A 45,598-nucleotide genomic window follows, 5' to 3' on the forward strand; every position below is an offset into this window, starting at 1 on the left:
CGCGCCCATGTCGCGCCGCTGCGCAGCGCCGCTACCCGAGCCGGAGCCGTCAGCGCGGCCACCGGACGAGTGCTGAGTCTGGCCGAAGCCGACGAGATGCTGCGCCACCGGCAGGCCGCCGCCGCCGCCGAGTCGGCACTGCACGATCGTGCCGACACCTACCGGGCGGCATTCGGCGACGCCGCCTACCAGGGCGCGGGCACCGACGAGCTCGCTCTCGCTGGCGCGCTCGCCTGGGCACGACTCACCCGTAACGCCCGTACCGGCTCCGATGAGGCACTGACCGAGGAACAGGTGAAGGCACTCGCTGACGCACAGCCGACCGCGAACCTCGCTGACGCATTCGCCAGGTGGAATGAGGCACTGGGCCGCATCGTCACCGCTTTCGCCGCGACGCGGCACACCGAACTGCTCACCGAACTGGATGACTACCTCGCCGGAGCAGAGTTCCTCGACGAGTTGCGTCACGACAGCAGCGGCCAAGACGAATGGTTCTCCTACCAGCAGGCCCGCGCAGACCTGGCTGTCCACCACCTCGACGCCGCCATCGACTTCTGCATCAACCAGGCCGTCGCAGCGACCCAGGTGCCGCAGGTCATCGACCGGGCGCTACTGCGGGCCTGGGCCGATCACATCATCCGCGACGACAGCGCCCTGCTGCCGCTGCGCGCCCAGGACCGCAGGGCCCTGATCGAGGAGTACCGGCGGCTCGACCGACAACTCATCCCCGCCGCGACCAGCGACATCATCCGGGCCGTCAACACGCGCCGACCGGCCTCCGTGGACGTCGGAGAACCTGCGATGATCCGCCGCGAAGGCATGAAGAAAAGCCGGCACCGACCGGTACGGGAATTGATCCGGTCAACCCGCAACGCCACACTCGCGATCAAACCGTGCTTCATGATGTCGCCGTTGGCCGTCAGCCAGTATCTGCCCTCCGACATGCCATTCGACGTGGTGATCTTCGACGAGGCATCCCAGGTAACCCCTGGTGATGCGGTCAACTGCATCTACCGCGGCAAGGCCCTGATCACGGCCGGAGACGACCGCCAGCTACCGCCAACCTCCTTCTTCGACCGGATGGCTGACGACGGCGGCGAGGACGCGGCCACTGACGTCAGCGACTTCCAGTCCATCCTCGAACTGTCCAAGGCCTGTGGTGCGTTCCGGAACCTCAGCCTGCAATGGCACTACCGCAGTCGGCACGAGGCGCTGATCGCGTTCTCCAACTACGCCTTCTACGAGGGCAAGCTCGTCACCTATCCTGGAGCCCAGACCGACGGACCGGACGTCGGCGTGGAAATGTTCCACGTGCCGGGCGTCTACCGTCGAGGCACCAGCCGCGACAACCTCGTCGAAGCGGCAAAGGTCGTCGAACGCGTCATGCACCACTACAGCACCCGACCGGACTCCACCCTTGGCGTCGTCACCTTCTCCGTCGCCCAAGCCGACGCCATCCAGGCGGTCCTGGACCGTGCCCTGATCGAACGACCCGACCTCGAGCGTCACTTCGACGGCGACCGGCTCCACGGCTTCTTCATCAAGAGCCTCGAATCCGTACAGGGCGACGAACGGGACGTCATCATCTTCTCCCTCGGGTACGGCCCCGACGAGAACGGCAAAATCACCAGCAACTTCGGTGCCCTCAACAAACCCAAAGGCTGGCGCCGCCTCAACGTCGCGATCACTCGCGCGCGCCAACGTGTCGAGATCGTCACGTCCATGCGCGCGGGCAACATACCCGACACAACCAACGACAGCGTCCGCCACCTCGCCGCGTACCTCGACTTCGCCGAGCGCGGCATGCAAGCCCTCGCCTTGGACATCGGTCCGAGCGGACGCGGCACCGACAGCCCATTCGAAGACTCGGTGATCGATTCCATCCGCTCCTGGGGCTACCTCGTGGAACCACAGGTCGGCGCTGCCGGCTACCGCATCGACATCGGCGTCCGCCACCCCGCTCGGTCCGGCGTCTTCGTCCTCGGCGTCGAGTGCGACGGTGTGATGTACCACTCCTCCCCGGCAGCACGAGACCGAGACCGACTGCGCGACCAAGTCCTGCGCGGCCTGGGTTGGAACCTGCACAGGATCTGGGGCACCGCGTGGTACCGCAACCGCCGGCAGGAAGAAGAGAGACTCCTCGCCGCGATCACCGCCGCCATCGCCGCGCCCGTTCGTGGCAGGCTTTCCACCCTTCACGACGCCATCGACCGCCCCGTGATCCAGACTGCCGAAGTCGACCGCGACGCCGTACCTGAATGGACGTCACCGTACCGCAAGGCCGACGTCACACCACTTCATCGCTGGGTCGACCCCTCCGACCCGGCCAGCCGCTTCGACATGGCAAGCGGCATCGAGGAGGTCGCCGTCGCCGAAGGACCGGTCCATGTCGACATTCTCCTGCAACGGCTGCGAGATGCCTGGAACATCGGACGGGTCGGCAGCAAGATCCGCGCCAACATCGATGCAGCGATCAGGGCGGCCCACGTCGTAACCGACGGCGACTTCATCGACGTCGCCGACCGGCCCGTCGCCAGCGTCCGCGTTCCCGCCGACGGTGTCCAGCGCCAAGTGGAACACGTGGCCGACGGGGAACTCGGGCTGGCCATCGTCAACCTCGTCAGGAGCGGGGGCACGGTCAACCACGACGACCTGACCACCGCCGCAGCGCGCCTATACGGTTGGAACCGCCGCGGATCCGGGATCACCGCGCGACTGACACTGATCATCGATCGTCTCCGAGCCAATGGAACACTGATCGGAGATGCAACAGCGCTATCACTCGCAGTGAATGACCCGAGCCGTTAGTCCCAACCCCTCGATCGTTAGGTGCCCGCCGATCTGCAAACCTGCGCGGGAAGCATTGAGGGTTACAACGACCTGCTCAAGCGAGAAGACCTTGGCGCGGGGGAATTCGCGTGGAGATGATGAAAGAACTGGAGGAGCATTGACAACCCCGCACGAGCACGAGCCGCAGCCCGAGGAGCGGTATGTGGTAGACGACGCGCTCTGGGTCGTACCGTCCAGCAACTACGTCGATCCGTCGCCACCGCTGGAAGCAAGCCTCTTCGACGACCCGAACCGCCTCGGTGACGCCTGGCGGCTCACCTTGTCAACCCTTAAAGCCGAAGCCCAGGAGTCGAAGGAGCAAAAGCGCCAGATCGAAGAGAAGGCGCGCGCACTGATCGACGAAGCCGACCGGGCGGTCGCGCCGCCGTATGACGATCAGCCGGAGAGACCAGCAGAGGTCAGTCAGCGGATCGTCGAAGCCAAGGGCAAGACCCCCGATGGTTTGATCGGCCGACTCGATCGGCTCGCCCAGGCCACCGGAAGACTCACACTCCGGCACGGGTGACGCCGATCCTCGGGCTGGCCCTCCTAGCGCTGAGAGTCAAGCCCTTCGATAAAGGGCACCATCATCACCCCCCGAGGTCGTCCTTTACGGGTGTGAGCCCGGCGGGAGTCCGCAGCGTGCCGCCGGTGCTTGGCATCTCGCCCTGCGCCCGTGTTCGCACAGCAACGCGTACACGGCGCGCCGGCGACCGCATGCACCCATCACGTCGACGCACAGACGCCCCGGAATCCTGTCGGCTCCGCCTGAAAAGTTCAGCCGGCGTTGACAATCCACCGTACCGTCCAGCCAGGAGGAGGGCAGCCCGACCACTGCTGACTGTAGTTACGGCATGACGTGAATGTGATCCTCATGTTTGACTGTCGGGTATGCGAGCGGGGCTGGCGCGGCTGGCGATCGATTGTGGAAGCGCCACGACGACCGCGGTCCTGGCCTGGCCGGACGGGTCCTGGTCACCGCTGCTGTTCGACGGCGAACCGGCGCTGCCCAGCGCCGTGCTTGTCGCTGGCGATGGGTCGGTGGTGACGGGGCAGCGGGCGTGGCAGGCGGCCACCGCTGATCCGCAGCGGTTCATACCCCGGCCCCGGCGCCCCGCCGACGAGCAGGTGAGCGTCGCCGACGTGCAGGTCGCACCCGCCGATTTGGTGGCGGCAACCCTACGGCGCGTCATCGACGAAGCCCACCGGATGGCCGGCGGGCCGGTGGAGGATGTGCGGCTGGTCGTGCCGGCGGGGTGGGGGCCGCGCCGGCGGACGTGGCTGCGGCAGGCCGCCCACCGTGCCGGTCTGGCGCAGCCACGCCTGGTGGAGGCGCCGGTGGCGGTGGCCTCGGATGCCCTCGCCTCGGGTGTGCAGCTGCCGGTGGGGTCGGTGGTGGTGGTGTGTGACCTGGGCGCCGGTGTCGAGGTGAGTGTGTTGCGGCGCGGCTCGGCCGGGTTCGAGGTCCTGTCGACCCTCGCCGACCCCGATGCCGGTGGTGACGCGATCGACGCCGCGTTGACCGCCGCCCTGTTCCCCGGCGGGGTGCCGGTGGGGGATGGGTGGGCGTTGGCGGTGAGCCTGCGCACGGCGAAGCACGCCCTGGTGCGGCATGCGGCGGTGACGGTGCCGGTGCCCTCGGGCCCGGCGGTGGTGGTCAACCACCTGGTGGTGGAGCAGGCCGCCCGTCCGGTCCTGGTGAGGGCGGCGGGTGTGGTGCGTGACGCGGTCGACGCCGCCGAGGTCGACCCGACCACGATCGCCGCCCTGTGGTGCGTGGGAGGTACGGCGCAGATGTCGCTGGTCGCCGACGTGATGGCTGCGGAGACCGGGTTGCGGCCGTTGCTGGTGCCGGATCCGCTGGTGGCGGCGGCCCGCGGCGCGGCCGACGCCGGCGGCCGTGACATCGGGCAGGCGGCGTCGGTGGGGGAGCCGGTGCCGTCGGTGTGGCGGGCGGTGGCGATCGGGGTGCCGGGGTTCGCGTCGCTGGCGTTGGTGTCACACGCGCTGTTCACGCCGACGTGGCATTCCGGGCTCATGCGGGAGTGGGCGTTTATGAACTGGGGTGAGGTGGCGATGGCGTCGGTGTTCGCCGTGATCGCCTGCCTGGCCGCCGGCACCGTGTTGGGTTCCACGTTGGCTGCCCGCGCCGACTCGGGGGTGGCGTTGTCGGTGGGGGCGCAGGTTGCCACCGGCATCCTCACCTCCGCCTGGCTTGGTGTCGCGGTGGTGGGGATGTATGCGGTGGTGGGTTCCCAGTACATCGGTACCGGGTTGGGGGCGTTTCTGCGCTGGACGCTGGTGCCGGTGGTGCCGATGCTGGTGGTCGCGATGGTTTTGGCGCTGATCGCGTTCCGTCAGTGGCGCACCCCGCGCGGCGGCTGGTCGGACTTTCTCGCCTTTCCCGTGTCGTCGGTGGTGACCGCGGCGGTGGGGATGATGCTGGTGCAGTGGTCGCTGCCCGCGACCTATGCACCCGGCATGGAGGTGTGGCTCGGGGTCGGGCAACGGGTGGGTGGGGTGCTGATCGGGGTCGGGGTGATCACCGCGTTGGTGTCCGGGTGGTGGTTGCGGCTGGTGATGGGTGTCCCGTTCGCGATCCTCACCGCCACCCTGGTCGGCCGGTACAACACCGGCACCGTCGCCGGTCTCTACGTCGTCGCCGCCACCGTGTGGTGGCTGGGTCGCCTGTGGGCCCGCATCCTCTACACGGCCCCCGCCCAGCCCCGGCGCAGCCTTCCTCTACCTGGCCCACCACACTCGTGACGCATCAACCGACGGCGGGGGGCGGGTAATGCGGTGGCCGCAGCGGATCGCGGCACTGCTGCTGACCACCGTCCTGCTGGCCGGCCCGCCGATCCTGCTCGTGCGACTGGTGGGCTGGCCGACGACCGACCCACCACGGGTGGCGCTGTGGCAGTGGGTCCACGACCCACTGACCGAACAGAACCTGACCCTGATGCTGGTCGTGGCGGCCTGGCTGCTGTGGGCATTCATCGCCTACCTCGTCACCGCCACCACCGCGACCCGCCTGTGGGCCGGCGTGCGATGGCTGCGCCACCTACCGCTGCCCACCCCCTGGCAAGCCACCGCCACCGGCATCGCCGGCGCCGCCGCCCTGACCATCGCCGCCCCCACCACACCCGTGGACGACCAGGGGGCGACGACCAGCACCACCACCAACACCGAGCACGACAACGCTAAACAGGCCGACACCGCCGATGGGATCACCGTGCGCGGCGGGTGGCTGCCCCACGACATCGCCGACCAGGTGACCGCCGCAGCGGGCCTGATATGGCTACGCCGCCGCCGCGCCTACCGCCCCACCCGCCCACGCCGCTACGCCGAGAACGCGGACGACCTAGCGGCGCTCCCGGCAACCGTTGCGGCTGTCCAGAGCGCTACCGTCAGCCGCCCCTCACCACCGTCACCCGTCCCGACGGCGGCCGCGCTACCACTATTCGGATTCCCACCCACCGGGGTCGGGCTGGTCGGGCCGGGAGCGCTGAACGCCGCACGCGGACTGCTGATCACCGCACTCCTCGCCACGGCGCGACAGACCACGGTGGAACTGGTGATCACCCGCCGCGCGGTGGACATGCTGCTCGGGCCAGCGGCCCTGCGCCTGCGACCCGGGACGGGGTTGCGGGTCGCTGACAATCTTGCGCACGCCGCAGCTCTACTGGCCGCACCTGGCACGGCGTCAGTCCTGTCAGGTCCGGCCGGTGACGGCCGGCCGCCGGTGCTGATTCTCGACGAGCCGCCCCCGGGTAGCCTCGCGAACATCCTCACGATCGGCGTGATGACCGTGACGGTGCTGGGCGCCTGGCCGCACGGGACGACGTGGCATGTCGAGGCTGACGGCCACACCCACGCGTCCAAGGAGAACACCGGGCTACGGGTATGTGTGCTCGACCCCGTCGCCACCGCGGACCTGCTCACGGTCACCGGCCACCTCCACCCGCCGGCACCCGCCACACCCACACACCCACGGCCGCGGGCCCAGGCACCGCGCCAGACAGCCCCACAGCACGACACCATCCGCCCCGGCAAGCGGTTGCTGGTGCGGGTCCTGGGTGAACCGACGCTGCTTATTGACGGCACAGCCATGGCGGTGCGGCGCACCGCGGCCCAGCAGGCTCTGGTCTTCCTCGCCGTGCACCCCGACGGGGTCGACAGCCATCTCATGGCCGAAGCCCTCTGGCCCGGACTACCCGGACACCGGCTCACCGGACGCCTCTACACCACCCTCAGCGAGCTGCGCACCGCCGTACGCGACACTACCGGCATCAGCATGATCGACCGCACCAGCGACCGCTACCGCCTCCACCCCGACCACGTCGATGTCGACCTGTGGCACCTGCACGCCGCCGTCGACCACGCTGCCTCCGCCCTCACCGACCCCACCACCGCCTGGCACACCGTCATCGACACCTACACCGGCGACCTCGCCGCCGGGTACCTCTGGCCGTGGCTCATTCCACACCGCGAGACCGCACGCCGGCATGTGCTCGACGCCTACGCCGCCCTCGCCGCCACCGAACCTGACTCCAAGCAGGCATTGGCCTACCTACAGGGTGGCATCCGGATCGATCCGTACAACGCCGACTTGCACCAACGCGCCGCTCGCATACTTAACGACATCGGCGAACACACCGCCGCCACCAGCCTGACCGACCGGTACACACGGCGCCTCGCCACCGCAGGCCTCACCCACGAGAACACGCACATGAGTGGCCACGCCTGACCGCCAGGTCCACTACCGGCGTACCGAATCTGTGCATCGGCGCGGCGCCAGCTCGATACTTCGCCCGAAATTGGCTTTCCGTGCCCCGATTGATGACGTTGCATGAGATGGCCGTGCAGTGACGTGCCGCTCGACATTCCCCGAACTAGCTGAAGAGAGCATGCGTGACATGCCTTCTTGTATTGGGTAGCGGCGGGTGGGGCTCATCGACTTACGCGCCTGAAGATGCCTAACGCAGGCGACCAGTTCGAGTGGATTGCTACTATTAACCCCATGTCTCGCGCTCTCGTGCTTGGATCCGCAGCGGACCTCAGACGGCAGTTGGCCAGATGGCGCGCGGAGGGCATGACGATTGGCCTGGCGTCTGGCGTATTCGACTTACTCCACGTGGGTCATATGAGATTCCTTGAAGTCGCATCTGCGGCCGTCGATATTCTGTTAATTGGCGTTGACTCCAACGAGAAGGTGGCAACTCGCAAAGGCCAGGGGCGACCGATCTTAGACGAGTCGGAGCGCGTCGAAATGCTCTCCCATGTGCGCCACGCAGATGCGATCTTCCTAAAATTAAGTTCACATTCGCGATGGTGGTTGATAAATGAGGTGAGGCCGGACGTTCTCTTCGTCAGTTCAGGGCATTACAATGTATGCGATGCGGATGCGGGCAAGTTATCCAGTTTGTGTGGAAGGGTCGAAGTGATCACGTACCAACCGAATTTCGCTACATCTCAACGGCATCGGATCGCGGGCTGGAGGGGTGAAGCGAAGTAACTCCAGACCCGTCGACCTTGCTGTGGATTGTTTCAGCCGAGACTTGACGATCCGCCTGCCGCCAAATTCTGCGGGGCGCGTTTGGGTTGCCCTTGGCCACCTCAGACAAAGAGTCCCTCAGTTGTGTCACTATTTGCATTGCTTGATCCCGATCTTCTGGAAGTGAAATCAGCGCCAGCTCGATATGCCGTCGTTGCTCTCCGTACCGCCTTGCCGCGTTTTGGTAAAGCTCGGCTCGCTCGCCCAGTTTGAGGAATGTCTGCAGGCCGGCGAGCACCGCCGACGCTACAGATAGCAGTCCGGTCGTGATGCGCCAGCCGGCACTGGGATTCTGTGAAAGAGTTGCGAACACGCTGGTTGCGACAATTGTGGCGAGAAGCACCGCCGGAACGCCAATCCACTTCTCAAGCGCAACCGCCTGCTCGGTTGCTCGGTTGTATGCGATCAGGGCTCGTCGGCATCGCTTATTCCATCTGATGAGCAGCTCTTTCAGTTCGTTCTGCTCTTCTGGCGTTAGCTTGTCGGGCACGGCGGGATTGTAGCGTCTCTTCTGCCTGAATGAAGCAATACAGGAATCTGGACTCGTGTGGGTGGCCGCTCGTCTACGTGGTTACACAGCGGTGTGCGGGCGTCACAGTTCGTTAGCGCTCCTCGGTGACGGAGATTTCTGGCGAGTCAAGATCGATTGCACCGACCTCAGTTCGCCCTGGCGTACCTGACCGGTCCTCGTACGGGCTCCCGATGGCGGACATGGGGAAAGCAGGCGAAGCGAAGACCGAGACGGGACACCCGGTCTGACCTGCGATTGTGAGGTCGTGTGAGGTGGTGTGAGGTGCTGTTAGCACCCGAACCGGCGTCAAGTGTCCGTCTTCCTCCTACGTTCTGTGTCGCGACCACGTCGGTCGCTTCGAATGGGGTGATGCGAGGAGGGCAGTGTGAGGTCACCGGTCTGGACGGCGGGTGTCGCCGTGGTCATGCTCGCGGCGGTGCCGTTCGTGCTGCTGTACCTGGCGAGCTGGCCGGTGCTGACGGTGCCGTCCGAGGCTCAGCTGCGCGCGTGGCTGCAACAGCCTCTGACCACCGGGTTCTTGACCGCGTTGTTGCAGGCCTGCGCGTGGGGGTTGTGGGCTGTGTTCGCCAGCGCCGTCGCTTACCGCGTGTACCGGTTTTGGGTGGCGCGGGTGCGGTGGCGCATCGCGTTGCGGATGCCGGGGCCGGTGCGGGGCTTGGCGGCGGCGTTGCTCGGCGCCACTGCCGTCACCTCCGCCGCGCTGCCCGCCGCCGCGCATGCCACGTCCACGACCGATACCTCATCCGACCTCGCACTGCGGGAGGACACCGGCGCGCAGGGGCCGGCTGTTGACCTGCCTGCGTCGGACCGCGTCGGCGCGGATGGGGCATCAGCGCCGAACGGCCATGCGTCCGGTGACAGCGGCGGCCCGGGCCCTGCTCGCCACGGCACGGTTGCCTCTACCAGCCTCTCGCGCGCGAGCGACGGACTGCCGTCGGTGGCGCGGTCGACGGACAGGGCGCCGGGCAAACTGATTCATACCTGCGTGGTGCGTGACGGGGACACCCTGTCGGCGATCGCCGAGAAGTGGCTGGGTGACCCGAACCGGTGGCCTGAGATCTGGGCGCTCAACCGCGGCACGCGCTTCGACGCGGTGGGGGGCAGGTTCACCGACCCGGACCTGATCTACCCCGGGTGGGTTCTGGACCTGCCAGCGGACGCGGTCCCACCCCGCGCGGCCGACCCGGCTCCCAGGGTTCCGTCTGAGCCCGACACACCACGCACGCCGGAACCGCCCGTGCCGGCCGAGTCGCCCGGCGTGCCGGTGACCGGCGAGGGCAGCGACACGCCGCCGAGCCCGAGCAGCGACCCGGCCGGGGTGGTGACGTCCGCGCCGTCCGCCGCAGGCGGCACGCCGAGCGGTCAGGCCACCGACGCGTCACCGCCGAGCGGAAGCCCGTCGGCTGAGTCAGGCCGTCCCGGGGGGATCACGTGGGGGACGGGGAGTTGGCTGGATGTCGGTCTCGCCGCCGCGATCGTGGCCGCCGTCAGTCTGCTCTGGGCCCGGCGTCGGCGGCGCTACCAGCCGCGCCCACCCGGCCCGCACAGCCGGTCCGATGACCCTGACCTTCAGCCGATGCCCGCGGTTGTCACCCGCGTGCGGCGGGCCCTGCGCCGGTCAACGGCCGACAACAGCGACATCTTCGACGCGGACCTCGTGGATGAGGCTGATCCGGACGGCGAGCGGCCCACCATCAACGAGAGCCTGATCGCAGAAGCGCTTCTCGAAAGTTCCGAGCCGGCGCACGATGCCGGGCCGCTGGTTCCGGTGTTGCCGGGGCAGCACCGGCTGCTGGCTGAGGTGTGGCCTCCCGCCGGCCTCGGGCTGACCGGGCCAGGCGCGGACGCGGCCGGGCGCGGATTCCTGACCGCCGCCCTGGCAGCCGGTAGCGGAAATAACGCCCACGCCAGCGGCCGGGTGATCATCCCCGCCGGGACCGTGGCCACCCTGCTGGGCGCGGGCGTCAGGCTGCCCGAGACTCCTCGCCTCACCGTCACCGGCAATCTGGACGAGGCCCTGGATCTCCTTGAGCAGGGGACTCTGCGCCGTAGTCGGCTGGTGTACCAGTACGAGGTCGACACTCTCGCCGACCTGCGCGGCGTCGCCCCGCAGGAGGAGCCGCAGCCACCCATCCTGCTCATCGCCCACGCGGGCGCCCGCCACGAACGCGCCAGGGTCGCCGCCGTCCTGGCTCAGGGACACCGTCTCGACATCCACGGCATCCTGCTCGGCTCCTGGCCCGACGGCGGCACCGTCGTCGTCGACACCGACGGGACCACCAGCCGGCCGGACGGGGAGACCCGCCACGGCACCCATCCCGCCGACATGGGTCGCCTGGCCGTGCTCAGCGCGGCTGAGACGATCGACTTGGTCGCCACACTCGCCGAGGCCCACACCAGCGACCAGCCCTCGCCGACCCCAGAACGCTTCCGCACACCGCCGGCCACCAATGATCCGCGGCCAGACGCGACAAAGAGCCCCGCCGCAGCCACCACGCTGGCCGCGGGTGCCGACTCGGACGACCCGACGTCCACAGGCGAAGAACGGCCGCCGACTCCAGGAGATGTCCCGGACCTCGCCCCCGTCACCCTCCCGCTGGTCACGCCTCGCCGCCCTCCGGACGGACCGGACGGCGACCCGTCGCCGCCGCAGAGCGGCGTCGCGGTGCGGGTGCTCGGCGGCGCGCGCATCGTGGACATGGACACCACGGTGCCGCTGCGCGCGAAGTCCCTCGAACTGCTCGTCTACCTCGTGGTCCACGACGGCGACGCCACCTTGGACGCGATCCTCGACGACCTGCTTCCCGACGCCCCACGGTCGAAGGCACCGCACCGCCTGCACACCTACGTGTCCGCGCTGCGGAAGACCCTCGCCCGCACCGGCGAACCGGGCAGCTATCTCACCCATCCCGGCCGCCGCTACGCCCTGAACCGGGAGGCGCTCGATGTCGACCTGTGGCGGATGCGCGACGCGCTCCGCGACGCCGACCGGGCCACCGACGCCACGACCCGCCTGGTCGCGCTCCGCGCCGCGGTCGCCGCCTACGACGGCGCTCTCGCCGACGGTTTCGACTACGAGTGGATCGAGGCCCACCGGGAGGGCATTCGCCGTCAGGCCCTTGACGCCCACCTCGCTCTCGCCGACGCGACCCCCGATCCGGCAGAGGTCGTGGCGGTCTGCGACGCCGCGATCCGCCACGACCCCTACGCCGAGCCCGCATACCAGCGGGCCATGCGCGCCCACGCCGCACTGGGACACCACGACCAGGTCCACGCCCTGCGCCAGGCCCTCACCCGACAGTTGGCCGAGATCGACGCCAAGCCGAGCGGGGACACGATCGACCTCGCCGACCGGCTCACCGCCAACCCACGACGCCCCCTCCCTGCGCGACCCGACCACCGGGGAGGGCTCCGATGACCCCGCCCACCCCGCCGACAGCGGTCGTCACCCACGGCGGGCCGTCCGACCGGACCGCGCCTACCAGCAACGCCGCCGAGCGCAGGGCGAGCGACGGCCGGAGCGGCGCGCGGCCGATGACGGCACGCCCGGGCGGCAGCCGTACCGGGCCGGGGACCGGCCGCCGCGCGGTGCCGGCGGGTGACGATGGTGGTCTGTTGAGCCGGGACGCCCTTGACGCCGACCTGGCCAGGGCCGTGCGACACACCGCGCGCATGCGGCAGGCCTTCTACCTGCTGGTGTTGCTGGTCGCCCTCGCCGGGCAGGTCACCGGCGCCGTCCAGGCCCTCGACGTGCCGGTGCTCGTCGTGGTCCCGGCTGTCGCGGCGCTGGAACTCGGCGGGGTGGTGGTGATGGCCAACGCCGACGTGCGACGCCGCCTTGGCGAGCGGGCCGTCGCCTCCCGCCTGCTGTCCGCCGCCATCGCCGCCGGGGCCGTGACCTTCAACTGGGTCGCCCACCACGACCATCTCGTGGGCGGCTTCTACGCCGGCATGTCCGCCCTCGGCTACCTGGTGTGGCTGATGCACGCCGGCAACCAGCGCCGCGACCGGCTCCGCGCCACCGGGGACCTGCCACCCACCCCGCCCGCGTACGAGGTGTTCGCCCACTGGATCCGCCACCCCGTCATCACCGGCCGGGCGCGGGCGATCGCCAAGGCCGACGGCCTGGACCTGTACGAATCCCTGAAAGCGGCCCGCGCGGTGACCGCCCGCCACCGCCGCGACACCGCGATCGGGAAGGTGCTGCACCGCAAGATCCGCGCCGCCGTGGACCCGTCCACCGCTGACATCGCCGTGCGGGTGTACGACCTCGACGAGATCGCCGCCCGCCTCGCCGCGTCCGCCGACTACCACGGGCTGACCACCCTGCTCGCCGCGGACCTCGCCCCGGAACGCGTCGTGGCGTCCGGGGCTGGCCGCCGCCGTCGCTGGTTCAGGCGCCCCCGTTCCGTCGAGGTGCCGCGGACGCCTGAACCCAGCCCGCCGCCGGCCTGTCCGCATGCGCCGGCCGCGCCTGACGTTGGCCGGCAGGAGCCGACTCACGATCCCGAGGCCGCTCGGCGCGGGGACAACCGGCAGCGGCCCGGCGGCAGCCACGCCGCGGTTCCGGTACGCGCCGGATCGTCCTCGGCCACACCGCGCCTGGCGGGCAGGACCGGTGACATCACCGACGTGGAGGAGGCCGACGGCGGACAGGGCGCTGCCGGTGACGATGGGGACGGCGGGTGTGTGGAGGCGCCCAGGACGACGGCGGAGGCGGTGGCCTACTGGCTGCGCCGGGAACCGAACCTCGACCCTGAACTGCTGGCGGAGAGAATCGGCAGGTCGCTGCGTTCGGTCTACCGCTACCTGCCGCCGGACTACCCCCGCCGGCCGGGAATCGCGCGGCAACGGACGCGACGGCAGCCGGCGGCCGGACACCACGCGGGCCAGAGCGAGTGACGACACCGGCCGACGTGGGCGAGAACGCCGGCCGGCAACCGCAGGGTCCTTGTTCCTCAGTCAACCCTGTCCGGAGAGAGCGTATGGTGCGCCATGGCGACGGCGGGCTCGCAGCACGGGGTTGCCGGCCGGGACAGGCGCGCGTGGACGGTGACCGGTACCGGGCAACGGTTACAGGTGGGCGAGCAGGGGTTGGACGTGTGACGGGTAGGCGTACCCGCTGTCCCAGGGGAACCGGCTCCGTTGGTCGGGCCACACCAGCTGCCGCAGGCGGATCCGGTCGCGGCCGTAGCGGGCGATCGCCAGCCCGGGATGCAGGTCGTCGGTGGGTGCCCCGTCGATGATGACCGCGTCGTAGCCGACGAGGAGGTCGCCGAGGCGCTGGCCGTGGGTGAACCGTTCGGCCGTGTCGTAGACCCGGCGGGCCAGGTCGTTGAGCAGGATGTGGGCGACCTCGGGCGGCAGCCCGGCGACGATCAGCTCCGGGTGGTCGTGGGCGGTGAGCCCGACGGTGTAGGCGAACGGGGCGGTGGTGTCGGGGTCGTCGTCGGTGGGCAGGACGTGCGTGACGGCCCAGCCGACGCGGTCGATGATGTGGTCCTGGCGTCGCAGGACGTCGTCGAAGTCAGTCACGGTGGTGTCTCCTGGTCATTCAGGGATGGGGTCCGGGTCGGGTGGCTCGACGTCGACGAAGCCCCAGAGGTGTTCCATGAGCTGGAGTTGCCAGGTGCGGTAGCGGTCGGCGAAGCCGCGGCAGATCGCGGGCGGGACCGGGCTGCCGGCGTACGGCAGGGTCGAGTGGCAGATGATGTAGCCCGCGTCGCCGCGCGCCGCGGTCACCATCTGTCGTAGCCGGCCGGGCTCGAGGTGCATCGGGTTGCCGGGTCTGAAGATGCAGGTGGCGCACTCGCGGGCGAGCAGTCGGGTCTTGCGCAGGTGCGGGTCGCCGACGCTGAGCCGGGCTGGCCGGTCGGCGTCGGGTTCGTCCGCGGGGTGGGAGGTGCTGTCCATCGTCAACTCCTGGTCCGATACGGCGTGGGGCCGGCGCCCGTGGACGCGGCCCGCATGGCGTGAGTGGACGGGCGTTGGGCGCCGCTGCGGCGTGGCACGGTGCTGGCCGCGCCGGGCCAGCGCCGCGTCGATGTCGGCGCGGCGCGGGGACCGGTGGGCCGGCGGGCATGGCTCGGGCGGGGTCTAGGCCTGGGCGAGGGCGGTGACGGCGGCGTCGGCGATCACGGTGATGGCCTCGACAGGGTTGGTGACGGTCAGGGTGGTGGCGTGGGTGAAGGTGTGCCCCCAGACCTGGTCGGGGTTGGTCGGTTCGCCGGGGGTGGGTGGGTCGGCGGGGTGTAGCCACAGCACGGCGCAGCCGGCGCGGTGCAGGGTGGTGACGAGTTGTTGGCCGGCGGGGATGTCGTCGAGGTAGCCGTCGGAGACGACGGCGAGCATCCGCAGGGTGCGGCCGTGGCGCAGGTCGAGGAGTTGGTCGGCGACCTTGACCGCTTCCGGGAAGGTGGCGGTGGCGAGGCCGGTGCGCATCACCAGTACCTGCGTCGGGGCGGTGCGTGGGGGTACCAGGACGGTGGTGCGGTCACCGAAGCCGATGGTGGCCGTCGTCGCGTGGGCGCGGCGGGCGGCGTGGGCGAAGATCCACGCGGCGGAGGACATCGGCTGCGTGTAGCGGTCCATCGACCCGGACAGGTCGACCAGGACGGCCAGGTGCAGGCGGGGTTTCTCGGGTGGCAGTTGCGTGCGTTGCTGCCAGGGGGCGGCGGTGGGGAGTTGCCCGGCGGCGGTTTGCGCGTCGGCGGTGATGGCGTGGCGGGTGCGCAGCCGCCCGGGTGGGATCGCCGAGGGGCGCCGGCCGGGTTCGGGGTGGTGGGTGCGGGCCTGCCGTAGCCGGTTGGCGAGGTCGCGGGCGGCGCGGTGTTCCTGCTCGGTCGGGTCCCGGCGGTCCCATTCCGATGGTGGGCTGTGCCGGCGTGCTAGCACCGCCGCGGCGTACTCGGTCGGGGTGACACCGGTGGCGGCGGCGAGGTAGTCGACGAGGGCCGCGGCGAGGCGGCCGGGGAACAGGCCGGCGTCCGGTACGGGCGTGTGGTACTGCTGGTCGGGGTCGACGCCGAGAATCTGGCACCACCGCCGGGCCAGGCAGATCATGGTGTCGGCGTCGGTGTCGTCGCAGGTGTGGGCTTGCCGCCAGATGTCGCGCAGGTGCCGCAGGCGTGTGCGGCCGAGGACGGCGGTGACGGCGGCGCGGACGGGGCGGACGTCCTTGCTGGTGACGATGCGGGCGTCGACGCGGGCCAGGAGCAGGGCGGCGAGCTGTCCGGCGTGCCACGGGTCGTCGACGGCCGCCGCGTCGGGGTCGAGGAGGGTCTTCACGACGTGGCGCAGCCAGCGGCGGTCGCCTCGGCGGCGGGCGCGTTGGCGGCCTTCGGCGCGGGATTCCTCCAGCAGGTCGGCGACGGTGGCGAGGATCGGCGGGTTGCCGGGCGGGGTGGTCCAGCGGCTGTGCGCGGCGTGCGCGGCGCCGTGCACGAGCAGCCCGTAGCCGGTGGGCACGAGCCGCTTGTGCCGGGCCTTGGTCGGGTCGGTGACGTCGGGCCGGTCGGCGATGTAGGTGGCGTCGACCTCGATGCGGCGCAGGTCGGGGTAGAAGCACTCGGGTGCGTCCCCGGCGGCGCCGGGGGCGACGAGGACGGTGAGGTCGGTACGGCCGGTCAGCAGCGGAACGTGCCGGGTCCACGCCTGCGACCAGTCATGCCAGTCGTCGGCGCCGGCCGGTGTAGGCGGTGTGCCGTGTTGGAGGTGGGTGTGGGGGTGTGACACAGATTTGGCTCCTTCCAGGAATCTGGGGTGGGCGGCGGTTAGCGCTTGCCGAGGGCGAGCGCGGTGACGGGCGTGCCGGTGTGCCGGGACAGGGCGACGGTGACGTCGTCGCGGGCGTCCTCGGGGGCGATGCCGGCCAGGTTGGCCAGGGCGGCGGCCATACCCAGCTGGTCGCGGACGGTGACGAAGCCGAGCAGTTCGCGCAGCTGCGGCGCCCACACCGTCTTGCCGGCGGTCAGGTCGGCGTTGAGGTCGATCGCGGCGGCCACGACGGGTTTGGGGACGCCGAGGTGGCGGGCGAGGTCCCAGTCGGTGGTGACGTGCAGGTGGACGGTGAACCGGGAGGCCAGGGCCTCGGTGAGCACCGCGCCGTGTACGCCCGGGTTGTGGCCGGCGACGATGTAGAACCCGTCGGCGGCCTGCACGGTCTCGTTGCCGTGGGCGGGGATGGTGATGACACCGCGTCCGTCCATGGCCGGGTACAGCACGGCCAGGACGCGGGGCGGGACGAGGGTGGCGTCGTCGACCAGCAGCACCCGCCCGTCGCGCATCGCGGTGACTAGGGGTCCGTGGACGAACTCGTAGCCGCCGCCGGGGATCGGGGTGTAGGAGCCGAGGAAGTCGTCGACGACGGTGTCGCCGGTGCCGGCGACGGTGAGCAGGTCGGGGAACGCGGCCTCGACCATGGCGGTCTTGCCGGTGCCGGGCGGCCCGTACAGCAGCACGGGTACCTGCTGGGTGCGGAGCCGTCGCAGTTCCTCGACGTCCCAGCCCTTGCCGAGCCGCCGCGGGTGGTACAGCGTCCCGTTCGGTCGCCGTACCGGGACGGGCCGGGACGACCGCCGGCCACCACCAGCACCGCCGCTGGAGCGGGTGCGGGGTGCGGCGGGTGGGAGGGTGCCGGCGGCGGCGATGCCGGCCTGGGTGATCTGGAAGCGGTGGTGCGGGTCGCGGTGGTGGGTGGCGTGCCCGGCGGCGGCCATCTTCCTCAGCGCCTCGAACACCGCGCCGGAGGATGGTGCGCCGATGGCCCGGGTGATCTCGCCGACCTTGAGAATCTGGTCGGGGTGGTCGGCCAGGTGCAGGGCGACCTTGCGGTAGAGGTAGCCGGCCCGGCCGGAGGCGGGTGGGGTGCCGGCAGGGTCCGGGTCGGTGCGCGGTGAAGCGGCCGGGGGGACCGGCGGGTGTGGTGTGGTCATGGGGTTGCCTCGATTCGGGGTAGGGCCCGCGCACCCGTCTCCGGGTGCGCGGGCGGTGGGTACCGCACAGCGGGAGACGGGTGGGGCCAAACCCCTGCCGGCCCGCGTCGGGTCGGGCAGGTGGCGACACCCCGGTGGTGCGGAGAAGGGGTACGGCGACGGGTCGGGTCGCCGCTGGTGCCTGCCCGTCGGTGTCGCGCGGGTGGCCCTACGTCGGGTCGGGTAGGTCGCCGACGATCCGGTCGCAGGCGTACGGGTCGACGGCCTCCCAGCACCAGCTGCGGCCCATCACCACGTACCGGCCGTCGCCGTTCGGGGTGATGCGGTTGATGGCCTGCGGGTCGTCGGACAGGGCGCGTTGGTCGGCGACGATGACGTCGCCGTCGAAGGACAGGTCGGCCAGCGCCGTGTCGACCTGCCGGTCCAGGTCGTCGGCCGGCACGCCCTGCTCACGCAGGCGGTGGCGGTACTGGTCGCGGTGGCGCTGCTGGTCGGCGACGATGGCCTCGGCCACGTCGCGGGTGCAGGCAAACACCGCCCACCCGTTCCAGTGGTCGACCAGGGTGCCGACGAACCCGACCGCGATGCGGTCGTCGCCGTCGGGGCCGGTGGTGCGCGCCCACTCGCCGGAGAACACGCCGACGTCGCCGACGCGGATCCGGTCGGGGTGCAGGTGGGACACGTCGCGGCCGGTGGGGCTGGCCGCGAGGCGGCACAGGTCGGCGATCCGGTCGGCGGCGGCGGTGTCGAAGGCGTCGCGGTAGACGGCCATCGCCTCGTCGCGCCGCTGGATGCGCAGCCCGAACCAGCCGGAGACGTCGCCGGTGGCGTCGGCGAACAGCTCCCAGCCGCTGGTGTCGACAGAGGCTTCGGCCGTGGTGAGGTGGGGCAGGGCGTCGAGGATGGCGGGATCGCCGTCGGTGATGCCGGTCAGGATCCGGCGCGCGGTCCGGCGCGTGTCGCCCGTAGCGCGGGCGCCGATGGTGTCCTGGGCCCACCACTCGGCCGCGCTGTGGCCGGCCGTGGTGCCGGCGGCGCGCATCCGCCGCAGCGCGGTGGCCCATTCCTCGGCGTCGCCCACCACCTGTTCGGCTGCGGGTGGTGGGGTGGTGGCGGGTGCGATGCGGTCGCCGTCGTCGAGGCACATCGACAGCGTCGAGCCGCTGTCCCAGAGGACATCGACGATGTGGTGCCGCTGGTCGTGGCGTTGGACGGTGCCGGTGTCGCCGGGCCGCAGCAGGGTGTGCGGGTCGCTGGTGTGGACCAGGGCGACCCGCTGGCCGGGTTGGTAGATCACGGTGTTCTCCGATCAGTGAGAAGGCCGTCGTGGACGAGTGGGCGGGGACGGCATCGGGGCGGGTGTGCTCACCGGGCCTCGCCCGTCGCGTCGCCCGGCGTGGGGGCGGGCGGGGGCCAGGGCTTGCGAACGAGGTGGTCGCCGAACATCGGGTCGGAGACGACGCAGGAGCCGCAGCGGGTGCAGCTGGTGGCGGTGTCGTAGCCGTAGCCGGCCATGGACGGCACCTCGACGTGGTCGATCTCGTCGACCGCGCCGCAGACGGTGCACACCGTCATCTCCGGGCCGCCCTCGTCGAGGGCAGGTGCGGTGACGAACAACTCCTCGACCGGGTCGAGATGGTGCGCGCTGTGGCGCAGCCAGCGGCCGTGGACCGTCGCCTCGTACACCACCAGCCGCCGCTGGTCGAGGTGCAGCAGGTACAGCCACTCGAGAAACCCGTCCACGGGCTCGCGCAGCGAGCCCTGCCGGACCGGGCCGTTGCCCGTGGTCGGGTGGCCCAGTCCCGGTACGGGCGGCTGCTGGTCCCACGGGCGGGGCTTGGGGTTGACGGCGAGGGACCACCAGTCGCGGGCCAGCAGCGCGGCGGCCATGGCGTCGGTGTCGCGGCCGAACGTGTCGGTCCAGATCCGGCGCAGCAGCGGCACCAGAACCTGTGGATCCTCGCCGAACTGGATCAAGCGGGCGGTGTAGCCGCCGCGAAACGCGGCCACACCGATCAGCGTGGGTGTGCTCACGTGCCTTCCCTCCTCAAAGGGGGTGTGTGGATGGGGATGACGGCGGCGGCCGTCCCGGGCCGGGACGACCGCCGAGCTGGCGTGGATCACGGAGCAGCCGCCGGCATCCGCGACCGGCACTACCGGTCCAGAGGCGCGCCCGCGCCGGGGGAGGTGTCGCCGCGGCCTTCGAGGGGCGGCGTTCGGCGGGCGAGGACGGCCACCTTCTCGCCGTGCAGCAGGGGCGCCCCGTTGGGGCCCTTGATGTGGGCGTTGATCCAGATGCGGTACGGGTCGCCGTCACGGCCGATCAACCGCCGCCAGTGGCCACGCACGACGAACCGCACCCGGTAGTGCCACTTCGGTTCTCCGACACCGGGTTCGGCCAGAGGGCTGGTGCGTCGCAGCATGACCACGCGGGTGTCATGGCGGATGCCGGCGCGGACGGCGCGGCGGCGCGCGGCGCGGTCCACCGGGGCGGCGGCGACGGTGGCGAGGGGTTGGGCCTGGATGCGCCAGAAGGCGTAGGCGACGGCGGCGCAGGCGCGCATCGGGGTGGTGGTCTCGTCGATGCAGAACCGGCCGTCGGGTGCCGGTTCCCAGTCGCGGTCGTCCCCGTCGAGGACCGGCAGGTCGGGGCGGGGGTCGACGGGTTGGCCGATCGGGATCTGGGTGAACTCGGTCAGCACGTAGGGGCCGAACTGTCGGGCGAGGTCAGGTCGGTCGGTGAGGTGCGCCCGGCGGCGGGCGGCGGAGGGGTCGTGCGGGTCGTGACGGTCGGCCCAGCCGACGATGGCCCAGAACGAGCGGCCGCTGCCGGTGTTGGTGGTGCGGGCCCAGGTGATCGCGCCGATCGAGGACACCTCACCGTTGTGGCCGCGGTGGTAGATCGGTTCGGGCAGGAACAGCACCCCGCCGTCGTCGGGGGCGACGTCGGCCGGGAGCACCTCGCCGGTCAGGTCGAGAGCCGCCGCCGCGGCGGCGATGATCGCGGTCATCGCGGGAGCGATGACGTACGGCTCGCCGAATCGCCACGGATTGGCGGTGATGGCGCGGGCCGCGTCGAGAACCTTCGCCATACCCTCCGGGCCCGCGCCGGGGGCGGGGCTGGTGAGCCGGCTGGCGAAAAACTCCTCCAGGTACTGCGTCGCGAGCGGGCCGCGGTGGTAGTCGACCATACGGGTGCGCAGGTCGACGGCGGTGCGGGCGTAACCGGCGAGGGTGTCGTTCGGTAGGAAGTTCACTGATTTGCCTCCAGGGTTCGTGCTCAGGCGGCCAGAGCCGCCACGGGTGGACGCCGGTGGATCCGAGGGCCCGGTCGCTGCGCGTCCGCTGTGGGCGCCGGTCCCGTCAGGGGTGCCTGCGGCGGGGTGGGGGTGAACCAGCCCGTGAAGCGGTGCGCCGGTGAGGACACGCGGGCGCGCCCGCGTGCGGCCCCGACCAGGTGTGGCAGGGGTGTGTCGAGGGTCGGGCGGGAGCGGCGGGCGTGGCGCTCGGCGCGCTGTGCGGTGCGCCGCGCCCAGCAGGGTCCGGGCTGCTGGCCGCGGCATTGCAGGTTGGTGCAGGTGCCGTCGGGTCCGGGTCGGTGGGCGGCGGCGACGTCGATCGCGAGGGTCCACAGGAGCCGGTCGGTGACGTCGTCCGGCGGTGCGGTGCGGTCGGAGTGTGGGTGGCTTGTCATGCGGCGGGCTCCTTCGGGTCGGCGTGCGCGGGCGTGCGCGGTCGCCGTCCGACTCGCGCCCCGGGCCCCGGGGATGCTGGTGTCCTGACCGCGCACCGGACGACGACCAGCGGTGATCGACGCTCATCTCTTGATGAAGGTCAAGTCGTGGTGGGCGGGCAGGACGTGCCCGCCCAGCACGACGGTGGTGGGGTCTGGGGACCGCCCGCGTGGACGTGGACAACGGCTCGGGCATGCAGGGATCCCGGGCGCGGTGGGGACCTCGCGGCGGCCCGCTGGGCGCGAGGTCCTCCGGCTATGCCCCGTGGGCGGTCAGTGGTGGCGCAGGTCCCGCAGGCGGGTACCCGGCGGCAGCCTGGTGTGGCCGCTGGTGGCCGTGGCTCCGTAGACACCCGCCCCGGCCTGTTTGGCCTGGTACATGGCCACGTCGGCCTGGTGCAGCAGGGTGCGCGGGCCGACGCCGAGGGCGGCGGTGGTGTACCCGACGCTGGCCCGCACGGCCACCGTGTGCTCGCCGAGGTCGACGGGGTGGCGTCCGACCGCCCGCCACGCGGTGCGGGCGGCGGCGACCACGTCGTCGGGGCCACCGGAGACCAGCAGGGCGAACTCGTCGCCGGACAGCCGTGCGGCCAGCCGCACCGGCCCCGCGAGGGCGGCCAGCCGTCGGCCGACCTCGGTGAGCACGTCGTTGCCGGCCTGGTGGCCGAAGGTGTCGTTGACGGCTTTGAAGCCGTCGAGGTCGAGCAGGACGAGCCCGAACGGGGCATCGGCGTGTGTGGCGCGGGTGAGGGCGGCGAGCAGGGCACGCCGGTTGGGCAGGCCGGTGGTGTCGTCGTGGTCGGCGGCGTGGCGGGCGCGGGTCAGCGCCTGCTGTTGGCGCCACAGAAGGGCTCCGGCGAGGGCGAGACCGGCGAGGAGTCCGCCGACGGCGGTGACGATCGAGGTCAGGATGGGAGACACTTCGGGTAGCTCCTTGTCTGTGAAGGAGCACCGGGGGCGGGCGTGGTTCCGGGAAAGTTCGACGCCCGCCTCCGGGCTACCGGCAGGGCGGGGTCGTTCAGGCGGCTCGGTCGGCGAGGGCGAACGTGGCGGGTTTTTCGGCGGCCAGGATCGCCCGGCCGGTCGCGACGAGCTTCACGGCGGCGTTGTGGACCGCGCCGGCGCTGGCTTTCCTCGCGTCGGTTCCCTCGTTGGCCCGGTCGATCAGCTTGCACAGCTCGCTGACCTTGTACTGCTGGCCAGGGTTGGCCTCGAGGATGTCGAGGATCGCGCCGCGCAGGGTGCCGGACGCCCGCCGGGCAGAGGCCCGTGCCAGCCCCTCTGCCGCCTCCGTGGCCGGCGGTGCGGCGGGTGCTTCCGCAGCGGGTTCACCCGTGGTGCTGTCGGTGGTCGCGCCGGCAGGGGGACCGTCGGGTGTGGCTGGTCCGGGGTCCGCGTCGTACGCGGCGGGCGGCGTTGCGGTGGCGGCGTCGACGTCGTCGGTCGCTACCGGCACCTCGGGCTCGGCGGTCGAGCGGTCGCTGCCGTCGCCATCGTCGGGATCGGTGTCCTCGGCTTCAGCGTCCTCGTCGGCTGCCGGCTCGGGATACTTAGGAGCGGGCGGTGCCGACTCCTGGGCGGCCTGCGGCTGCCCGTCGGCGGGAGGCTCGGCGGCCGGCCGCTGGTCGTGGTCGCTTCCGGCAGCATCTCCGGTTTCCTGCGTGTCGTCGCGCGGCCCGTGTTCCGCGGCGGTTCCGGGTGTGTCGGCTTCGCGAGTGGTGGGCTCCGGTGCGGGTTGGCCGTGATGCCCCTGTTCGGTCTGCGTGAGGCCGGTGTCGGTCAGCCGCCACAGGCTGGGTCCGGTGTCGTTTCGGGTGGGCTCGGCCAGTCCCGCGGTTTCCAGGGTGCGCAGTTTCGGGGTGGTGGTGGAGTAGCCGAGGCCGGCTTCGGTGGCGATGGCGGCGGCGGTGGCCTCGCCGAGGCGGTGCAGCGCGGCGAGGACCTTCGCGACGCTGGGTGCCAGTGGCGCTGGTGCGGCCGTATCGGTGGTCGTGTTGGTGGGGGTGCTGGTCATGGGCGCTGGGTCCCCTTTCTCCTGCCGTCGGCAGGGGTGGGCGAGTGAGGCGTGTGCACTGATGCACGCTTCGAATCCGGCATTGATCAAGTCGTCTGCCCGGAGTGCGGGATCGCGGCGACGCGCACGGGTGTGCCGCCGGGCGATGGTTCGCCCGGCGGCGCCGGTTGGTGGGGTGTCAGTGGGCGGCGTGGTAGGCGTCGCGCACCGAGGCGGGGATGACGCCCCCGGTTCGTGGCCGGGGCAGATTCAGCTCCTGCCAGTTGGTGGTCCACCACCAGGTGCGGATCTCCTGGCTCTGGGTGCGGCTGGTCACGGTGCGGTGCTGCCGCCGTGGTGGCCGGGGCTGTTTGGGCAGGCGGCGTCCGGCGGTGATGAACGGGCCGAATGCCGCGGCCATCCGGTCGAAGTTGCTGGCGGACAGGTCGATCTCGTAGGTGACGCCGTTGAAGGCGAACTGGTAGGTGCCGACGTCGTCGGTGGAGCCGTCGAGGTCGTCGACGAGGATCGCGGTGGTCTTGGTGGCCACGAGGCCACCTCCTCTCTTGTAGGGGGTGCGGTTTACGGGGTGGGTTGGTGGGTGCCGAGGCCGAGCCGGTGACCGATGACCGCCCCGCGGTGCACGGCGGCGACGGCGGCGGGCAGGTGCCGGCGTTGCCACCCGTGCAGGGCGGCGGGCAGGTCGGCGGCGTACTTGCGGTGCTGGGTGAGGGCGGCGACGAGTCCGGCGGCCTGTTCGATGCCGTTGTTGGCGCCTCGGGCGGTGTGCGGGCGGACCGGGACGAGGGCGTCGCCGAGCAGGACGGCATGCCCGGCGCCGACCGGCCACACCATGCGCTCCGGTGGGGTGATGTCGAGGACCGGTACCGCCATCCGGGTGCTGGTGGCCCGCACGAGCGCGGCGTGTTCGGCCGGTAGGAGCAGTTCCGCGTGGGTGTCGACGTGGGTGCGGGCGGCGGGGCTGACGTGCCGGGGCAGGGCGAAGACCCGGCGGGTGGGGTCGGCGCCGGACCGCCGCGCGTACTCGGCGCTGGTGCAGTCGAGGTAGAAGGTCCAGTCGCAGCCGCCGGGTACCGGGGCGAGGTTGAACTGCACGCCTGGGCAGGGCTGCAGCCGCAGGAAGTCCCGCAGCCCGGCAGGTGGGGTGATCTCGGCGAGGCCGCGGTGGGCGACGTAGCCGGCGTAGCGCAGTCTCCGGTGTGGATCCAGTAGCCGGCGTCCGGTGGAGGAGCGGCCGTCGGCGAACACGACCAGGTCGGCGGCTGCGGTGTGGCCGTCGCGGAACCGCAGCACCGGCTGGCCGGCCCGCTCGGTCAGGGCGGTGACCTTCATGCCGGTGTGCAGGACGCCGGCGGGTAGGCGGCGGGTCAGCGCGTGGTGCAGCAGCGTCCAGGTGGTGTTGCGGCCCGGGTAGGTGCGTCGGATGGTCTCGGCCGGGTGGCGGTCACGGATGCTCATCTCGACGATGGCCTCGGAGTCGTGGGCGACGAACTCGCGCTGGTCGATGCCGAGGCGGTCGAGCACGTCGAGGGCGGGACGTTCCAGGCCGATGAGGCCGCCGCCCAGGGGCGCGGACGCCGGCGCGGCCTCGAAGACGGTGACGGCGTCGAATCCGGCCTGAAGCAACAGCAGCGCGGTGATCGGGCCGGTGAGGCTGCCGCCGACGACGGCGATGGTGGGCTGCCGGTCGGAGGCCGGCCTGACAGGTGGTGTCATGAGGGGTTCCCCTTCGGTAGGGCGGGCGGGAACCCGGGCACGGCCGTGCCCGGGTGTGCGCGAGTGCGCGGGTGGCCGGGCATCGGCCGGGTCGTGCGGTGACGAACCGTGTCAGCGGCGGTGGGCCGCCGGTTGCGGTTCGGCGAAGACGGTGCGGCGGTGCGATGGAGGCCGCCAGGTGACGTCGGCAGCGCGACGGCGTCGTGCGGGCAGCGGGTCGGGCGCAGGAGTCCGCCAATCCGGTCGTTTAACGGCCAGGCGTGGTGGACAGCGGCCGCACGGGAAGGGGCCGCCGCGCACGCCGCAGCGCCTCAGTGGAGACCGGGGTCAGGGGCGGTCGCGTCCGGTGAGGTCGGCGTGGTGTGGCCCGCCGTACGCCGGTTGGCGGCGATGACCGTTCAGGTGGGCAGTCGGGTGAGACCGCGGCGACCACCGTGGTCCGGGTGGCGTGGCTGTCGGCGGTGACCCGGACCCGCAGGATCTACTTGCCGCTAGGGGGTTCCTGGTCAGCTCGTGGCTGTCGTGGCCGCCCTGGCGGTGCACCTCGTCGACGATCACCGGTCTCGCGGGCTGGTGGCGGGTGCGGTCGCTGTGGTGAGGGTCCATGGCCACTGGTAGGCGCCGACGGCGTAGCAGCCGTTGGCGTCCGGCGCGACCCGGTCGTGCTCGATCCAGCGGCTGCCCAGGCCGTGGTCGTGTTCCCACTCGACGGTGACCTCGTCGCCGTCGAACCGCAGGCGGGGATGCTCACCAGGCATGTCACCGGGGTGCAGGGCGTCGAGGTGGGCGGCCATGCGCCGCACTGCGTACCGAGGGAAGCGGCACAGCACGCCGGTGCGGCTCAGGGTGGTGTAGCCGGTGGCGACCATGGCGCGGAAGGTGCCGCCGCCGACGACGTCGCAGGTCACCGTCGCCGGGGTCCAGGTGGCCAGCGGCGGGGTGATGTCGCCGCGGCTGCGGGAGATGCGGTAGCGGTCGTTGGTGTCGTCGCGGGCCGGGTCCGGGTGCAGTCCGAGCCAGGGCAGCTCCTGCTGGCGGGCGTAGCGGAGCAGGTCGAGCAGGTCACGGCGGCCGTCGCGGTGCCCGGTGCGCAGGGGCAGGAAGCCGTGGCCGTCGTCGGCGGGAACCGGGTTGCCGGTGGCGCCGGTGGCGGTGTGGGTCCAGGTCTCGGCGTGGGCGCGGTGGTGGGCGCCGTCGGCGTCGTACCAGTGGGGGACACCGTTGGAGGACAGCCAGTCGCCGTCGGTGTCGTGGGACCAGATGAGTGCGGCCTGCTCCGGCAGGCCGGCCCGGTACTGCTGGCGGGTCGGGCGGTGCGCGCGGGTGGCGGCGGCGTGCTCGGCGAGGGGCAGGACGTCGTCGATGCGGAACCACAGTCGGTGGGACATGGCGGGACACCTCCGCTGGATGGTGGGAAGAGGGAAAGGTCGGCCGTCGTGCTGGCCGGGCTTGTGCGTCGGCCCAACCAGGGGCACCAGGCCGCGCCGACAGGCGGCATGCGGCCACCACGGCCGCTCAAGTCCTGGCGCACGGGCTCTGCGGAGCTGGGTACGAGGGCCGTGCCGAGGGCGGCTACCTGCGGTGGCGGTCTGGACGGCTAGCCGGGCAGGGTGTACGTCACGGCACCGTGGGCCGGGGCCTGCGTCCGTTGCTCGGGGTCGGTGCGACGCCCGGCGGCGGCGCGGGCGATGTGGTCGGGCCGGTCGGGTCCGCCGTCCGATTTCCTCAGGAAGAGGGGATGGGTGGCGGTGTCCGACCGGCTCCGGTCCTGGTGGTGCTACAGGGTGACGGCGATGAGCCGCTGGTGGGCCTCGACGGTGTCGAGGTACCGGTTGGCCTGCTCGAGGTAGGTCACCCGGTGGGTGAGGGCGTCGCTCGCTGGCGCCAGCTTGTGCCCGTCCGGGGTGAGCAGGGCGTCGCCGCACACTGCCGTGCTGGCGCTGTAGTGCTGGTAGGCCATCGGGCCTGCCTGGAACATCTCCAGCTGTCCCACGCTGAGGTAGCCGCTGCCGTGGCTGGCCGCGTTGTGCATCCGCATCGCGTTGACGCGGGGTTGGTGGTGGAAGTCCGCCACGGCCCGCTCACGCGGGTACCGGGCGGGGTCCGCCAGGTGGCGGGCCAGCAGGGTCGGCCACGGGGTGGCCGGGCGGGTGCCGTGCACGACCCGCTGCCACAGTTGGTGGCGGATGCCCGCGCCGACGCCGGCGGCGTGACGCATGGCGGCGAGGTCGAGCAGCTTGGCCGGTCCGCCGGCGCAGTACACCGGGCGTCCCTTGCGGGGCGCGACCAGGTGGCCGCGCTGCCACAGCCACATGGCGGGGCTGGCCCAGAAACGCGGCTGCAGGGTGCCGGACACACCGAAGTGCCGGTCGAGCTGGGTGGCGGTGAGCGCCTGCGACGGCAGACCGTCGGGCAGGCAGACGATCATGGTGCTGATCGTCGCGGTCGGCGTGACCACCGGCCTGGCGGCCGGGGTACCGGCGGTGGGGGTGGGCGTCGGAACGCTCGTGCGGCCCTTGCGGGGCGACACTGTCGGGACGCGGGTGCCGTAGCGGCTCAGGGGAGTCGCGGCACCGTTGGGTGCGGTCATCGGCGGGTTCCTCCTTTGGGCGGGGGCGTGCTGTGGGCACGCGGAAGCGGCCGGCCCACCGAATACATGGGCGGCTCACAGGGGTGCGGCGGGATCGGTGCTGGTGGTGCGGTGCGACCTGGGAGTCGCCGCGCGGCGCGGGCGCCGACCGGCCTAAAGGCGGGTGGGCGGAGCGCACCGTCGGGTGCGGCGGTGGTTCCCGAGGCGGGACCGGACCGGTGGAGCGATATGTGGGTGAAGGTGGTGCCGATGACGGTAGCGGCCGGATCTGTCAGCGCCGCCCGCGCCGACGATCGTCAGTAGTACGGTTGACCTGCGCTGTGAGACATTCCGGCCCGTTGTGAGCCGTCGTCGACGCGAACGTAGTCGGGCTTCCCGACGCTCACAAGTGATCTTGACTGCTGACAGACGCTGCAGGGTGGCCGCGCCAGGTGGATGACGCAAACCTGGGGATCATCGAGGAGGAGTCGTGGGGTCTGCCTGGCGGTGAAAGCCGTTCGCGCGGCCGCTGGCGTTCTCCGTCCGACGGAAGTGCTCGCGGGCCTCGACGTCGAACTGGTCGCGTCCCGCTCCGAATGGATGGTCTGGACGACATCGGAACACGCCTCGTCCGCTCGAAGGCGCGGCCCCGGGACGCTATAACCCACCCGACGGCGCGAGTGACGACCATCACTGAGTTTGCTCGAGATCCTGTGTCACCGGCTGACGTTCCCCTTGTAGCTGGGACTTTTGGGTGGCATCCGAGGGGTCTCTCATCGCCATCATGTAAACATTCTTATCAATTGTCACTCGCTGACAATATCGGGACCAATGCATCTGTTGATCTCTTGGTAGCCTCCACACTCCCGTAACCCAAAGAGACGGAGGGGTAGCCTTGAGTGATGCTCGTCGGATGAAGTGGATCAGTCGCCTCCTCATCTTGGTGGTGGGCGGCGGAATCGCCGCCGGAGGCGCACCAGCGCAAGCAGCCGAATCTGTCGCCGCGGGCCAGAATCCACGGGCCGACAGCCGGCACCAGGCAATCGCCACCATCACCCCCGCTGACCTTCCCCGTACGGAAGTAGGGCGCGGTCAGCAGAGAGTCCGAACTGGTCAGTCATGTACGGCCATCGCGCCGGCCGCTCGCGCCGCTGTCGGTGGCGCGGTGAAATCCTGCGTCGAAACCACACCGCAGGCCGTGAGCCGTAGCGGCTCGGCGGGCACCACCGCTGCCAACGAGGCCTGCGACATCACCATGCCCGGCTACTGGACGTGGACGCGGACCAGCGGCCTGTGCCTGAATGGCATGACGGTCACCTACACCCTGTACAGCGACAGGGGCGCGGTGCTGGGCACCGGCGTCATGAACATCGCCACCAGCATGACCCTCAGCCAGAGCAGCGCCGCGTGGAACGAGTCGGTCACTGTCCGGGTGACCGGCGTGACGGGGCAGGTGAGGAGCCTCGACATCGCCTTCGATGTGGCTTGCACCTCGACCTGCTCCGCGACGACCAACCGACCCTGGCCCGGCTCACGGAATGTCGGTCCTGGCGCTTCGGCGTCCGGCACGGTCACGTACCGAAGCGCCGTGGCCTCCGGGGCGCGGGACACCAACATCCAGACCAAGTACCACATGTATGTCACGACGGCGGGCAGCATCCCTACCACGCCGAACGTCTACTGGGATAGCCCCGTCCAAGCACCGATCCGCTGCGACGCGGAACTCAGCACGCCCGGCTGCGTCATCCCGGAACGGCGGGCGATCCTTGAGTACTCCGTCTCGGATCCGAACCACGGCGAAGCCGCCGCGCTCTACCAGTTCGCCCAGGCGTACCTTCGTGGCTGGGCTCCGCTGAGCCGGACCGACAGCCAGGCCATCGCGGACGCCAACCGGGAGCGCACCTGCGGCGCCGGCAGCAGCGACCCGTTCGTGTACATGCCGGAGTACGTCCCGAACGACTCGTGCGACGAGTTCCCCTTCGCCGGCACCTACGAGGGAGGAACGGACGGCCGGCTGTGCGCGGACATCCTCCCGCTGTACGAGAACGGCCAGTGGGTGCTCTACGAGGCTCGGGCAGACAAGCCGGTGACCTTCAACGAACCGTGCGTACGCGGCCATGTTGACGTAGACGCGAACTCCTCCGCCGGAGGCAAGTACGGTGCCTTCGTGAGGAACCAGCGTGTCCTCGACACCGAGAAGTTCGACGTCCACGCCGTGAGCTGACGAAGACGTGGCAGGGCGGGGGCCCGAAGAAGCCTCCGGCCCCCGCCCTGCCCCCTGGGACAGCGCAGGAGACGTACATGAGTGAAACGACGGCCGGACAGTGGGCCTGGGCCGAAGATCCACGCCTGGTCATGTGGTGTGTGACATTCACCCGGGCCATCACGGCCCCGGAAGTGCTCGCGCGATACGGCGCGGACCCGCGAGTCGCCCGCCTGCTCGACCGCGACGAGGCCAACTCCTTGTACGCCGAGACCGCGCAGGAAGGGTCGATGTTGCGTGCCGGTTCCTTGGGCATGTGGTCGTTCTGTTTCGAGGAGCACGGCATCACCGGCGCCATGTCCGGCACATGTACCGCCCTGTCCGAGGGCACCGAGACCCTCAGCGTCCTGCGTGGCGCCGACGGCATGAACAGCTTCGCCCACTGGCGTGACGGCCGGCGCGTCGAGCGTTTTGAGCCCGGCATGACCTTCACGAAGCCTCAACCACCACACCCCTGGTGGGACGCTGTCGAGGTTCACCTCGCCATACGTCCTTCGCCGCATTCGCGGCTGATGTCGGTCCTGGAGGTGGTTGCGGCACACATCGGTGCCGCGCTCCACTCCCGCACCGTCGAAGGGCCGCTACTCACCGCAGCTCTTGTGACCAGCGGGGAATCTCTCTCGCGAAGCCGCCCGCGTACCACCAGCCGCCGTCCGCCCGGGCGCCTGCTCCCCAGCCCCGCGTCCGTCCCACCTCCGGCTCAGATGGAAGGGCGGACCGAGGAACGCGAATAGGAGCACCCGCTGTCCGGGTCATCACGCGATCGCCCGACGGGGTCGACCTGCTGGGGGTCTAGAGGTCGTCGAAGCGCTGTGGGTTGGTGACCGTGTCGGGTCCGTGGTCGCAGGGCAGCTGGTGCAGGTAGCGCCGGCAGCCGGGTTCGGAGACGAGGGTCCACACTCGGCCGGCGGGATCCGCGTGATGGCCGCTGAGGAAGGCTCGGGAGGTGATCGGGAATCCTCTGCCGGGTGGGCGGCCATCTGCGGGCAACTGCTTGCCTTGCCGCTGCCCTGTCTGGTTCCTATTACCTGCAGACGTTAGGCTCGCGACAGGGGAGGGATAGCGTGCAATTTCGCTGGAGGCTGGCTGGGCTGGTATCCGGCGTGGCCCTATTCGCGACTGGTTGCGGAAGTGATGACAGACCGCCGATCGCCGGTACCTGGGTCATGGCGGAGAACAGCTCGCGGACGATGACAGTACGGGACGATGGTTCGCTGTCGGCCAGCGTGGGCATCTCATGCACCGGCGCCACGAAGAGTCAGGGCGATCGGGCGTACCGGTTCGAGTTCGACTGCGGCATGACTAAGTACTCGTTGGACGGAACGCTGAGCGCCGACGGCACGAACCTCACCATGAAGGACCCGAGCACCGATCAGAATGCGGTCTGGAACAGGAAGTAGGGCGAACGGAGGGCTGTGCCGCAGCCAGCCAAAGTGCCGGCCAGGATAGGTATCCCGTCTCAGCTTCCGTGAGAAGCCTCCCGTTCACCGACCGGCGCCACCGACCGCATCTGCCGTCGGATCGTACGTCCAGCGAGCGATTGTGGTCATGCGGCGCGTGGTGTGCGTCCAGACCCGAGGGGCCGCGTTCGGCGTGTACGGCGACTCATGGCCTACAAAGAAGAAGTCCCTGACGTGTCTCCGCGATCAGCCAAGGTGGTGACATCCTGGGAACCATGAGGTCTATGTGTTCCCTCTACGTGGATGCCGGCTACATGCTTAGTTCCGCAGCTGTCCGAGTGACCGGGACGTCGCTGCGCAGCGGGATTCACGTCGGCTACGCGCCGCTGATCGACGCGCTTGTCAGGCAGGCCGAGAGGATTTCGGAGCTGTCTGTGCTGAGGGTGCACTGGTACGACTCAGCCAAGGACGGCGTGCCCGATCTCCAGCAGCAGCGCATCGGCGAGTTGCCCAAGGTCAAGTTGCGGCTTGGCCGGTTCGGCATGGACGGCCAGCAGAAGGGTGTCGACCTGCGGATCGGGCTTGACCTCGTGACGCACGCGCGCAACGGAGCTGCCGACGTCTTCATCCTCGTCTCGGGCGACGACGATCTGACCGAAGCTGTCGAGGAGGCCCAAGCTCACGGCGTGCAGGTTATCCTGCTCGCCGTTCCCAGTAAGGAGAACAAGCCCCACGGCATCAGCAGGCATCTCATTCGGGCGGCCGACGGAATTGAGATCCTGTCTCCGGAGACTGTTGACCAGACGGTGGCGAAGGTCGAAATGCCGCCGCCATCGGTTTCGCAGCTGGTGGCGGTTGTTCCGCCAGCCGGGAAACCGCAGGTCAGGCCGACGCCCAGGGACCTCGCCGAACTGGGAAGTTCAGCTGCGGTCCGGCCGTCGCCTGTGATCGTCTACAGCGCGACCACCGGCCGCGAGCCACAGGTCACGCCGGGGTATGAGGACCCTGTCGAACTTGCCGAACAGATCGACTCCGTGGTCATGAATGTCCTGACAGCATTCCGCAAGTCTGCCACTGCGGAGGCCCTGGCTGAACTTGAAGATGGGAAGCCATCGATTCCACGCGACATCGACAAGGCGTTGCTGACCGATTTGTCTGATCGCCGTGGTGAATTCGACCTGAGTGAAAACGTGCGGCACAAGCTTCGGGCACAGTTCTGGAAGAAGTATGACGAGGTGCCGTAAGCGGGTTCACTCGCTACCGGAAACGGGGTCATCGAAGCGCTGTGGGTTGGTGACCGTGTCGGGTCCATGGTCGCACGGCAGCTCGTGCAGGTAGCGCCGGTAGCCGGGTTCGGAGACGAGGGTCCACACTCGGCCGGCGGGGTCGGGGCCGTGGACGGCGGTGGCGATCGGGCTGGCGGTTCGTAGTCCGGCGAGCACGCCGAGGAGGCTGGCCTCGCGGCGTGGGCTGGGCACCCAGAACAGCACGGGGTAGCGGGGGCCGAACGTGGTGAGGCGTTCGTAGCCGCGCAGTTTGGCCACGACCCGGGCCAGGTTCTCGGTGTCGTTGTCGTGCTCCAGGAAGAAGCCGGTGGAGGTATCGCCGACGGTCCATACGCCGTGCCCATCCGGCCGGATGCCCGCCTGGGCGTAGACGGTGGTGGCGTGCTGTTCGGACCACCAGCGCGACAACAGGGCACCGCCGGTGCGGCGGGCGGTGGCGATCAGGTCGGTGAAGAACTGGTTGACGCCGAGCAGGTGGTTGACCTGGCCGCTGGCGGCGATCCGCTTGGCGCGCTCCAGGGAACTGCGCGGCGGCTTACCGCCGCTGCCGGTCGGATCGTGGTAGGCGTTGGGGTGGAGTTGCAGCCCGACAGGGCCGAGGGTGTAGAGCAGCGACCCGTAGCGGCCGGTGTGGCTGCTGCGGCCGAAGCGGTACAGCACGTCGAGGCGGTGCAGGATCGTGAGCCGGCGTTGGGCGGTGCGGCGGTTGTCGAAGAAGGCGTTGGTGATCTGGTCGGTGGACAGCAGGTAGTGCTCGGCCAGCAGGGCCAGCAGGGCGTGGTCGCGGGGGACGATGCGACCGAAGACCGCGAGCGGGTCCGGTTTGCTGGAGGCGGAGGGAACACGGGAGTACACGACGGTTGCTCCTAGGCAGGATGAGGTTCCCCTCCCGATCGGGAGGGGTGTCTGGCGAGGGAGAGGTCGGTGCGGAGGGACTGTCAGGGGGTGTGTGCGGCACTGACAGCCCAGGTCAGCACCGTGGTGGAGGTGCTCGCCTGTGATGGAAGACGAGCCCGGTGGCGAGCCGGTGCGCGACCCTGATGACGCCACCACGCTGGCGGGAACAGTCAGGGGCGGCCGGACTTCGGGCGGGCACGCCGCTGGTCGGGTGTTCGGCTGAGTCGCTCGACGAGTTCGTCGACGGCGCTGGTGTCCTGGGCGGGCACCGCCGCGGCGGCGGCCTGCCGGATCGCGGTCGCCTCACCGACGACCGGCCTCGGCGGCCGGGTCCGCATGGTGAACGCCGGGGTTTGGCGGCCGTCGACGAGCAGGCGCGCGGCGGCGGTGTACGCGTCGAGGTGGGCGAGGTCGTGCTCGCCGAGTTCGGGCAGGGTGTGCCGGGCGAGCTGCCGGGCGTCCTCCGGCGCGACCGTGAAGTACACCTTGTTGCGTGCGTTCGCCGACGCGGCGGCGAGCAGGTCTCGGGGAAACTGGGCGAGGTCCTGGTGGGCGAGGACGAGGGACAGCCGGTACTTGCGGGCTTCGGCGAGCATCGTGTCCAGCGAGTTGGCCAGGGTGAGGAAGTTCTGCGCCTCGTCGATGATGAGGCTCGCATCGCGGCGCCGCTCGGGTGGGATTCCGGCGCGGGCGGTGGCGGCCTGCCACACCTGGGCGAGGACGAGGGAGCCGAGCAGCCGGCTGGTGTCCTCCCCGAGCACCCCCTTCGGGATGCGGACGAGCAGCACCCCGCCGTCGAGCACGCGCCCCATGTCGAAGCTCGACTTCGGATACCGCATGGTGCGTTTGACGAAGTCCCGCAGCAGGAAGGCCCGCAGGCGGGCGAGGACCGGGCCGATGACCTGGGAGCGGAGGCTGTCGTTGAGGCTGTCGTACCACTGCCAGAAGCCGCTGAGCCCGGCCGGGTCGTCGAGGTCCACGGTCATCGCGGACCGGAACTGCGGGCTGTTGAGCAGTGGGGGAATGTGCTGCAGGGTCACGTTGTGGTGGCGCAGCAGGGTCAGGCAGGCCACCCGCATGACGTCGTCCATCCTCGGCCCCCACGCTTTGGCGAAGATGTTCCCGAAGATCGACACGAGGTTGTCGACGACCAGGTCAGGATCGTCGCCCTCGAGCGGGTTCAACGTTGGCGGATTCTCCTGGTCGGGATCGAACAGGACGACGCGGTCGGCGACGGTGGCGGGGAGCCGGTCGAGGATGTCCAGGACGAGGTCCCCGTGCGGGTCGATGACGACAGTGCCCCGGCCGGCTTTGATGTCGTCGAGGGCCATGTTGACCAGCAGGGTGGTCTTGCCCGTTCCGGTGGAGCCGATCACATGCAGGTGATACCTCGCGTCCGGCACCGACAGCCCGACGCCGTGGCCGCCGATCTCGGCGTCGCCGAGCACTTTCACCCCGCGCCCGCCGGTGGGGACGGCGACCGGCGCCGGCATGGAGGCGGCCCGCGCCCGGTCCAGGCCAGGCACGGCCAGGTCACGCGGCAGCGCCGCGAGGGCCGCGAGTTCCGGGGTGCTGGTGAGGAACCCCGGCCCGAGCCGCCGGCCGGCGAGGACGGCCACCGGCGTTCGCATGCGGGTGCGGTGGGTGAGCCGGTTACGTCCGGTGTGGATGGCGAAGGCCGAGGCGAGAGTGTCGGCGATGCCCCGCAGCCGGCCGCGCGGGTCGGCGCCGGTCCGGCGGCTGGTGGTGGCGACCGCGTACCGGATCCCGGTCTGCCACAGCGGGTGCGCGGTCTTGTCGAGGATCGCCCGCACGTCCCGGTCGACGGCGGGATCCCGCCGGGCGACGGGCTTGGTGGTGCGGCTGGTGCCGCCGCTGCCGGGCAGGAACGCCTCCAGCAGCCACAGCAGCGGCGCGGCGGGGTTGACCGCCGGGACGGCGGTCTTGCCGGCCCGCAGCCGCCCGGCCGCCCGGCGGGCGCGGGCCGCCCGCCCTGGGGTGGCCGGGCGGGCGAGGACCTGCACACAGGCGTACTCGCCGGGTTTCAGCTGGGCCCCGGCGGACATCAGCGGGCGCAACGGGTCAGTGTCGTGGTCGGTGGCCAGCGGCAGCCACTCGGGGTGCACGGGCAGCAGGTGCCCTCCAACGGCGGGATACGCGTGCCGGGGGATGGGCGGTGGCGGGTCGGGGTCGGTGGCGGTGGCCGAGCCGGGCCACGCGGCCCGCACCGCCGCCTCGACCGCGCCGGGTGGGACGGTGCCGGGCACCCAGACCGAGATGAGCAGCTGCCGCCCGGACCAGGTGTACTGCCACACCACGTGCGGGGCGCCGACGAACAAGCGCCGCCGCCGTGAAGGGGTCAGTACGCCGGCCAGGTTCGCCCACAGCGCGGCGGCGCTGTGAGGGTCCACCTCGGGCGGCGGCGCGATCGTCACGAGGCGGGCGCCGTGGGCGTGCTGGTGGTGCCGCCAGGTCTCGACCAGGTTATGGGCTGCGATCCCGACGGCGAGCAGGCCGGCGGCGACAGCCGCCAGCCACGGCCGCTGTCCGGCCCACACGGCGACGTCGACCAGGGCATCGCCTGCGCCGGTAGGGGGCGCGATGACGTCGATGCCCGGCCCGACCGTGGGGCTGGGTGCCGACAGGCGCGCGCGGATCAGCGCGCCGACCGGCGGGTTCACAGCTGCTCCTCCTCGTCGTGGTCGGCCAGCTCGGCCGGGGTCGTGGTACAGAGCGCGTGTTCCGTGTCGGAGGAGATCGACTCGAAGCTGGTCCGGTTCGCCCCGGAAATCAACAGGCCGTGGCCGCGGCGGGCGGACAGCAGCAGCCGCCGTTCGCCGCCGGTGAGCCCGAACGCCGAGCCGACGGCGTCAATGGCCTGCGGGGCCTGGCGCAGCAGCACCTGGGTGGCGGCGTTGGACACCACCGCCTGGCCGAGGTCGGTACCGAGTACGTCGGCGGCGTCCTGGGTGATGACGGTCAGCCCGGCGTTGCGTTTGCGAGCCGCTTTCGACATACGGAACAGGAAGCGGGCACCTTCGCCGTCGCGCATCAGCAGCCATGCCTCGTCGACCACCACGAGCCGCCGTCGCGACGGGCGGGTGGGGGCGTCGACGGTACGCCAGATCGAGTCGAGGGCGAGCAGGGAACCGACGGTGCGGAGCTCGTCGGGCAGGTGCCGCAGAGACCAGACGACGAGGTGCCCGGCCGGCGGGTGGGTGGTGGGGCCGTCGAACAAATCGGCGAAGCTGCCCCACACCCACGGTGACAGCCGGGCGGCCAACGTCGCCGCCGCCGGGTCGCCGTCGCCGCGAAGGGTTTCGACCAGGTCGCGGAGCAGCGGCGCGGGCCGGTGGTGTGTGCCCGGGGCGGCGGTGATGCCCGCGGCCCGGTAGACGGCGAGGATGGCCCGGTCCAGCGCCGCGCGTTCGGCCGGTGGCGGCTGCTGCCCGAGCAGCACGGCGATGAGGGTGTGCAGGAACAGCCCGCGGCGGGTCAGCGTGTCCGGGCGCCGGTCGCCGACGGGCAGGTCGAGGGGGTTGATCGTCACGCCGGGCACGCCGAGTCGGACGATGCTGCCGCCGACCGCGTCGGCCAGGCGCGGGTACTCGTCCTCGGGGTCCACGACCGCGACCCGCACGCCCTGGTAGAGGTTGCGCAGGATCTCCAGCTTCACGAAGTACGACTTCCCGGCCCCGGAGCGGGCCAGGACGATGGAGTTGTGGTTCTCCTGCGCCCACCGGTCCCACCACACGACGCCGCCGCTGGCGGGGTTCACGCCGTAGAGGACACCGCCGGCCGCTGGCGGGTCGCCGGGCAGCGGGGCAGGCAAGTCCGGGCTGGACAGCGGGAACGCGGCGGCGAGGGCCTGGGTGTCCATGGTGCGGAGCATCCGCAGCCCGTCGGTGGCGAGGGGCAGGGTGGTGGTCCAGCCGGCCAGGTGCCGCCAGGTCGCCGGTTGGACGTCGAGGAGGGTGGACGCGGCAGCGGCCCTCACCTGCGCGCACGCCTCGACGAGTTCGGCTTCGGTGCGGGCGTGCACGGTCAGGTACAGGCCGACGCGGAACAGCTTCGCCGCACCGCGGGCGAGTCGTTCGGCGAGGTCCGCGGCGTCGTGGGCGGCGGCGTCGACGTAGGGGTCGGCCAGCCTGCCGCGGTCGGCGTCGGCCCGTCTGGACGACTCCAGGCGGGCCTGTTGCTTGCGCAGCCGGTCGGCGGCGACCGGCGCGGGCAGCGGTTCGATGTGCAGTGTGAGGTCGAGGCGGCCGGGCCAGGACAGCAGCGGTTCCAGCCACGCCGGACCGACCTCGGCCGGGTAGCCGGTCACCACCAGGGTCGCGGTGTATCCGTCGCCGACGCGCAGCCAGCGGGGCGTGACCTCGACCGACGCGGGCGCGACCGTCGACGCCACCGACGCCGGCCGCGGCTGCCCGACGTCGCCGGACCGCATTCTTCTGATCATGTCCTCTGTCCTTTCTCGCGGTCGCGGGGTGGGGTGGTAGTGGTGATGACGGCGTCGGGGGCGGCCAGCCCTCCGGGGCGTGGCGGTCGGTACGGGTCGGCGGCGCAGGTGAGGGCGGCGGTGACCGCCGGGCCGTCCAGGACGCGGGGGGTGACGCCGAGGCCGGACAACGCGTGGACGGTGTCCTCGGCGCGCCGCCGCGCGGCGTGCGGCCCGCGTTCACCGGCGGGGGTGCGGGTGGCGATGAGGACCTGCCGGCGCAGCGGATCCCGGCGCTTGGTGAGGTCGGCGAGGAAGTCGGCGTGGTCGGCGCACGCGGCGCCCAGCCGCGGATGCGGCTGGGCGGCAGCGGCGGCGGCGAGGGTCCGGCTGTGGGAGGCCAGGTCGACCGGCTGCGCGGACACGACGATCTGGACCGGGGTCGACAGGCTGTTGAGCCAGCGTCCCCAGCCGTCGATCAACGCCGCCTGCTCCGCCGGTGTGCGCAGCGCCAGGTTCACGGTGGTGGTGCCGACGATCGCCGCCCGCCCGCCGCCGAGGCTGATCTGCCCGTCGTCGTCGATGGCGTCGGCCGGCAACGTCAACGGCGCCGGCAACGCCTGCCGGCCGGTCTTGGGGGCCGCGACCCAGTCCGGCACACCGCCGTCGCCATCGGCGCTGGAGGTGGTGGTCAGCGACCTGGGGGCACGGGTGTGGCGTACCGCGTGCAGCAGCCACACATCCAACGCCAGGCCGTCACGGCGGCCGAGCGCCACCCCGCAGGCCAGCCCGCCGATCACCACCGCGACGCCGGCCAGGACCGGCATCGCCACGACGTCGTGCAGCGCCTGCCACAGGCCGTAGACGACGAGCGCGCCGACGGCGACGATCGCCAGTTGGTGGAACGTCAGCCCGTAGGCGACCTTGTCGGGGGCGTCGACGTCGGCGGGCATCCGTGCCCTGGTCGACGGCTCGTCGAACTCTGTTCGGCTCATCTGATGCTCCTTCGGATGCTGTGGAGGCCGGGAACGGTGCGGGCGAGGTGCTGCACCACGACCACGCGCACGGCCGCGCCGAGGACATGTGCGCCACCTGGGGTCTGGCCCGCCCAGCGGGCCATCAGGGCGGGGATCTTGACGGTGGTCCAGAGCAGGACCACGACGACCAAAAGGTTCAGCGTGCCGCCGGGGTCGACGGGCAGGCCGAACACGGGCAGCAGGGCCGCCGGGTCGAGCAGCATCTGCTCGCCCGCGGTGAGCAGGAACGCCTGCGCGACAGGGATCGCCAGGCATCCGGTGTAGGCGCGCCACCACAGTCGGGCGACGCCGTCGGTGGCCGGCAGCGCGTGGCAGGCCAGCGCCAGCGGCGCGATGGCCGTCATCACCAGCAGCGTCACGAACCGGCCGATCATCTGGAACGCGGTTGTCACGACCAGCACGGTGATGATCAGAACGAGCACCAGGAACAGCAGCGGCACTGTGTGGTCCTGCGCCGCCCGCACATGGCTGTGGATCGCGTCCAGTGCCCCGTCGCCGTCGTAGCCGCCCTCGCCGACCGCCCCGGTGAGGCCGTTGGCGAGGTCGATCAGCTGGGCGCAGAGCAGGTGGGAGAAGTGTGCGGCGGTGAACCCGACGACCAGCCTGGGCAGCAGGTCCTTGACCGTGTACCGGGACCGCTCGTCGCCGCCGGCGACCATGACCAGGACGCCGGCGGCGACGAACGCCAGGACGAAGACGGTGTCCACGATCCACACCGACCGGCCGGTGAGCGACTGCACCTGCGGCATGCCCGTGACCTTCGGGGTGGTCAGCAGGACGCCGGTGATCAGGTCGAAGATCGCGGTGAGGCAGGCCAGCAGCGCCTCGGTCAGCCAGCCCAGAGCCTGGTCGAGGAACCATGCCGGCACGGCTCAGCCCCCGACGATGCCCTGGACGACCTGCAGCAGGACCGGCGCGAGGACGGCCAGACCGTAGCCGACCAGCGCGTTACGCAGGGCGAGCTTGGCCTTCTCCACCTGCGACGGGTCACCACCGGCGGTGGCCCAGTACACGCCCGCCAGGACGAGGAAGAGGCTGGCGATCGCGGCGAGGATGCCCATGATCCAGGCCCGCAGGTTGGCGATCACCACCGGCAGCGAGTTCGCCGCCAGGTACGTCATCTCGCCGGGATCGGCGAGCGCGGCGCGGGGAAGCGCGAGGGTGAGGACGACGCCGGCCAGGGGCACGGCCACGCGACGAGCGAGCCGGCCGGCGCGTCGGGTGCGAGACGTGGGGTGGGGAGTGGGGGACATGGCGATTCACCTCCCGCCACACCCCTCGGGCACGAGTGGTGTGCCGTCGGGGTGTGGCGATTACTCGAAGCGGTCAGGTCGGGCCGCCGCCGGGCGCGGGGACGGGCGAACCGCGTGGTCCCGGGAGGAGCGCGTCCTCCCTCGTGGGTGGGTTGCGATCATCGATGTGGTGTCAGCGCATCAACTGGCGCGGCACCCGAGGCACGCGCGTTCGCGTCGCTTCCCCGTGTCGCCCGGCGACGGACAGGACCGTCGGCCGGTACGGCTCGGTGACGGTCCCGCACCCCCAAACCGGGCCGTGTGATCCCTGACGAACACTTGCCTCGCTGACAACCGACCCCCACGGGCTCACAGGACAGGTCACGGCGCTCGTCGCGGACCCGGGGTGTGATCGGGACGAGAACCCGCACACAGCGGCGGGGGACGGCTACCGGTCAGACCGTGTGAGCGCCGCCCGGGCTCACCGCCCTTGACACGGCAATGCCCGACGGACCGCGACAGAAAGGGCGGTGGCCCGACATCTCGTGACGTCGGGCCACCGCGATCTCGGTGGGAAGGCTCGTCAGGCAGCCGCCGTAGCGCGCTCCACAGTGGTGTCGCGGCGGGCCGTCGCGGCGGCGCGACCGGCCCGCCGCTGGGCGCGGTGCCGCGCCCGTGTCCGCAGCCGCGCCACGGTCTGCGGCGACGCGACCCCGGTCAACAGGCCCTCCGCCAGGGCGTCGGCGAGGCGGCGGTCGATGCGCGATAGCCGCATGCGCAGGGCGTCGACACTGACACCGACCGCGGCGGCGATCGGCTCGATCGACCGGCAGCCGAGCCGCACGTCGATGTAGGCCTGCTCGTCCTGCGCGTCGAGGATGCCGAGGACCACCGCACGGCGGACCAGCAGGTCCGGATGCCCATACGGCACCCCCGGAGTGCGAGAGCCGGCCGCCATGTGCTCGATATCCGCCACCGGCCGGTACTCCCGCTCCCGCAGCCACAGGTCCCGGCCGGCCCGCCACGCCGCCCGGCACAGGCTCGCGTACGGCGCCGGTCTGGCCAGGTCCGCCCGGTCGCGAAGCGCGGTCAGGAAACCGGTCAGGATCTCGGCGTCCACATCGCCGGGATCTCCGTCGTAGCCCTCGCACAGTCGGGCCGCGTACTGCCGCAGCGCCGGCAACGCCATCCCCACCGCCCCCACCACCCACTGCGGGCCGTCGAGCCGGGCACGGCGGATCAGCTCCCGCCACACCTCGTCACGCGCCCCATAGGCGCGGGGATGCCGCAACAACCAGTCCCGTAACACGGACAGCGACATCACCCGCCGCGGCAGGCCGGTGTCGGCGCCGAACCCGGCGCAGTCGAGGACCAACGGCGGATCGGGCTCGCACGTCAGCGCGGCGAAGGCGGTCGCCGCCGCGTCAAGGGCGGAGGTGGGCCAGTCCGAAGCGTCGGACACACTCATGACAGAACTCCTATGACAACGAAAAGACTCGATGCCGCTCGCCAACTGGTGTCACCGGCGACCGGTGCCATCGATTCCGCCACAGGGCCCTCACGAGCCTCTGACAACGCCGTTCAACACCCGGGTTCGTCGTCACCCAAAGCAGGGGCAATGCCATCGACCTGGTGTCGGTGGCGGGGTCTGACAAAGGCGGTCTCACCTGCCCTGTGACACACCGACAGAGGCCCGCGACGACGAGAACCGGCGACGGCGGCGCAACCTCGCGCCCCGACCGGCGACACCGTGCAGATGTCCTCACCGCGGTCATGTCCCCGTACCTGTGACAACCCCGGTCGGTTCACCGCGCCACTGTCACCGCTCACCGACTGCTGGCCGCGCCACCCCGCCGCGAACCTGTGACAGTCCGGCGCCTGGCGGCGGCTCCTGCCGGTCGTCGGGCCGGAGCGGTGACAGCCCGGGCGGGTCTCACAGCGCTGGTCAGGCGCTCTCATCCCGCGTCGACACCCGGGCGTTGCCCGCCACCGGGGTCAGCGTCTGACAGCGCCTCCTGCCAGTGACCCGGCGTCACTGACAGGAGTGGGGACGAACCCGCCCATGCCAGTGACGGCCCACCGGCTGCCGTGGCTGACCACCGTCGCATCCCGTCGAGAAAGCGACCGAACCAGGACAGGTCGGCACCCCGGACGGCGGTGTGAGCGGTTGTGGGCCCGGCGAGTGTTCGCCACGGCTCACAAGCCCCGGTTTGGGGATGTCAGCGCGTCACGGCGCGGCGCGGAGCCGACATCCAGATGAGCGAGCACCCGCCGCACCGCACCCAGCAGGCCGACCGCAACGAGCCGGCCGGCCCCGTACTCATCGACCTGGTCGCCGGAGACCCGCCGGTCCCGATCACGGTCTGGCGCACGGCCCGTACCGGCGCCGAAACCCACGCCAGCCTGCCCACCCGGCTCGCCTACCGCCTCGTGGCCGCCTACAGCCGGCCCGGGGAGGCGGTCGTCGACCTCACCCCCGACCACGCCCTGACCACGACCTGCGCCCGGGGCGGGCGGCGGCACCACCGTGCCTGGTTCACCGACAGCTCCAGCCTGATCGTCGGGCCCTCCACCACCGCCCTCCCGCCGACACCCGAGAACGACCCGGTCACCTCGTCCCGTGAGCCGGACACCGGTGACGGCCAGGACCCGCCCGAGCTGACCGACTGGTTCGGCGACGACCTCACCGACCCCGACCCGTCCGACACCGACCACCCCGCGACCGTCCGGCCGCCCGACGACGCTCCGCTGGACGCGGCCACCAGCCTCGTGGTCGCCTGCTGGCCGCTGCACGAGACGGACACCACCGCCCGGGTGCGGCTCGCCTGGCTGCTCGCCGCCTGCGCGCGGCTGCTACGGCCTGGCGGCTGCCTCGTCCTCGTCGTCGGCGTACCCGCCGGCACCCAGCCCACCCCGGAGGACTTCGGCCCGCTCGTGGCCGCCACCTCCCGCGCGGGGCTGGGCTACCTACAACACATCGTCGCCGTCGAGGCTGACACCGACGGCGACCAGTTCATCTACCACGTCACCGACGAGGAGTTGCTCGCTCTCGTGCAGGCCAGCCCCGAGCAGTGGCGGGTCGCCCACCGTCGGGTCCACGCCGACCTGATGATCTTCACCCAACGTCAGTCACCTGCGCCGCCCGCATCCGGACGGCGCCGCCCTCGGGACGGCGGTGACCGTCGTGCCTGACCCCACCCCCGCGGGACACCGCGACCCACACGACCCCGACACCCACAGCACCGCCGCCGGCGAGGACTACCACGGCCGGCATCGCCCGTACGAGGGCGGACACCGCGCCAACGCCGACGACCTGTCCGTCTGGGCCACCGCCCAGTCCACCGGCCCGGTCCAGCGACGCGGCCGGTACGTGCCCGAGTCGGTCAAACACCCGGCCCGGATGCTGCCGGCGATCGCCGCCCACGCCATCGACGCCTACACCCAGCCCGGCGACCTGGTCCTCGACCCGATGTGCGGCATCGGCACCACCCTGGTCGAGGCGGTCCACGCCGGCCGTGACGCCTTCGGCATCGAATACGAGCCGCGCTGGTCGAACATCGCCGACGCCAACATCCGCCACGCCCACGACCAAGGCGCCACCGGACGCGCGTCAGTCATCCGCGGCGACGCCACCCGCCTGACCACCCTGGTCCCCACCGCCCTCACCGGGCAGGTGGCCCTCGTGGTCACCTCCCCGCCCTACGGGCCCACCGTGCACGGCCTCGTCCGCCCCGGCGCGGACGGGGTGATCAAGTACGACGACCGGTACAACGACGGCGAGGACCGGGGCAACCTCGCCTACCGCGACCTGACCGGCCTCACCGACGGGTTCACCCAGATCCTGGCCGGCTGCGCCACCCTGCTGCGCCCCGGCGGCGTCGTCGTGGTCACCGCCCGCCCGTGGCGCAAACGCGGCGAACTCGTCGACCTGCCCAGCGCCGTCATCGCCGCCGGCCAGCGCGCCGGCCTCATCCCCATCGAACGGTGCGTCGCCCTGCTCGCCGCCGTCCGCGACGGGCAACTCGTCGCCCGACCGTCGTTCTTCCAACTCCAGCAGGTCCGCAAAGCCAGAGCCGGCGGCGTGCCGATGCACCTCATCACCCACGAGGACGTCCTGGTCTTTGCGCTGCCGGAACTGGGGCGAGGCGGGGGCAGCGCAGACCGAACCGGACCGGGAGGCGAGTGATTGACCGCCAACCCGAACCGCGCATCGGATCGCTGTGCACCGGCTACGGCGGCCTCGACATGGCCGTCGAGCTGGTGCTCGGCGGCCGGCTCACCTGGTACGCCGAGGTCGACCGACACGCCCGCACCGTCCTCACCCACCGCTGGCCCGGCGTGCCCAACCTCGGCGACATCCGTACCGTCGACTGGACCCGCGTCGCGCCCGTCGACATCGTTACCGCCGGGTTCCCCTGCCAGGACATCTCCGACGCCGGCAAACGCGCCGGCATCACCGGCCCCCACTCCAGCCTCTGGCACCACATCACCAACGCCCTTCGCCTTCTTCGACCACCGCTCGTATTCGTGGAGAACGTGGCCACCCTCCGCCGACGCGGACTCGACGTCGTCCACGCCGACCTGGCCGCGCTCGGGTACGACACGAGCTGGCTATGCCTACGCGCATCCGACATCGGCGCCCCACATCGACGAGACCGGCTGTTCCTGCTCGCCACCCGTGCCTGAGGTAGGGATGCGGCTGGCGACCCTACCCACGCCCTGCGCCCGTGACGGCAAGGGACCCGGACACCAGCACGGACTGCCCGACGTCATCGAACCCCACGGCACCCGACACGACCTGCTGCCGACGCCACGCGCCAGCGACACCGGCACCCCAGGCCGCCGCGCCGGCACCGGTTTCCGGCCACCACTGTCGCAAGTACTCCTGCCCACCTCGCGGGCCACCGACGGGGAGAAAGGCTGCCCCGGACAACGAGGCTCCCACGGCGACCTCACCCTGCCCTCCGCCGCCGTACGCATCCCACCACGCCGCCTGCCCACGCCACGCGCCTCCGACGCGCGAGGCCCCAGCTACTGCCGTGACCACGAACGTTTGGGGTGTTGGGTCAGGCTGCGCGGGTGGCGGGTTGGCCCCAGCGTTGTTGTCGTTCGCTGCGGATGCGGGCGCGTTCGCGGCGTTGGGCGGCCAGGACGTCGGGGTG

At 71.4% G+C, this 45,598-nt stretch carries 36 protein-coding genes (1 of these 36 running past the window's edge); 14 read left to right on the plus strand and 22 right to left on the minus strand.

Annotated elements, in window-relative coordinates; genetic code table 11:
* The 5 genes from KBX50_RS20360 to KBX50_RS33850 form a co-directional block, all read left to right on the plus strand.
* Nucleotides 1–2,808, plus strand: partial view of a DUF3320 domain-containing protein gene (locus tag KBX50_RS20360; protein WP_210938881.1) — the 3' portion only. 2,661 nt of this gene lie to the left of the window's left edge; only the last 2,808 of its 5,469 coding nucleotides appear in the window; its start codon lies beyond the left edge, outside the window; it ends in the stop codon at nt 2,806–2,808.
* Nucleotides 2,809–2,992: 184 nt separating this feature from the next.
* Nucleotides 2,993–3,355: a hypothetical protein gene (locus KBX50_RS20365; RefSeq protein ID WP_210938882.1), complete on the plus strand. Its 363-nt coding sequence runs from the start codon at nt 2,993–2,995 to the stop codon at nt 3,353–3,355.
* 365 nt (nt 3,356–3,720) lie between these two features.
* The gene (locus tag KBX50_RS20370) at nt 3,721–5,595 is read left to right on the plus strand and encodes an Hsp70 family protein (protein ID WP_210938883.1); all 1,875 of its coding nucleotides are present in this window, start codon (nt 3,721–3,723) and stop codon (nt 5,593–5,595) included.
* 28 nt (nt 5,596–5,623) lie between these two features.
* On the plus strand, nt 5,624–7,576 hold the full coding sequence (locus KBX50_RS20375; RefSeq protein ID WP_210938884.1) for a hypothetical protein: 1,953 nt from the start codon (nt 5,624–5,626) through the stop codon (nt 7,574–7,576).
* Between the two features lie 345 nt (nt 7,577–7,921).
* The gene (locus tag KBX50_RS33850) at nt 7,922–8,344 is read left to right on the plus strand and encodes an adenylyltransferase/cytidyltransferase family protein (protein WP_210938885.1); all 423 of its coding nucleotides are present in this window, start codon (nt 7,922–7,924) and stop codon (nt 8,342–8,344) included.
* Here KBX50_RS33850 and KBX50_RS20385 read toward each other — a convergent pair.
* Nucleotides 8,295–8,873 carry an SLATT domain-containing protein gene (locus tag KBX50_RS20385; RefSeq protein WP_210938886.1) on the minus strand — a complete coding sequence of 193 codons (579 nt, stop codon included), beginning with the start codon at nt 8,871–8,873 and terminating at the stop codon, nt 8,295–8,297. The genes KBX50_RS33850 and KBX50_RS20385 overlap by 50 nt on opposite strands.
* A gap of 406 nt (nt 8,874–9,279) precedes the next feature.
* On the opposite strand from KBX50_RS20385, the gene KBX50_RS20390 reads away from it, so the two are divergent.
* Together KBX50_RS20390 and KBX50_RS20395 are read left to right on the plus strand one after the other, a co-directional pair.
* Complete coding sequence (locus KBX50_RS20390; RefSeq protein ID WP_307871022.1) at nt 9,280–12,333, plus strand: BTAD domain-containing putative transcriptional regulator; 3,054 nt, start codon at nt 9,280–9,282, stop codon at nt 12,331–12,333.
* Nucleotides 12,330–13,817, plus strand: coding sequence for a hypothetical protein (locus KBX50_RS20395; RefSeq protein WP_210938887.1), 1,488 nt, complete (start codon nt 12,330–12,332; stop codon nt 13,815–13,817). Before KBX50_RS20390 ends, KBX50_RS20395 begins: the two co-directional genes overlap by 4 nt.
* Before the next feature lie 171 nt (nt 13,818–13,988).
* Here the strand turns inward: KBX50_RS20395 and KBX50_RS20400 are convergent, their stop codons facing one another.
* The 14 genes from KBX50_RS20400 to KBX50_RS20465 all read right to left on the minus strand — a co-directional run bounded on the left by KBX50_RS20400 (nt 13,989) and on the right by KBX50_RS20465 (nt 27,901).
* Nucleotides 13,989–14,450, minus strand: a complete 462-nt coding sequence (locus tag KBX50_RS20400) for a DUF4262 domain-containing protein (protein ID WP_210938888.1) — start codon at nt 14,448–14,450, stop codon at nt 13,989–13,991.
* 15 nt (nt 14,451–14,465) lie between these two features.
* Nucleotides 14,466–14,828 (minus strand): hypothetical protein, encoded by a 363-nt coding sequence (locus KBX50_RS20405; protein ID WP_210938889.1) that lies wholly within the window; start codon nt 14,826–14,828, stop codon nt 14,466–14,468.
* Nucleotides 14,829–15,011: 183 nt separating this feature from the next.
* A complete protein-coding gene (locus tag KBX50_RS20410; RefSeq protein ID WP_210938891.1) occupies nt 15,012–16,649 on the minus strand; it encodes a VWA domain-containing protein in 1,638 nt (545 codons plus the stop codon).
* A 38-nt stretch (nt 16,650–16,687) separates the two neighbouring features.
* Nucleotides 16,688–17,848, minus strand: coding sequence for an AAA family ATPase (locus KBX50_RS20415; protein WP_210938893.1), 1,161 nt, complete (start codon nt 17,846–17,848; stop codon nt 16,688–16,690).
* 208 nt (nt 17,849–18,056) lie between these two features.
* Entirely contained in the window at nt 18,057–19,145 is a 1,089-nt protein-coding gene (locus KBX50_RS20420; protein WP_210938895.1) for a DUF4314 domain-containing protein, read from the minus strand.
* Nucleotides 19,146–19,213: 68 nt separating this feature from the next.
* Nucleotides 19,214–19,882 carry a hypothetical protein gene (locus KBX50_RS20425; protein ID WP_210938896.1) on the minus strand — a complete coding sequence of 223 codons (669 nt, stop codon included), beginning with the start codon at nt 19,880–19,882 and terminating at the stop codon, nt 19,214–19,216.
* Nucleotides 19,883–20,001: 119 nt separating this feature from the next.
* The gene (locus KBX50_RS20430) at nt 20,002–21,105 is read right to left on the minus strand and encodes a hypothetical protein (RefSeq protein WP_307871023.1); all 1,104 of its coding nucleotides are present in this window, start codon (nt 21,103–21,105) and stop codon (nt 20,002–20,004) included.
* A gap of 23 nt (nt 21,106–21,128) precedes the next feature.
* Complete coding sequence (locus KBX50_RS33855) at nt 21,129–21,542, minus strand: hypothetical protein (RefSeq protein WP_210938897.1); 414 nt, start codon at nt 21,540–21,542, stop codon at nt 21,129–21,131.
* Between the two features lie 312 nt (nt 21,543–21,854).
* The gene (locus tag KBX50_RS20440; RefSeq protein ID WP_210938898.1) at nt 21,855–22,502 is read right to left on the minus strand and encodes a GGDEF domain-containing protein; all 648 of its coding nucleotides are present in this window, start codon (nt 22,500–22,502) and stop codon (nt 21,855–21,857) included.
* Nucleotides 22,503–22,599: 97 nt separating this feature from the next.
* Entirely contained in the window at nt 22,600–23,595 is a 996-nt protein-coding gene (locus KBX50_RS20445) for a MarR family transcriptional regulator (protein ID WP_210938899.1), read from the minus strand.
* A gap of 178 nt (nt 23,596–23,773) precedes the next feature.
* Nucleotides 23,774–24,124, minus strand: a complete 351-nt coding sequence (locus KBX50_RS20450; protein WP_210938900.1) for an Lsr2 family protein — start codon at nt 24,122–24,124, stop codon at nt 23,774–23,776.
* A gap of 32 nt (nt 24,125–24,156) precedes the next feature.
* Complete coding sequence (locus KBX50_RS20455; protein WP_210938902.1) at nt 24,157–25,311, minus strand: FAD-dependent monooxygenase; 1,155 nt, start codon at nt 25,309–25,311, stop codon at nt 24,157–24,159.
* A 554-nt stretch (nt 25,312–25,865) separates the two neighbouring features.
* Nucleotides 25,866–26,699, minus strand: a complete 834-nt coding sequence (locus KBX50_RS20460; protein ID WP_210938903.1) for a hypothetical protein — start codon at nt 26,697–26,699, stop codon at nt 25,866–25,868.
* 389 nt (nt 26,700–27,088) lie between these two features.
* Entirely contained in the window at nt 27,089–27,901 is an 813-nt protein-coding gene (locus KBX50_RS20465) for a hypothetical protein (RefSeq protein WP_210938904.1), read from the minus strand.
* 1,177 nt (nt 27,902–29,078) lie between these two features.
* Here KBX50_RS20465 and KBX50_RS20470 point away from each other — a divergent pair.
* The 4 genes from KBX50_RS20470 to KBX50_RS20485 all read left to right on the plus strand — a co-directional run bounded on the left by KBX50_RS20470 (nt 29,079) and on the right by KBX50_RS20485 (nt 32,787).
* On the plus strand, nt 29,079–30,104 hold the full coding sequence (locus KBX50_RS20470; protein WP_210938905.1) for a hypothetical protein: 1,026 nt from the start codon (nt 29,079–29,081) through the stop codon (nt 30,102–30,104).
* 77 nt (nt 30,105–30,181) lie between these two features.
* The gene (locus KBX50_RS20475) at nt 30,182–30,877 is read left to right on the plus strand and encodes a DUF6461 domain-containing protein (protein ID WP_210938906.1); all 696 of its coding nucleotides are present in this window, start codon (nt 30,182–30,184) and stop codon (nt 30,875–30,877) included.
* A gap of 456 nt (nt 30,878–31,333) precedes the next feature.
* Complete coding sequence (locus tag KBX50_RS20480; protein WP_210938907.1) at nt 31,334–31,543, plus strand: hypothetical protein; 210 nt, start codon at nt 31,334–31,336, stop codon at nt 31,541–31,543.
* Between the two features lie 338 nt (nt 31,544–31,881).
* On the plus strand, nt 31,882–32,787 hold the full coding sequence (locus KBX50_RS20485) for an NYN domain-containing protein (protein ID WP_210938908.1): 906 nt from the start codon (nt 31,882–31,884) through the stop codon (nt 32,785–32,787).
* Nucleotides 32,788–32,793: 6 nt separating this feature from the next.
* On the opposite strand, the gene KBX50_RS20490 is transcribed toward KBX50_RS20485, so the two are convergent.
* The 7 genes from KBX50_RS20490 to KBX50_RS20520 all read right to left on the minus strand — a co-directional run bounded on the left by KBX50_RS20490 (nt 32,794) and on the right by KBX50_RS20520 (nt 41,904).
* On the minus strand, nt 32,794–33,684 hold the full coding sequence (locus tag KBX50_RS20490) for a replication-relaxation family protein (protein ID WP_210938909.1): 891 nt from the start codon (nt 33,682–33,684) through the stop codon (nt 32,794–32,796).
* Between the two features lie 212 nt (nt 33,685–33,896).
* Entirely contained in the window at nt 33,897–36,329 is a 2,433-nt protein-coding gene (locus KBX50_RS20495; RefSeq protein WP_307871024.1) for an ATP-binding protein, read from the minus strand.
* A 74-nt stretch (nt 36,330–36,403) separates the two neighbouring features.
* The gene (locus tag KBX50_RS20500) at nt 36,404–38,188 is read right to left on the minus strand and encodes a VirB4 family type IV secretion system protein (RefSeq protein WP_210938910.1); all 1,785 of its coding nucleotides are present in this window, start codon (nt 38,186–38,188) and stop codon (nt 36,404–36,406) included.
* Complete coding sequence (locus KBX50_RS20505; RefSeq protein WP_247674084.1) at nt 38,185–39,162, minus strand: PrgI family protein; 978 nt, start codon at nt 39,160–39,162, stop codon at nt 38,185–38,187. Before KBX50_RS20505 ends, KBX50_RS20500 begins: the two co-directional genes overlap by 4 nt.
* Entirely contained in the window at nt 39,159–40,073 is a 915-nt protein-coding gene (locus KBX50_RS20510; protein WP_210938911.1) for a conjugal transfer protein TrbL family protein, read from the minus strand. The genes KBX50_RS20505 and KBX50_RS20510 overlap by 4 nt, the downstream gene beginning before the upstream one ends.
* A gap of 3 nt (nt 40,074–40,076) precedes the next feature.
* Nucleotides 40,077–40,457 carry a pilin gene (locus KBX50_RS20515; protein WP_210938912.1) on the minus strand — a complete coding sequence of 127 codons (381 nt, stop codon included), beginning with the start codon at nt 40,455–40,457 and terminating at the stop codon, nt 40,077–40,079.
* 562 nt (nt 40,458–41,019) lie between these two features.
* Nucleotides 41,020–41,904, minus strand: coding sequence for an RNA polymerase sigma factor (locus KBX50_RS20520; RefSeq protein ID WP_210938913.1), 885 nt, complete (start codon nt 41,902–41,904; stop codon nt 41,020–41,022).
* 788 nt (nt 41,905–42,692) lie between these two features.
* Between KBX50_RS20520 and KBX50_RS20525 the strand changes: the two genes are divergently transcribed.
* The 3 genes from KBX50_RS20525 to KBX50_RS20535 are packed head-to-tail and all read left to right on the plus strand — an operon-like array spanning nt 42,693 to nt 45,122.
* Nucleotides 42,693–43,628, plus strand: coding sequence for a hypothetical protein (locus KBX50_RS20525; RefSeq protein WP_210938914.1), 936 nt, complete (start codon nt 42,693–42,695; stop codon nt 43,626–43,628).
* Nucleotides 43,621–44,622, plus strand: coding sequence for a TRM11 family methyltransferase (locus tag KBX50_RS20530; RefSeq protein ID WP_374224681.1), 1,002 nt, complete (start codon nt 43,621–43,623; stop codon nt 44,620–44,622). Before KBX50_RS20525 ends, KBX50_RS20530 begins: the two co-directional genes overlap by 8 nt.
* The gene (locus tag KBX50_RS20535) at nt 44,619–45,122 is read left to right on the plus strand and encodes a DNA cytosine methyltransferase (RefSeq protein WP_210938916.1); all 504 of its coding nucleotides are present in this window, start codon (nt 44,619–44,621) and stop codon (nt 45,120–45,122) included. Before KBX50_RS20530 ends, KBX50_RS20535 begins: the two co-directional genes overlap by 4 nt.
* Nucleotides 45,123–45,598 lie beyond the last annotated feature (476 nt).

Source organism: Micromonospora sp. C51, assembly GCF_018070435.1.
GTDB lineage: Bacteria > Actinomycetota > Actinomycetes > Mycobacteriales > Micromonosporaceae > Micromonospora > Micromonospora sediminimaris.

Coding starts and splice junctions, on each gene's coding strand:
- KBX50_RS20370 (WP_210938883.1), top strand. CDS start 3,721: ATGCGAGCGGGGCTGGCGCGGCTGGCGATCGATTGTGGAAGCGCCACG.
- KBX50_RS20375 (WP_210938884.1), top strand. CDS start 5,624: ATGCGGTGGCCGCAGCGGATCGCGGCACTGCTGCTGACCACCGTCCTG.
- KBX50_RS33850 (WP_210938885.1), top strand. CDS start 7,922: ATGACGATTGGCCTGGCGTCTGGCGTATTCGACTTACTCCACGTGGGT.
- KBX50_RS20395 (WP_210938887.1), top strand. CDS start 12,330: ATGACCCCGCCCACCCCGCCGACAGCGGTCGTCACCCACGGCGGGCCG.
- KBX50_RS20405 (WP_210938889.1), bottom strand. CDS start 14,828: ATGGACAGCACCTCCCACCCCGCGGACGAACCCGACGCCGACCGGCCA.
- KBX50_RS20415 (WP_210938893.1), bottom strand. CDS start 17,848: ATGACCACACCACACCCGCCGGTCCCCCCGGCCGCTTCACCGCGCACC.
- KBX50_RS33855 (WP_210938897.1), bottom strand. CDS start 21,542: ATGACAAGCCACCCACACTCCGACCGCACCGCACCGCCGGACGACGTC.
- KBX50_RS20445 (WP_210938899.1), bottom strand. CDS start 23,595: ATGACCAGCACCCCCACCAACACGACCACCGATACGGCCGCACCAGCG.
- KBX50_RS20455 (WP_210938902.1), bottom strand. CDS start 25,311: ATGACACCACCTGTCAGGCCGGCCTCCGACCGGCAGCCCACCATCGCC.
- KBX50_RS20460 (WP_210938903.1), bottom strand. CDS start 26,699: ATGTCCCACCGACTGTGGTTCCGCATCGACGACGTCCTGCCCCTCGCC.
- KBX50_RS20465 (WP_210938904.1), bottom strand. CDS start 27,901: ATGACCGCACCCAACGGTGCCGCGACTCCCCTGAGCCGCTACGGCACC.
- KBX50_RS20475 (WP_210938906.1), top strand. CDS start 30,182: ATGAGTGAAACGACGGCCGGACAGTGGGCCTGGGCCGAAGATCCACGC.
- KBX50_RS20480 (WP_210938907.1), top strand. CDS start 31,334: ATGACAGTACGGGACGATGGTTCGCTGTCGGCCAGCGTGGGCATCTCA.
- KBX50_RS20500 (WP_210938910.1), bottom strand. CDS start 38,188: ATGATCAGAAGAATGCGGTCCGGCGACGTCGGGCAGCCGCGGCCGGCG.
- KBX50_RS20505 (WP_247674084.1), bottom strand. CDS start 39,162: ATGAGCCGAACAGAGTTCGACGAGCCGTCGACCAGGGCACGGATGCCC.
- KBX50_RS20515 (WP_210938912.1), bottom strand. CDS start 40,457: ATGTCCCCCACTCCCCACCCCACGTCTCGCACCCGACGCGCCGGCCGG.
- KBX50_RS20520 (WP_210938913.1), bottom strand. CDS start 41,904: ATGAGTGTGTCCGACGCTTCGGACTGGCCCACCTCCGCCCTTGACGCG.
- KBX50_RS20525 (WP_210938914.1), top strand. CDS start 42,693: ATGAGCGAGCACCCGCCGCACCGCACCCAGCAGGCCGACCGCAACGAG.